Here is a 57,671-nt window from a genome sequence, read left to right on the forward strand (position 1 = left end):
AAAAGGGGTACCCCGGCAACAATACCGAAAACATCCTATACTGATTGAAAGAGAGACCGCAGCATAAAGACAAAAAAAGTTGTATTTTACCTTCAATATACAAAGCTAAAAATAATATTTTTTGGTATAATCAGGATATATCATGGAAGGAGGAAGCTCTAATGAAAAATACTGGAATGACACGACCTCTAGATCAATTGGGCCGGATTGTACTTCCTAAGGAAATGCGGACCACAATGGATATCAATATCGGTGATTCACTTGAATTTTTCGTAGATGAAGAAGGGTTTGTACTAAGAAAATACACCGGTGTCTCCTGCAAATTTTGCGGCGCGGTGGATCATTTAACTTATTTTCGCGACAGCTTTATTTGCGCAGAGTGCATCCAGGTATTAAAGACCGATGAAAATGTGCATGCCACAAGCACCGATGCTATCCAGGCTCAAGAAGATTCTAAGCCGACCCGAACCAACACAACCTGGCAACCCAAGCAATCTAGAGTGCAGCAAGGTGAAATGGTAAAAAAGCTACGCAAGCTAATTCAGGAACACCCGAACCTGCCACAAAAAGTATATGCAGAAATGCTAGATATTTCTCAAGGCCGGGTGTCCCAGTTGAAAAAGCTACTCTAAACCTTCTCAAAACAATATCCCAAGATCATATACTATGTACTCGCAAGCCTATCATTTTCATCGCAACTACGATGGCCAGATATAGAGTAAGGTGCATTTCCGCGGATGTGTCCCTTACTCTGTATCTGGCTTTTTTATGCTGTCCGCTTCTACCAATGTGACAATAGTCACATACTCTCAATGTATACGTATATACAATATATAGATCGAAACAATTCGTTAACACAAGATATCATCAATATGTTGTTTTTGTGAAAAATATATATATTTTACTATATGGAGGGTTTTACGATGAAGGTGCTGGAGGAACATCAATTATACGACATCGGCGAGCGGGTCATTGGGGCACAAGATCTGGACATGCTACGGGAGAATGCAAATTTGAATGGAGAATCGTTCAGCGGCAAAATGAGCAAGCTTGGGTCCGAGTATGCCAAATGGTATGCGCGCCTGCGGGTACTTCCGCCTGAGCTGACGAACGCGATTGACCACGGGTATGTATATGTTCACGATTTGGACCAATATGCACTCGGAACTACAAATTGTATCTTTATTCCTTTTGGTCGTTTACTGCGAGACGGCTTCAATACAGGCAACGGCTCTGTGCGCACACCGCAAACGATTATGTCTGCTATGGCACTAGTCGCCATCATATTCCAGTCTCAGCAAAACAGCCAATTCGGAGGTGTCTCTGCCAATAAAATCGATTGGGACCTTGCCCCATACGTTGCCCGGTCCTTCCGCAAGCATCTGCGCAAGGGACTCCGGTTGTTCGAGGAAGAGATAGAATCCAGTCTGTCTGACGACGAACTACATATGGCCAATCCCCATTTGCAAGAAGTCTGCCCTCGTTCCTACGCATTCGCACGCGAAGAAACGGAGACGGAAACCCGGCAGGCTGCTGAATCGCTCATTCATAACCTGAACACCATGAGCAGTCGGGCGGGGGGACAGATTCCATTCACTTCACTGAATTACGGAATGTGCACGTCTGCTGAGGGACGGCTTGTTACTCAATCGCTGCTGGAGGCCACTATTCGCGGCTTGGGCAGCGGGGAAACTCCTATTTTTCCACAACATATTTTCCAATGTAAAGAGGGAATCAACCAGGCAGAAGGCGACATCAATTATGATTTGTTCTTACGGGCGGTAGAATGCTCTAGCAGACGGATGTATCCCAATTTTGTGAATGTGGATGCCACCTTCAACCTGCCTTTTTACCGTGCTGATGATCCAGATACCATTATAGCGACAATGGGTTGCCGTACCCGCACCATTTCTGACCGTTTCGGTAGAAACCGGCAAAGTGGCAAGGGGAATCTCTCCTTCAATACCATTAATCTGGTGCGGCTTGGCATTGAATATGGTATTTGCACAGGCAAACGCCTGACACCTGACCGTGATCGCTTTGATGCGAGACTAGAAGAAGTTATGCGCATTGCGGTAGATGGCCTAATTCATCGCTATCAAATCCAGACCAGCCAACCGGCCAAAGCCTCGGACTTTATGATGCGCGAAGGGGTATGGGAAGGTGGAGAACAACTGGCACCAGATGATAAGGTGGGAGGCGTACTAAAACACGGTACGCTTTCGATTGGGTTCATCGGGCTGGCTGAGTGCATGAAGGCACTATACGGGAAACACCACGGGGAGGATGATTTTGTATACCGCGAGGCACAGCGAATCATCACTTCCATGCGCGTGTATTGCGATCGAATGAGTGAACATCACAATCTAAATATTACATTATTTGCTACGCCTGCCGAAGGTCTGTCGGGCAAGTTCACATTGCTGGATCAACGTGATTTCGGGATTATTCCTGAGGTAAATGATCGAGAATATTACACGAATTCTTTTCATATTCCCGTGTATTACACGCTCCCGGCTGCTCGTAAAATCAGCTTGGAAGCTCCGTTCCATAACCTATGCAACGCTGGTGCGATTTCATACATTGAGCTGGACGGTAATGCGCGGAATAACCCGGATGCGTTTCTTAAAATTGTTCAGTATGCGCTGCATCAGAATATCGGCTACTTCTCCATCAACCATCCGGTGGATCGTTGTACGGAATGTGGTTATGAAGGGATTATCGGGACAAGCTGCCCCCAATGTGGCACAGATGAGGAGCACACACACTTTCAGCGCTTACGTCGGGTAACCGGATATCTGACAGGAGATTATACCGTTCGCTTTAATGCCGCAAAACAGGCAGAAGTTCGAGACCGGGTGAAACATAAGTGAATTTGTGTGGCTACATTCCGGAATCTCTGAACGAAGGATACGGCCTGCGCTCCGTTGTGTTCATTAGCGGTTGCCGTCATGCCTGTCCTGGATGCTTTAATCCAGAGTCATGGAGCTTCCGTGCAGGCGAGCCATTCACCCCCCAACGACAACAGGAGGTCATTCGTGACATCATGGAAAATCCGTTGTTGGATGGACTGACTCTCTGCGGGGGAGACCCGTTTTTCTCAGCAGCAGAATGCTCGCAATTTGTGCGTGACTTCCGCGAAGCCTGTCCCGACCGAACCGTGTGGGCTTACACTGGCTTTGTCTATGAAGATCTACTCACAGATCAGGAGCGACAGGAACTGGCGCTTTTGTGCGATGTGATTGTGGACGGTCGTTTTGTAGAACAGCAAAAGGACCTGACCCTTCCCTTCCGGGGCAGTCGCAACCAGCGTCTGGTAGATGTGAAAGCCAGTATTCAGGCAGGTTATACCGTTTCATTGACATAAGGCGATGCTTACCCAGCAAGCAAGATGCTATATCTAATCTAAGACAAGCCCCCATCATGGGTAAGGCTTGTCTTTTTTTCATATGGCTAACAGATTCCATTGGAGTTTCTATTGCGCATCCTGTAAGTTTCACTTATGATGGTGAACAAGTATACGAGTGCATAATTATTCGTCATACCTTAACCGCATAGCTTGGAGATAGGTGTCTGTTCTATTCAGATCAGACTTAAAAGGGAAGCCGGTGCAAATCCGGCACGGTCCCGCCACTGTAAACGGGGAACTTTCAGCTGTTCATATATCCACTGGTCCACAGACCGGGAAGGATTGCTGAGCGTCATGATCCGTAAGTCAGGAGACCTGCCTATTTTAACAACATCGCAAGTACCTACGGAAGATAGGGAGGTGTTAAGAGCAGTCGCCGTATTTTTGATTTTTTAATCACGGAGGCATTCTTTCCCCTACTTATTTTTAACCTTGGGGGGAAGAATGCCTTTTTTTGGTACGTAAAAATAAAACAGCTACCCACTAGGAGGAAAAGTACATGTCCATTATTGAATGGCCTGAATTGTCCGGCTTAATTAGCAGTAATCTGGGATATCCGCGTATCGGCGAAAATCGGGAATGGAAGAAAGCACTGGAACGCTTCTGGAACGGCAGCATTAACGAAAGCGAACTGCAGACGGAAATGAAAAAATTACGGTTGGAGCATCTGAGCAAGCAGCGCAATAAGGGGATTGATCGCATTCCTGTCGGAGACTTCTCCTATTACGATCACATGCTGGATACATCTGTGATGTTCGGTCTGGTTCCCGGACGGTTCAACTATCGTCCCGCGGGTCCGGTTCCTCTGTCCGTGTATTTCGGGATCGCTCGTGGACAGAAGGGAGCAACCGCCAGTGAAATGACCAAATGGATGAATACCAATTATCACTACATCGTTCCTGAATTGGCGAACGCAGTTTCGGTGTTCACTGAAAATAAACCTTTACAGGCTTATCGTGAAGCAAAACAAGAACTAGGTATTGATGGGAAACCGGTCCTCATCGGCCCCTATTCATTCGTTACCCTTTCCAAAGGCTATGATCGTAAGGAGCTTGCCTCTATTATAAGAACCTTCCTGCCTTTATACACCCGTGTCCTGTCTGAACTAGCAGCAGAAGGTGTTCAGTGGGTCCAAATCGATGAACCTGTCCTGACCACCTCATTCCCAGTAGAGGATCTGGACATTATTCAGGAAGTCTATGAAGCTTTGAACCAGGCTGCGCCCTCCTTAAATATAATGCTGCAAACCTACTTTGGCAGCCTAGATCATTATGAGCGTCTGTCCGCACTTCCGGTACAGGGGCTGGGTCTTGATTTTGTATATGATGATGGCGAAAATCTTCAGCATATATTGCAGCATGGCTTCCCTAAAGGAAAAACGCTGGGCGCTGGTGTCATTGACGGACGCAATATATGGCGCAGCGACCTGAACGCTGTAGCTGCTCTGCTGGGTCAGTTAGCAGAACAGACCACTGCCGAGCAGCTTATCGTACAGCCATCATGCAGTCTGCTTCATGTGCCAGTCAGCCTGGAGGCAGAGCACAAGCTGGACAAGGAGCTGGTACAAGCGCTGGCCTTTGCTGATGAAAAGCTAGAGGAAATCGCCATCCTGACGGCTGCACTTGGCAAACACGATCCATCCGCACTCACCAAGCTTGGACAAAGTGCAGATGCGGTAGCCCGTTTCAACAGTTCAGCGGCACGCGTACAGACAGCTGCCGATCTGGCCGACCTGTTGGCCAAAGAGCCTCTGTCACGCAGCGTTCCTTTCGCCGAGCGTCGTGAGATTCAGCAAAATAAGCTGAAGTTGCCTCCACTGCCTACGACGACCATTGGTAGCTTCCCGCAAACCGCCGAGATCCGCAAGGCCCGCCTGCACTATCGCAAAGGAGAATGGTCTGCCGAGCAATATCGAACGTTCATCCAACAGCAAATTAAGGAATGGATTGATATCCAAGAGGACATTGGCATTGATGTGCTTGTACATGGGGAATTTGAGCGGACCGACATGGTTGAATTTTTTGGTGAAAAGCTGAATGGCTTTGCTTTTACGCAAAACGGATGGGTGCAGTCCTACGGCTCCCGTTGTGTCAAACCGCCGATTATATACGGAGACGTTTCCTTCGATCAGCCCATGACCGTGGAAGAAACGGCATTCGCCCAATCGTTAACTTCCAAGCCTGTTAAGGGAATGCTTACGGGTCCTGTGACCATTTTGAACTGGTCTTTCGAACGTAATGACATTCCACGTAGTCAAGTTGCTTTACAGTTGGCTCTGGCATTACGGGCAGAGGTAGAGGCACTGGAACAAGCGGGCATCGGCATGATTCAGGTCGATGAGCCTGCAATTCGTGAAGGGCTTCCGCTGAAAAAAGAACAACAGCAAGCCTATCTGGATTGGGCGGTTCAAGCCTTCCTTGTGACCACGGCCACCGTTGAGCCAGCGACCCAAATCCATACGCATATGTGCTATTCCGAATTTCAGCATATGATTCAGTCCATCTCCGATATGGATGCCGACGTTATATCTATTGAAACCTCGCGAAGCCACGGAGAACTGATTGTCAGCTTTGAAGATCAGGTATACGACAAAGGCATCGGTCTGGGCGTGTACGATATCCACAGCCCGCGCATCCCCGATGTATCTGAAATGCTAAGCATGATCCAGCGTGCCCTGCGCGTACTGCCATCAGATTTGTTCTGGGTTAATCCGGATTGTGGTCTGAAAACCCGCACCAAAGAGGAATCTGTCGCCGCCTTGCGGCAAATGGTACAAGCAGCTCAAGCAGCCCGGGCTGCATTGGCTGTATCCAACTAATTTTTTTATCGTATCCAATCGCGCCATCATTTTCGCCTTGTCCTATTCCCCTTTCCGGCCCTTATTGCTAAAAGCCAGGAAGGGGGATTTATTCTAGATCATATAATGTATATACGCCTTGAATATGCTCCATTTTCATCTGCTTCATATGTACGCCTAAGCCATGTTCTCGATCCCAGGAGCAACTAAAATTCAAATACAGTTCATCCTTTGCCGATGAGTCGGAAATCAGTATAGACATAAGCTGTATTCGATCCAACAATTGTTCCGGTCGCTCCACATAAGGCGCATATTCATCTGGGTCCTCTCCCCATGTACTGTAAGCATTCCGGTACTTTTCCACTATGCCAGCATAATGATGGTGTATGGACTCCAACACTTGAGGATGAATAGTTGACGAATATTCCATATACTGCTCCCATGTCTTTTTTGCAACTGTGTAGGTTCTTCTATAGTCTGTGCCTGTTCTTCGGAGTCGGCTCCCACGATAAATTCGACTTCTACTTCCGAGGGCTGCCCGCAAAAATTAACATGTACTACACCACGCAGAACAATCTCCTCAGATACATCCCAAGACTCATCATCCTGTTCCAGTTCCACATACCAGTGTTTCCAATCCACCCTTTACCACCTCTTCATAAAAAGTAATCTTTAACCCTATTGAATACTTTACAATCTATCATTTTAATGAATGAAATTAAAGCGGCATCCTATTTGGGCTTCCAGCCAGATTTCGAGGAATTTCCAAATGAAACTACTTTTTTCTACAACATTCGCTATTCAATAAAGCCTTCAAGAAAGAAAATCTGCCCATTTCGGCACAAATATTTTATTATTAAAAATTTAGTACCTTGCATTAATCAGTACATGATGTTAAATTATACCTGACTACTGTTCTATAATTAGTACCCGTGACAAATTATGCACAAACACACGTTTCTTCCCCTTATTCCGAACGACACCTATGAATCATTGATAACATCCAGGAAGGGAGCACCGCTCGTGAATGTGAACATCCAATTCAAAAAAGGGGTACTGGAACTGTGCGTTCTAGTTCTAATTGGACGCAGAGACCGTTATGGCTACGAGTTGGCTCAAGCCGTCTCCCGTCATATTGAAGTAGCTGAGGGAGCCCTATATCCACTGCTTCGCCGTCTGGTATCAGAAGGATACTGCACAACGTATTTACAGGAATCGACCGAGGGGCCTCCCCGTAAATATTATCGGCTGACTGATACTGGAAGCCATTATACAAAAATACTTACGCGGGAATGGAATGATTTTGTCCATCATGTCGCAAGCCTACTGGAGGAAGGAAATTCCGATGAATAGAAAACAGTTTCTTACAGAGGTGGAGCAGCGTCTTTCTCCTCTCCCTGCAGAGGTACGCAATGAGCTGCTTAGTGATTTGAGCCAGCATTTTGACTACGGGTTGGTCAATGGAAAAAGCGAAAGTGAGATTGCCAATGAGCTGGGTAACCCAGAGGATATTGCCCGAGAAGCGTTGGATGATCCTAATGCAGCCTGGAACGCTTCTCCTCCGCTTCGCCAGGGAAGCTTCGCACGCAATCTTTTTACTTTCTTAGGACTGCTGTTTCTCAACTTGCTGATCTCCATCCCGATTATGGCTACCCTATGGGTAGTATGGGTTTCATTGACCGTGGTAGCGGTCAGCTTCATTGCAGCCCCCCTTCTCGCCGTTACTGATTATGCGCTGAACAGCACCTTTTACCCGGCCAAATTCTTTTTCTCTATCACGTTGACGGGTATAGGTCTATTGCTGCTGCCTGGAGTACGTTATCTCTTACTCCTTATGGTCAAAGGCACAGTACGATACTGGAAATGGAATCAGACTACCCTGAGGGGAGCTTACTAACAACATGAATAAAAAGTGGTTTATTGCAGCAGGTCTGTGCATTGTGATCGGTGTAGCCGGAATGGTGGCTTACGGTGCCCCATGGAGTCAACAAGTCATGAAGGAAACAACTGCGATTAACAAAAAATGGACGTTCACACGTGGTCAGCTACAGAAGCTGAAAGTGGACAGTTCTGATGATGTCTCTATTTTGTTTACTCCCGGCTCTGGCGACCAAGGTGCGATACGCATTAGTGGAGAAGTTCAGACAAAGGTAGCCGACCAAATTCATAATGCCCGAATTGAGAACGGTAAGCTTACGATTCAATCGGAGCCGGCCGCTTCCTTGTCATTTCTTTCGATCACCCCTGATTTGGATCAAACGATTACCGTAGAGATGCCCTCCGGCGAAACACTAACTGACCTACAGGTAGATGCACATTCAGGGAATGTAAAACTTCAAGATGCCTCCGTGCAGAATACTTCCATCACCGCTACTTCAGGCACTGCCGAGATTACAAACCTCCAAAGTACCCACCTGATCGCAAATTTAACATCCGGCAATTTTACAGCCAGTCAGCTTGCAGCAGATATGGAGTTGAAGCTTACTTCAGGCGATGTTACCATCCGCGATTATAGCGGTAATGGCCTTATTTCCCTAACCTCAGGGGAGACAAATATTACGCAACGCGCCGTAGCCAACTTGGAAGTGAATGCTGATTCTGGTGACGTGAAGATTAAACAAGCTCCCGATTTTAAAGGTGTTTATAATGTCCACTCTGACTCTGGGAGTATAGATACTCCCGAATCTGTTCCCGGTAGTGTGAACGTGATAAAGGTAGAAACCACCTCAGGGGATATTAATATTTCCAAATAGGAGACCTCTAGATGAATACCTCATCAGAGGCGAAGTTTGGTTCAATGAGTTTAACCTTGTATAATGAAACCATGTGCTCACATGCACAACCACGTTATGGAGTGAAAAGGAGGAGACTGGATGGAACTTAAGAATAAAACAGCCATTATTACAGGAGCCAGCAAAGGAATCGGTAAAGCAATTGCCGAAACTTTAGCCAAGGAAGGCGTTAACCTGGGATTAATCTCACGAACATTGACTGACCTGCAAAAGCTGCAGGATTCGCTGGGGAGTACATACGGCGTGAAAGTGGTGAGTGCTGTTGCAGATATATCGGATCGCGCACAGGCCGCTGCCGCTGTAGCTTCACTGGAACACGAATTGGGCGCTGTCGATATTTTGATCAACAATGCAGGCATTGCTACCTTTGGCACAGTCGCAGATATGGACCCCGAAGAGTGGGAACGTATTATTCGCGTAAACCTGATGGGAACCTATTATGTTACACATGCTGCTCTTCCAAGCATGCTGGCACAAAAGAGCGGAAACATTATTAATATCTCCTCGACGGCAGGAGAACGAGGTTTTGCAACAGGCTCGGCATATTGCGCATCCAAATTTGCTTTGATGGGCTTCACGGAAGCACTGATGCAGGAAGTTCGCAAATCGAATATTCGCGTCACCGCGCTGACTCCAAGTACTGTCAATACAGAACTGGCGGCAAACGCAGGATTGTCTATTGGTGATGAGGATCGCATGCTTCAACCGCAGGATTTGGCCGATCTGACATTAGCCGCATTGAAACTGCCTCCACGGGTTCAATTAAAAGTAGCCGGTATTTGGACAACCAACCCACAGTAATTCGACATGACATCTTAGATTCATTGGCTGTACAATGCTCCGGCAGACGTAATTGTTCGTCATGCCGGAGCTTTTTTTCAGCATAGCTATACCAAAACAAACTGTAATATAAGCGCTTTGTACTTCCAGCATATATACATACAATTCCTACAACTATAAGCGCATTTCAGGAAAGGGGAAAAATGATGAAGAACACAGGAATGACACGGCCATTAGACCATTTGGGCCGCATTGTGCTGCCCAAGGAGCTGCGCAATTCTATGAATATTAATATTGGAGATGCCCTCGATTTTTTTATTACCCCAGAGGGACTGATGATTCGCAAGTATACGGGGGTTTCTTGCTATTTTTGTGGTGCCGTAGATCATTTGAGCTATTTTAGGGATCATCTGATATGTAAAAGTTGTATTGAAAATCTGAAGAGCGATAATCCTTCCAGTCATTTGAATGAATCCCGTCCTGTCCAGCCCAAGAAAAGAAGGAGTTACAGAAATCAGAATGATCTCCTGAATAAACTAAAACAGCTCATGCAGGAGCATCCTAATGTATCTCAAAAAGAATTAGCCGAAATGCTCGAACTATCCCAGGGACGCGTGTCACAGCTTAAAAAGCTACTTCTTTAAATCATCCGACCCGATCTCGTCTGTTCTAATCAACAAAAAAAGAGCCTGACGGCTCTTGGATCATCATCGTTACGCAATGTCGGACTGCTCTATAACCGGGACCCGATAGGCCAGCAAGGACTCGTCTATTACGGCAGAAATAAACGTTGCTTCTATTTCAGGCACCAGTCTAAGCGCATAATTCCATGCGTTTTCTTCAATTTGCAGCGCAAGTCGTTGCCGGGTCCCTATCCCGTTCTCTTGCTCCAACGCATCGGAGAGGTCCACTAATTCCGTATCGGCGGCGTGCCCGATCTCATGTGCAAGCACAACCGTAAAATACTCCTCAACTCGATCAACGCTGCCGAACATCTGTAAACACTGTGTTTCGATAACGTCCGTATACATGGTAATGGCGTGAGCATTCATGGCATACTTGCCCCCAATCAGCCTTCCACCAGGAAAACGTTTCTCCAGCTTGACTGTCACACCTATAGCAGCCCGTTCCAACAGCTTAGCGACAATGCGCTCTGCCTGATTTCTTTCCAACTTAGCTTCGCTCCTCAAACCAGGATATATAAAGTTATATTTACTTTAAACTTATGAAATCATGGATGTGTTCATACCATATACAGTACGATATTATACCTTTTTACAAAGGAGAATACCATGTCAGAAGATTATTATATAGGTTGGGGAACGCTTGCCCTGATTAATGCCGGCTTGGCACAGTCCAAAAATCGGAGCGGGCTAAACTGGTTTCTGCTCTCCCTATTAATAGGGCCACTGGCTACCCTTTTTATCGTTGCATGGGATAAGCTGGAGTCCTAATCCAGCCATTAGGTCATTCCCATCGTTATCCGGAATGAAAAGGGCAGCCTTGGCGCTTCTGCTGAAGCACTGTGTCTGTTGCTGTACTAGTAGCCTGTCTCGACGTATACGGCTTGTCTTGAACTCCGAAATTCGGCTTCACAAGCCGATTATCATAGGAACTATGAAAAATATGCGTTGTCGCCGGGGATAGCGGGGGGATCAGCCATGTCCAATTGCCTGTCAGTGCGCGCCCAGCCGTGGCTTCTCGTTCCTCAAACAGCTTGAATTGTGCCGCTGCGGTATGGTGGTCGACAATGCTGACTCCCGCTTTTTTAAAAGAATGCAGCACAGCAATATTCAATTCCACTAGCGCCCGATCACGCCAAAGCGTTGTTTCACTCGTCGTATCCAGCCCCATCAGCTTAGCCACCTGTGGCAACATATTATAGCGGAAGGTATCCGCAAAATTACGGGCGCCGATTTCTGTTCCCATATACCAGCCGTTAAAGGGAGCCGCTGTATAGATGATACCGCCAATCTCCAGCGTCATGTCCGCAATCATAGGCACGGCATACCAACGTAATCCCAAGGAAGCGAAACCCGAAAGTTCTGGATGCTCAATGGCTACTTCCATCACCAAATGTTCAGGAATATCAAATAGCTCTGGAGACCGTCCGCCTGCTTCCACAACCAGTGGCAATATATCAAAAGGAGTCATCGCCCCTTGCCAGCCCATGTCTTTACAAGCATTGGTAAAATCCACCGAGGCAGGTTCTCCTATGATCCCTTGATCGGTTTCATATCCAGCGTAACGAATGAGTTGATGGTTCCAGATGCGGATATTCGGCTGCCCCGGCTTGGAGGCACGAAATACAGTAAGCGTTGGCTTAATTTTACCGCCATTCGTTCCTATGCGTATATGCTCCAGTAGCTCGCTGACCACCTCCGTCGCATCTGATGCGCCCCGCGCATCCCTGACCAAAAGCTTGTCCCAAAATAAGCGCCCGATGCAACGATTGCTATTGCGCCAAGCCATGAGCGCTCCGTGCTCCAGCTCTTCGTAAGTATGATCATACGTTCCCGTAGCCTCTATGTCGTAACGAATATTAAGAAGCCGGGCTTCCGCTTCATCGCGGCTTCGGCCCAGCTCCTCATAACATGTATATATAAACTGCTCCGCTTCATGCAAAAGCTGTTGTTTTACTTCCATAACATACACCCCATCCCGGCAGCTCCATGACTCAAGAGCCCGTGGTCTTCCACGCCTTCTCGTCATTATACTCCAGTGGCAGACTGGAACCAACGGGATGTGTATCTTGTTCACCTGATCTCCATATACATGGAAATATACACCAACTAATTATCCCAAATACGCACTCAGCATCCAGATATGTTTATCCATTGCTTCTCTCAAGCCGTTAAGAAGATCCTCTGTCGCTTTATCCTGTGCTGCTTCCGCTGCTTCCATCCCATTAGCCAGTTCAACAGTGATGGTTTTAAAATCAGCAACAACGGACTTCACCATATCGTCAGCTGTCTGCTCACCTGCAGACTCCTGAATAGCTGAAAGTTGCAAATGCTCCTTCAAGGTCGCAGCCGGACGGCCACCAATAGCTAACAAACGTTCAGCAATCGTATCTAGATTAGCTGTTGCTTCATTGTAAAGCTCTTCAAATTTAGCATGCAGTGTGAAGAATTTAGGTCCTTTCACATACCAGTGGAAATAATGCAGTTTCGTATACAATACAGACCAGGTAGCTACCTGACGATTCAATGCCTTGTGCAATTCTTGAATAGCCTCTTGTGTAGGTGCGTTCGTATGATTTAATGTACTCATGTTAAAATCCCCTCTCGTTTCAATCAAAATATAGTTGGTGTAAAGCTTGGATACTCGTTAACAGTAGTGTCTGATTTTCTTCAAAATCCCATGCGTGAATCCAATAAATATTTACTAATTAATTTAGACTTAATCTAAATCCTGTTTTAATTATAACACTATGTCGATGTTTTTCAAGTCTTTATTCGGTTTTAATCATGAAGATTACGTGAATTGATTGTAAATCAAACAACTCTATAGGCAATAGGATATCCAGACCAAGACTTATTTATCTTTTATACATAGGTTACATCAATAGGAGTAAAGAAGATGTTAATTTTGTCTGCTAAAGTATCTGTATTGTAGGCAAAGTCCATAACCTACTACCTCATACCTAGCCACGACAAAAAAAGAGCCGACCCGTAAGAGGGTCGGCTCTTTTTTTATTCTTGCATCTCTGAAGGTTCCACGATTAAGGATACAACCTTGCCTGCATTTACATCAATCAGGCCGTGATCGGTAATCTTCAAGGCCGGGCTGACCGGCAAAGAATGCGTACTCAGCGACATGATTGGATTGTAATGGCGGTAGCCCAGCGACAGCAAGGCTGAACGAAGCTCCTTCACATGGGCCGCAACCATTTCCAGCGGTCCTTCTGTTAAAATCCCGCCTACGGTTAACGGCAAATGGGACAGCACCTTGCCATTTTCAACTACGCAAAAGCCACCTTGGCTGGATAGAACCGTATTCGCAGCCAGTATCATATCTTGCTTGTTATGCCCTACGACCAGCAAGTTATGGTTATCGTGCGAATAGGTGGTTGCCACTGCCCCACGTTTAATCGTATCTCCCCCGATCAAACCGTAAGCACGGTTGCCATTCTTTCCATACCGTTCAAACGTAGCGATGAGTCCATGTTCACCATGTTCCCATACCAGTTCACCCTGCTCCACATGTGCAGGTGCAATCCGTTCGCTCGTAAAAGTAGAGCCATCCTTGACCATCATAATACGACATTGATGTGTGCCATCAGCTACATCCATCTTTACCGTAAAATCCTGTTCCGTGAGCGGATTGAGCTTCACACTTTGATAAAAATGGGCGGGGAAGCGGCTTTTTATCGGTGCTTGATGGTATTCCTCGAACTTATCGAATACCTTGAGTCCGTCCTTATAGACTTGCTCCACATCAAATTGACCAAGATCGGACAGCAGTACAAAGTCAGCTATTTTTCCCGGTGCAATTGTTCCGCGGTCATGCATTCGCATCCGTGCAGCAGGAGTAAACGTAGCTGCATAAATAGCATCCTCAGGCTTCATGCCCATTCCGATTGCTTTACTTACAATATGGTTCAGATGCCCTCGCTCTACGAAAGAGTCTGGCATCACATCATCCGTTACGAAGCAAAAATGTTGTGCCACATCTTCCTGAATAAGATAGTCCATCACTTCAGGGGTCATGGATTTTTCCTGGATTTCAATAAACATTCCGGCAGCCATCCGCGCCTTCATACCTTCAATACTTTGGTGAGTATGGTCCGAGCCTATTCCCGCATAGATCAACTGATGCAGGTCCAGATCAAGCAACTGCGGCGTATGGCCTTCAATGATCAGCTCCGGATAGTGCTCACGAACATGGCGTAAGATGCGATTCGTCTTGCTCTCCGGATCACGAATGACATCCACATAGTTCATAATTTCACCCAGACAGATCATTTCGCCGGTTTGCAGTAGCGCATCAATCTCGGGAATACCAATCTCGCCCCCTGAGGTTTCGAGCGGCGTTGCCGGGACAGAGCTTGGAATGCCGTAGAACATATCAGCCACGCAATCTTTGCTGGCTTCCATCATTTCCTGAATGCCTTCCAATCCGAAAACATTCGCCATTTCGTGCGGTTCCGGTACAATCGTCGTTACCCCATTGCGAATCAGCCCATAGGAAAAAGTCGCCGGTGTCACCATGGTACTCTCGATATGCAAATGAATGTCGATCAGGCCGGGAATCATATATTTCCCATGCCCTTCGACAATTTCAGCAGCCTCGAAAGACTCCAGACCACGCTGACCGATATACATAAACTTGCCATTAAGTATAGCTACATTACCTTCTTCGAACGTCTTGTAGTAACTGTTATACACCTTAACTTGTAAAATCATTTTGTCTGCACGCATGATGTATCTCCTTCATCGAACCCGCTGATTATTGGACCAGCACCATTTTATCTGCCGGAAAATGCAGGGTAACCCGTTGACCACTCAGGTAAGGCGTATCCATTTCCTGATTAGCCGTAAAGTTGCCTTTCGCCGTTTCTACCACGTACTGATAGCTACGCCCCAGGTAAGTACTTACTTTAATAATACCGGGAAGCTCATTTTCCCCTGTCTCGTTGCCTTCTGTTCGAATGACCAAATCATCCGGGCGAATAGCGCCCTGACGAGCACCCGGTTGGGCAGTACCCTGATTACGCGCTACGCCGAACGAAAGATCGCCTGTATTCAGTCGAATACGATCCCCTTCATCAGTACGCTCGTCAAAGCTTAGAAAATTATTAAACCCAATAAAACGGGCGACAAATTCGGTCGTCGGATATTTAAAAATGGTCGATGGAGCATCTAATTGTTCGATGTTCCCCTTATTCATAATCGCAACCTGGTCAGAAATCGAAAAACATTCCTCCTGATCATGCGATACATACACAGTAGTGATGCCCAGTTCCTGTTGAATGCGGCGGATTTCCACACGCATATTTACACGCAGGTTAGCATCCAAGTTACTCAGAGGTTCATCAAACAACAGCAGATCGGGTTCAATCACAAGCGCTCGCGCAATCGCAACACGTTGACGCTGTCCACCTGACAATTCACCGGGGAAACGTTTTTCGAATCCCCCCAGGCTAACCGTATCCAGCATGGTCATAACGCGACGTTTCACATCATCTTCCTTTACCTTACGTAACCGCAGACCAAAGGCAACATTATCAAAAACGGACAAATGCGGGAAGAGTGCATAACTTTGGAATACAAAGCCGAAGTTCCGTTTATTTACCGGAACCCGAGTATAATCCTTATCGCCAAACAAAAATGTTCCTTGTTTAGCTTCGAGAAATCCTGCAATGAGACGAAGTGTGGTCGTTTTGCCACAACCACTCGGTCCGAGCAACGAGAGCAATTGCCCCCGTTCGAGCTGCAAATCGAAATCTTGCAAGATCAGTTGGTTGTCATAAGCGACCGATACGCGATCCAGAGTAAGCAGTGCCATAAGGTTGAAGCCTCCATTACCTTTTAGTGAAGTAAGACAATCCCATCAGTCGTTCAATCAAGAACATCAGGATACCGGTTAAAATCATCAGCATAACCGAAATCGCTGCAATCGTCGGGTCAAAATAATTTTCGACGTAAGTCAGCATTTGAATGGGCAGGGTGCTGAAGCCCGGTCCTGTCATGAAGACGGAGATGTCGACATTGTTGAATGATTCCAGAAAGGCAATCAGGATAGCCGCAATAATACCTGAGCGGATGTTGGGCAGAACCACCTTGAAAAAGGTTTCCAGCCGTCCAGCCCCCAAACTAAGCGCTGCTTCCTCAATCGCAAAATCAAAGTTAGACAAACTGGATGCAATGACTCTAATAATGAACGGCAACATAATCACCGTATGTCCGATCAATAATCCAGCATATACTGGTAAATGGTAAACAATGATCAAATAGCGCAGCAGTGTAAAACCAAGAACGATACCCGGTATAAGCAACGGGGAAAGGAACAAAGCATTCAGCGCATCCTTCCCGCGAAACGAAAAGCGACTAAGTGCATAGGCGGCAGGCATACCAATCAGCAGTGCCGAGATGTTTCCTAGCAGAGAGACGACAATGGACGTTTTGAACGTGGACATAAACAAATCCACTTCAAAAATATTTTCATACCAGCGCAAAGAAAAGCCCTGCGGAGGAAATTTTAATACCGTGCCCGGCTCGAAAGAAGTGACCGATATGATCAACAGCGGACCGAGCAGAAAGATGAAGACCAGCAGGCTAAAGAAGCCTAGTCCGTAATGTTTCTCCCGCATATCCACCTACCCCTTCGGATTGAGTTTATGGGCCGCCTTATTTAAGAGACCGACCACGATAAATGTAATAACAATCATAATTGTTGCAATAACAGAAGCTAAAAACCAGTCGTTTAGCGTCATCGCGTTCTGATACAAAAATGTAGCGATAACCCGCTGTTTTCCTCCAAGTAGTGCTGGTGTCGTATATGCAGTCAGGCTACCTACGAAAACGAGAATGCTTCCAATGATCAGGCCCGGCACAGACAGCGGAAATACGATTTTACGAAATGCGCTGAATCTGGAAGCCCCGAGGCTCTGAGCAGCATGAACAAGATCACCGTCGATATTTTCGAGCACACCAATCAGTGAAATAATCATCAGCGGTAAAAACAAATGAACCAGACCAATAATCATCGCTGTCGGGGTGTACAAAATATTCAGCGGCTCATCTACAAGTCCTAAACCGATGAGCACGTTATTTAACAGCCCCTTGCGACCCAGAATGACCATCCAGCTGAATGACCGCACCACCGGACTCGTCAATAAGGGAAAGATAGCCAGCGCAAGTAAAATACCTTTACGACGCGGGGCCTTTTGCGAAATATAATAAGCCGTCGGGAAGCCGAGTAATACGCACACGAGTGTCGTTACGACACTGACTTCCAGCGTAGTCAGCAATATTTTCAGAAAATAAGGGTCCTTGAAGAAATGGAGATAGCCTTCTAGGGTGAATGAGCTGTTCTGTACGAAGGTCGAACCGATCGTCAACACAATCGGAATGACCATGAACACCGCCAGAAAGAGCAGACCTGGCAGCAGCAGCCAATACAAGTATGTTTTCTTCATGGGTAGCTCCTTGCGGTTATCAAAATGTTATTCCTTATTCAGCACCTGGATAAACAGCTCCAGAAAAGCTTCGCTGTCCACCTGTTCGCACACATTCATATTGGGGCTATGATTAAGGCGGTTCTGCACATCGCCCACCGTTTGTCCGTCACATATACGACTGGAGGTTTCCACGTCGACATACAACGACGAGGTATCTACTAACCTCGAATTTAATGCGACACCTACGGCAAGCGGGTCATGAAGCGCACACGCTTTTACCCCGTTGCGTTCTTCATAACGCTTGGTATAAACAGCCGTACTTTCAGCTACATAATTACGAATTGCAGGATGGGACAGACGAGCAATATGATCGGCAGTCAGCAGAGCCTTCCGTGTTACATCCAGTCCCACCTGTATCAACCGACCAAATCCTGCATGAAATACGATGCGTGCGGCTTCAGGGTCAGCATACATGTTGTACTCCGCTACAGGTGTAATATTGCCGCACCCGTGAATAACACCGCCCATAAAAATGACCTCATCGACGTGATCCGTCAGTTCGGGACACTTCAGCAGCGCCAGTGCCAAATTGGTGAGCGGCCCGGTGCAAATGAGCGTCACTCCCCCCCGGTGAGCCATCACGGTATCGATGATGATATCCGGCGCAAAACCTTCGGATGCAGACATTGCTGGGATTACTCCACTCAATGCACCTCCAATGCCGTCTTCTCCATGGACACGGTGCTCGTGCAGACCTTTACGTATTAAGGGAGCCTCCGCCCCCCGATAAACCGGAATATCCGGTCTATCCAAAAGGTCGAGGATTTTGCATGTGTTCAATGTTGCTTGTTTAAGTGAGACATTACCGCATACTGTAGTAATCGCTTGGATATCCAACTGACCACTTTTGGCGGCCAGTAAAATACCCAACGCATCATCAATGCCCGTATCTACATCTAATATGACCTTTTTCATTACTGTGCTACTTCCCGGTTCCAGCGATCTGTCCATGCCTTGATATGATCGTTAACGAACTTCATATCCAGCTTGGTCAACTTGTTCACTACATCTGTACCGTACGTAATTCCTTCTGTATCCGCACCCGACAGTACCACCTGCGTGTTCACCGGAGAATCAACCTTCGCCTTGGCGGATTTTTCTTGAACTTCCTTGCTCAGCTGCCAGTTGATAAATTCCTCAGCCAGCTCCTTCTGGTCGGAGCCCTTCACTACATTAATCGTGTTCATGACTGCGTAAGCACCTTCACTAGGAGCTACAAATTTTGCTCCTGGCACAGCCGCCTGCAAATCTTTGAAGTACATTTCCATGATCGGACCGCCCGCAATTTCTTGTTGACTAAACATGTTCACGAACTCGGACGTTTTGCTATAAAACTTAACGATATTCGGACTCAGCTCTTTCAGTTTTTCGAAGGCTTGGTCTTCATTAAACTCCTTACTACCCGCTACCTTGGAGGCTGCATCTACCATCATCGGTCCGGCAGTCGCCGTAATATTCGGCAAAGTCACGTTTCCTTTGAACTCAGTTCCCCACAGGTCAGCCCAAGAGGTCACATTCTTTTTCACCAGCTCCGGATTATAGGCAATACCGAGACGCCCGACCGTATAAGCAGGACCATACTCCTCACCCAGCGGCGCTTTGGCAATATCATAAATTTGGTTCAGGTTCGGCACCTTGCTGCGATCCAGCTTCTCAAACAATCCCTGTTGGATTCCCTGTTGAGCATAATAATCAGACAGATAAATCAGATCGACGTCTGTGCTGCCTTGACTGATTTTGTTCAACCGTTCCGCGTTATTTCCAATTTCGACCACAATGTCAACGTTATGTTCTTTTTCAAAAGGCTCGTACACTTCTTTGTTAAAAAAGTCCTCGGAGAAGCCCCATGTGGAAATAACTAGTTTCTTTTTCCCACCAGCTGAGCCATCTTTTCCATCTGTCTGACCACCAGTAGCATTACTGCCGCAACCTGCCAGTACCACGGATGCCAAGGTCACAGCCATAAACCCTTTAAACCATTTTTTCATATGAAACTCCCCCTATTTTTTTATTATGCACACCTTATGACACAAAAAAGAAAAGTACTCTTGTAAAACAAGAATACTTTTCTTCGTAAACAAAGAATAAGTTGATCCCGCTGCGCGTTATAACAGGTTCTCCCCTCAGATAGATCCGAAGCGAAAAGCCGAATATCCAATTTTATTAGGATTCTTTCAGTATGATGTTCGTAATTGCCCACTGCGTTGCTGAATCATAATCACGCAGTAAAGCTTCTATATCGAGCTCCATATCCTCAATCAGCTTCTCGCGAAGTCTCTTCTTGTACAGCATGGACATTCGGAAATCCACTTCCAGCTTCAAGCCGGGGGCTTCCACTTCCAATGCCGCCGAGCGTGGAGAACGCCGGTGCTTCGCCACAAAGGTAACAATGTTGTTCTCAACGGTGGCCCGCAGCAGCGTGGTCCCGAAGCCGAACAGTTCCTTTGAAACTTCATTGTAAATCTGGCACATCCGCTTCTTGCTTTCGTTACTGTCGAGCAGCGTCATGAACCCACCCTCATCAGCATATTACGTACAATCAATCTTTCAACACGATAGATTATACATAAATATACGATAAATAGCAAACAAAAATCCCTAATCTAATAACATATGATGCGAAAAAGCGAACAATATGTCGAACTTTGTAGCTTTTCAACATTTTTACACTTTTTCGTCTAACCCTTAAGTTTTCAAACACTGCTATATTCCCCGCAGGAAAATTAAAGTAGACTACAAAGTCGTTATCGTCACCTCTCTGGGAGAATATTTTTTTCTACTACTATATATGTAGTTTTTATTTAAACGCATTTAACCGTACCCCGCGGGAGCCCCCTAGCGATTGTACGGTTTTTTTATGTTATGTAGCTGACTGGCCAGATGGGAACCCCTTCAAGAAAAAGCCGATTGAATCCACGAGGACACTACAAGAGTAGCTGGCCACAGCAGCATAAAGTTAGCTATGATATACGCCTTCTTAAAAGCATAACGATGATAAAAATACCAACAGCTCCATGAAATAAATACTCCTATCGGGTAGCTCATTATGACATAGGCAAAAATATAACTGATGAGATAATCTCCAGCTGTTGGTGCATCGAAAGAAAATACGACCACCATCAGCATGGCCGGATAGGCAAATAGCGTTAAGCCATAAACGATATTCAATATAAGTAAAATGACAAATGCATTTTGATCTTTCATGATGTTCTCCTAACTATTGCAGTCCGCCTGTATCACCATTGTGCAGCCCGTTTGCGTCTCTCCTCACGCCGATCAGCTTCTTCCATTTTCCGAATATAACATTTCAACTGCTCTTTATGATCGTCCAATTCCTGTATTCGTACAGTTGTACCTTGGAGAAACGTCTCCATTTTACGTGTTAATTCAGCAGCCGATTCGCCCCTCCAGTCTTGCAGACGACCATATATATTTCTCATCTGCTGCTCCTGATGCTGAAGTCTTTGCTTTAGCTGCTCGCACTGCTGTACAGCCCTACGCAGATCCCCCAGGCTCAAAGATATTCTACTCATCTCTTTTGCCTCCCGTTGTGTTCTTCCAGCTGCTCTTTTTATTGATCCACCATCGTAAATTCCTGGCCCTTGCGATCGATATACTCTGCTATCTCTGTAATCGATTCCTGATACCAACGATTGATCCGATCCAGTGTTGCCGTTGCACTATGCGCAATTGGGGTCAAAGACTGACTTTCACTTGTCCCGATATGAGCCTGAAATAACTGGATGGATGCTCGGGTATCGCTAGAAAATCCATGCAGGCTGGAACGCATCTGGTTAGCCGCATGCTTTAGCTCCTCAGGTGTTAATTGAATTGTGCCCCCATTTTTGTTGCCTACAAAATATGCACCGCCATTGGAGCGACCATTCTGTTGTCCTACTCCAAGGATATTCACTCCCAGTGCATTAGCAGCAAACTGCCCGAAGGCCCCCATTTGTCCACCGTAACGTTCAACCAGATCGCCCATGACTTCCTTGAGCTCTGCTCGCGCGGCCAGCATCTGCTCGTATGCCTGCACCCGTGGATTGCCTTCCACCAATTGACCGTCCATGGTGTACAGTGGATTGCTGATATTGCCGTTTTCATCAAATGTGAAATGATCCATGCTATGCGTCGCTTCTCCAAATACCGAATTATAGAACTTTGTAATCGGATCTTGCTGCATCATAGGCAACGTAATCGGGACATACACAATGGGAGACCATTTGGGCCCAAAAAAAAAGTTAGCCCACTTATTTTCTCTTTCGACTGGTAATGAAACAGGAATAGTGATTTTGGCTTTATTAGCCGTCTTATAATCATTGTCTATAAAGTAGGTTGTGCCCACATGTGGCTGTGCATCATTAGCTCCCGAACCGATAGTATCTTTCGGATTGACATAAGCGACATTCGTCTTTCGAAAATCGCCATTTTCCATCTTCTTTTGAAGATCATCCGGTAATAGATGTACAATGCTTGGTGGATTATAAGCGACTGATGTCAGTCCGTTCCGCACCGCCACATATTCTGCCTCCGCTCCTCCCAGAGAATGGCCTGTGGTCGTTATTTCAGCAGAGGGATACTCTTTTTTTACAACATCATATAGATTCTCAGCTTGTGTAAATTGATTATTCTGGTACTTCTCCTCATATTGAAGAAATGCGCTTTGCACTTGTGGTGGGAGTTTAGCCACCTCTGTCTTATTATTTTCATAATATTGATGGACTTCTTCCAACGTTTTCGCGCGTCCTCCGACGACATCGCTGAAATCCGTTCCCCAGTCCATCGCCACGCTCCACTTGGGTCGATTCGGAGGTTCTGTCCCCCTATAACCGATGATCACCTGATTGGTCTTCTCGTTAAGGAATACAGTCGCATCGAATCCAGAACCGTTCGTATCATGCAGCATAGCTCCTTCAGGTTCAACAATCTTCCAGTCAGGAAGAATTCTGCTTTTAGAATCTTTAGCAGTCAACTCCCGGTCATAAACTTTATCCGCAATGGTCCAGTATGTTTTATCGTTAGTGTAGGTCAAGTTATTCCCACCTTGTCTATTGTGTAAATATATTATAGAGTTATGAAAAAAGGTGATTACCAGAAAAGGAGAATTGTAACTTGAACAGAAAAATCCCACTGATTCTGGCACTTATTTTAATTATTATGTATTTAGGAGGTTGTTCCAGCTTGTCCGACAAAGAGAAAAAAGAATTAGTAGACGTCGCCACTCCCATCGGTGTGGAGTTTATTAAAGAACACTATAATGCCGATTTCATATTAAAGGATTATGCTGTGGATGATCCTGCTGTCCACTCCAGGCTCTATCTATATGGGTACATTAAAGGCCACGAAGACAACAAAATTACCATCTACTATAATTATAAAACCAAAGAAGTGATTGACGTCTCCGGGCCAGATTGGTTTATCGACAGTGAAGTCCCCAAATACAAGACCCCTTCTTCCTGAGAAGGGATACTCATCGAGCATTTCACTTTCAACATATTTGTTATCTATGTTAAAGTCTAATTTTTCCCAAATTAAGAAGTAGTATAATTATAGTGCATCCTTTTTGCGAGCGATATAGCCGAGAGGAAAAATAAGTATAAAGTCATTGGATACAGTATATCTGGTCACAGTACATAGTTTATGTAGAATAGGTCTTTGTAACTGTATGTTAGGGGAAAATTGCATAGATGAACACCATTTTTAATTTGTACTATTATAAAGAGTATGCAATGACAAATGTAGTTAATAAAATTCACCTTTACGGCTACATAACAGTGCTAAAAGGGTATAGATCATCAAACTCAAATAAGGCTCCTTAGGAGCCTTATTTACTTGTTGCTAAACATATTTAACGCTCTTCACTTTGGGCGCTATGCTTAGTTACATGAATAAAAGGATATTCACCTTTGCTTATTTTACGTTTCCACTCTTGTATCATGTCTTCTTGGGTAGGCGGTTTCTCATTCACGATTGCTCCTGTAGTTACTTTAGCCATGGTTTACCCTCTCTTGGTGGTTTTAGTTATTGCGTCTTTATCTTTTCTCCAGTCATTTTGATGTTACCATCCATTTCTACCAAACTCGTTTTACATTTTAAACCGATAGCATCCTTCGCGGTGACCTGTATTGTGTTACCCGCATTGAACACCAGGTTCCCGTCGGCTTTTACACGAATATCCTTTTTGCTTCGCAGTTCAATTCCATGGTCATCCAGTAATCGAATCACCACTTCATCGTCGTTCCCCGTAATTAAAATTTCATTTTTCTCAAATATAATGGCTTTGCGGTACTTGGTCATAAAGATCTTCGTCGACGGGTCCTTAATAAAGTCACCGCCTTTGGATCTCTTGCGGATCGAGTGAGTTACAATAGCGTCTTTTTCTGTAGAGGTCGGAAAGTAGATATCTACAAAGTCAAACAGCTCTGGCATGCAGTACCATCCGGTATTCCCTTCCGATGTATAAAATGTAGCCGTTGGAAAAGCGTAGGTTTCCTTGACGTTAGGCTTGACCTTGTCCATTTCATAAAAGAAAACCTTCACATGATCCTTTTCAATTCCAATAACCTTGGACTTCAGCGAGGTGCCACGAATGCTCTCATTTACAATCAAATCCTGTTTCATTCCATCCGATGTGGTCAGCACATATTCATGCCACAAAGCACTATGTCGTATAAACGCAACAGACTGCAGGACGTATAAGGCTTTCCCTTTGAACTTGACTTCTGCGCCAATATGCAGCAGAACATCTTTGGCCCCTGTCGTTTGTATTTTGTAATACAAAAGGTTGTCTTCCTTGCTGGCCCCTGGCTTGGTTTTTCTGGTCATCGAGTAGTTATACTGTTTGAGTTCACCTTGATTGACACCATCCGGTAATCCAAAATAAAACTGCGGTTTGTCTCCAATCGGATCAGGTGTCAGTCCCCAACCAATCCGAGACGCTATACGTTTTAGAAATGACCAGTCCGTTTCGTCGAATTGCATCGTAAATTCCTGTAGAAGCTGATCCTTCAACCGGCTCGTACAATTGGCTTTGGGATAGGATTTGAGCACGTGTTCAAGCAATGCTTGCAGCTTCATCTTTACATTTTGAAAAGATTGTCTATGAGGTATTTCATCCATCTGGCTTGTATAAGATAGAGCTTCGACAACCAAATGAGCTACATTGGACACCAACTTGATTCTGAACTGCGTGACTGGCCCTCGAAATAGCACAATCTGTTTATGATCGTCATTCATATAAGAAACAACTAACTTCGCCCCTGCTTCCATATGATCTGTATACTCTTCCATTTGAGCACCCGTTAACACACCTGTCAAAAAGACTTTCACATGCTCATTCATTTTCTGTACAACTTTAACTTTCGGATTTTTAAGAGATAAAACTGTTCCATTATACTTGATGATTGGATATCCCATGTTACCGCTCCTCTATGTCGGTTAGTTTACCTTTATCCGTTGTTTGCTTACGTATTGAATGACATCTTTAATGGTTTGATTATGTCCCTGATCGTTGAGAGCCTCATCTAATTCAGGGAGCGTGATAAAGGTTTTATTTTCCTTCTGAAAATATATGTCCGCTATAGGGAATTCATCAACTCTACCAGATCCATGAATCCCGTTGTCAACATCGGCAATGATGATAACATCCTTCAATCCATCCTTATTCACATCCTTGAAGGCCACTGCTTCTACTCCTCCGTAACGTGCAACCCACTCACGGTTCCCGTAGAAATCGGGGAATGGATACAGAATATGTCCTTGGTCATCCAATAGGAAGAAAAAGAATTTACGAAAACCTTCCGTATACCCATATGTCGATACAAACCGTACTTTCCCAAAGCCTTCGAAAGTAGTTTGAAAAGACTGCGACTCTTCAATTTCATATTGGTCAGTATTCAACTTTTCACCGCCAACTGTGGAAACAGACTGATCCTCAACAGAACTTAACTCACTCCATAGTTCCTCATTTTGCCTAATATTCTCTGGAATTTGTGCAAAACGAATTTCATACTCCGCATGGTCCCCTACCACATGTGCCATAGGTACACTCATCCCCAACGAATCATTTGTGAGATAACTAAACGATTCCATTTCTGCTTCCGCAGGCGAACCTTTGGTTACATCCGCATTTGTTAACAATTGAATCAAATCATCTTTTGTGAAATCACCAATTAACCCTTGTTGCTCCGGCTGAACAGCTGTAATCTTCCCGCTTTTTATAAGCTCAATAAAAGATTTCTCGACCTTTACCAGATCCCTCAATTTTATTCTTGAAGCCTGCTTCATATCCAGGTTCGTCGTATAAAACATATGACTAGGATAGGCTGCGTCCTTCACATAACGAATACCCGTATATTGAACGCTCAAGAATCGTTCACTCTGTCGTTTGATCTCATAATCAATTTCGACATGGACTCCAGAATTGGAATCCGCATAGTTTTGTAATCCTTCTAAAGCATCAGCCTTAAGAATTTTGTTTAAAGATTTCTGCTTTGCAATATCCTTGAGTTTTATAATTTGAGGGTATTTAATCACGATCCCATTTTTTGAATATTCCTCTTGAATGAGTTCATAGCTTTGCCGTCCACTATGAGTATTCAAGGCGTTGCTATATTCGGAATCAATACGGACTTCTCCACTTTTGGAGAACTCAATGATAAGGTTCTGTTCAGAATCATCACTGTTTATGAAGAAACCATCGCCGTGGTCTAAAACCTCGATACCTATGCTATCATGTTGTCGACTCTCTAAAATAATGGGCTCATTCATATCCTTGTTCAATTCCCACGCATCCGGGAGCTTCATCTTACCTACATTTATGCCTTTCTCCGTCCACTTTTGTCCAGACAACTCCCACAAATCAACAAATACGGGGTCTGGATGATATATGGAGACATATCCCCCTAACCACAGCTGTATTCCCTTGTCTGAATCCCGAACCACGAAGTCTGTAGTCAATTCTGGCCCGCCATCCTCAATCATCTGGGCATGTACAAGTCGTTTCGTACTCCACCACTGAATAAATGTGTATTTATCTCCGATCGTACCTGTCACCGTTTTAGGTGCTCTATAATTCATAACCCTAACGTTTAGCTGCCCGCTTTTTAACGGAAACGATTTTGTTAAGATAATGAGATTATTCTCGAACTTTTCTACTAATTCTTCATCCTTCATCTCTACACTTTCAGGCTCGTTTAACAACGAATTAAGTTCCTGTATGAACTCCTCAAGCTTATTTTGTCTGGTATCAGAATCCTTATTTTCATCGTTGACTATATGGAGTTTTTTCACTAACGTGTCCAGCTTTTTCGAATAGGTAATCGTTTTATCGTCATTTTGGAGAGAAAGTGCATGAGTTGTTTCAGTTGCTGGAGAATCCTGTCCCTTCATGCACCCATTCAGCACTACACAGGAAATGAGTAATAACAGGACGCAAGAAGCTCGCCCGTACTTCAAGTAATTCATGCTGGATATCACACTTTCTACAATTTATCATTCATCTCTATACTCATAATCTTCCACTTGCCTGATTGCTTTTCTAATGTAAATAGAAGTCCTTGGTTTGATTCCTCTTCTTCTGAGCTACTCTTTACCAAAAACACCCGCTGATTAGCCTCATAAGCAATCTCTTTTACATTCAAGTCTAATCCTGTATAGTCCATAGCGGAAAAATCTATGATATCTTCAAAATGATTTTTCGGACTTGCTGACAACGCAGTGAATTCCGCCATTTCAGGCAAGTGTATCAAGAAGCGATTCATAAGATAATAATCTTCCAAATAATTTTGGATAATATCTTTAGGAACCGTGGGATATACAAATTTTTTATTCTTATTTTCATATAGGACTTTTGTTTTTTCGGGTCCAGTGCTGTCGAATTTATGATATGTTATTATCGTATGTTGTTGAGTATCCTGAAAACGGTAGTAACTCACATCCTCAAAAACACCATCTTTATTAATGTCCTCTAGCTTCCTGCTTCCTTGCCCTGTTGCTTCTGGATAATTGTAATTCAGATTGTTAATTCGGTTATGGTCTAAAGTAAATATAGAGAATCCTTCGGCCTCATCCACTTCGCTAGTGGAATATACTACGATAAATTTTTGGTCTGTTTGATCCAGCTTCATGATTTTCACATCAGTATTTAGATGCACAACTATAACCGGGTCCTCTAGTTTATCAATGATGTGATAACCCTCATCCTCCCGGACTACAAATATGTTGTAAATCTCCTCTTTTTCTAATCCAAAAGCAAGCACATATTCCGGCTTTCCATCATGGTCCAAATCTTCTTTTATTATTTTTTGAAGCTGCTCATTTTGGGGTTGGATTTTCTTTATAAACTGATCTAATGTGTTAGAATCTGTGGTGTAATTTCCATTTCTTTTATTTACCGGATTCACAATATTGCTATTTCGATCTTGTTCTTGAGCAGCAGACTCTGGTTCAGTCACAACTTTTTGCTCTATCACTTGAGTGCTAGGTTTGATGGGCTCAACTGCCTGTTTCTTCTCATTCGTAGGCTTTTCAGAACATCCATTCAATAGCAGACTAAATAACAATATTAAAAATAGTATTTTATTTTGTTTTATAAAGTTGATTTCAAAAAACTCCCTTTTTGTATTAATCACTGTACGTTTATTCGTTGTTTGTTTACGTATTGAATGACATTTTGAAGTGTTCGGTTATGTCCAGTTTGATTGATACTTTTATCCAATTCAGGCTGGGTAGTGTATGTGTTATCTTTTTTCTGAAAGTAAATCCCCGCGACAGGTAGAGTCTCTATTCCGTGTGCATTAACTCCGGTGATATAATCAGCAATAATAACAATATCTGTACGTCCATCCTGATTCAAATCCTTAAAACTTACTGCCTTGATCCTATCAATCATTTTACCGTTGTTACCATAAAATTCGGGGAATTCGTACAGGATCTTGTTTTCCACATGCTTCTCGTCGTTGGCTTCCAAAAAAAACTTTGCTTGAATCAGATCATCCGTATCCTCATCTTTTAAAGTGGATATAAACTTTACTTCTCCCCATCCATTAAGAGTGGTGGTAAATGATTGTTCTCTTTGAATAGTATAAGGTTCCAGATCAGGGTCGGGCTGAGCACCTTCTTCTACATAGTCAGCACTACGTTGCTGCTTTACGGATTTCTCCATATTATATTCTATGAAGATATTATTTACTTTTTCTGTTTCAGTATCCCACTGAATCCTCAAATGTAAGCCATTCTTGGAATAAAGCAGACTCCCATTTGTTACAATACTCGGTTTGCCGTAGAGCTGTAGCACTTTGCCAAGGGTATCACCGATCTTCAAGCCTCTTTTTGTTTTAAACTTAGGATTCTCCAAACTCACGGCTACTAAATAGCTTTCACCATCCACCAGTTCCTCCCCTTCAAGTTCAATCTTAGATAAAACTACAAATCTTATTTCTGGCTCCTCATAGTTAGGATAGGACAGACTCCATCTTCTATATGTTCCATTCCCACTATTATATCCTCTATTGTTAGCTTCAAATCCTTCACTGTAACCCCACTTATGGATAAGTTCTTTAATATCCGTATTCTTATCAATCTTATGTGATCGATATGAGACTTCAAAGTCGTCGTCCTGAAGGGACTCCGGATCGGCAGATGCAATATTCTGGGCTTTTTCGACTCTTTCACCTCGATAGTTCCCTGTGCTCTGGTCTTTGACGCTAACTGTTTTCTCACTTTTATAATTATTGATATCTGTGGAACCGCACGCAGTTACTCCAAAAATCATTATAAGCATTATAATGAAATAACCGTAACTTGGTTTGTACACTTCTTTTCCTCATTTCGAATTGTGATTTATCTTTCACCGACGATACTCCACTCACTCGTATCATTTTTTCTGCTATCGTTACCATTTTGGGTAGGTTTAAATTTAAAATTAGGAAGCTTAATACCTTCGGATGCAGCAATTTTCTGAGTTACACTTTTATCAAGACTCAACAGGTATTGTTCATAGTTAGAAGCTTCATTCCCACTAAAGGTATTGTATATTTTCCGCACATTCTCACCCCAACGGTTATCGCTAGCGTATATACCACATTCAACTCGCTTAGATTTCATTCTAAGAATCGGCGTGAACCAATTACAGTATTGAAAAACGTCTCCTTTGCCTGTAATACCACTCAATTTATTGTTTTTTACTACTGCTTGCCTAAATCCCTGACCATAATATATATAGCCTAATATTTTTCCAAATATTAAGCTATTGGCTTTCATCAAATCTTTAGCATAATTAGTTTCAGCACCATGCTCACCATCGGCCGCCCTATTTGTACTACTAGTGTTAAAACTGCCAGTTCCTTCTTGAATAATAATTGCTAACAAAAAACGGGGATCAATCTGAATATCATATGTTTCTTGTATCTTCTTTGTAGCTTCCCACAAACCATGCAACTTTTCCTGATTCCATTTCATTTTGGTGAAATTTAATGAGCGCCTTTTGAATGTTTTTTCAGCTTCAGAACTACCGTTATACTGGAATTCAGCAGGTATCCATTTTCCAGCCGGAGTCTTTACGTTCGTTTTTGTAGCTTCATCTTTCGATTCGGTGGTAACGGGTACTTCTGGTGGTGCTTTAGTACTCGTATCAATCAGACCTAGCTTCTCGCGTATAGCTCGTCCCGCCTTCTCGGCAGCCAGCTTTTCCCTGATATCTCCACTTGCCTCCGCAGTCATCCAACGAACGATTTCTTTTTGCATTTGCTCTTGAGCCCATTTGGGGAACGTATCCATTTCGCGGAGCTTGCTTCGAAGGCCTTCTGCCAGCTTTTGCGCTTTACGCATACCAACCTCGTCACCATTGGCTTGAGCAATATACCAATCTTCTTTGTATTTACGCAGCCAGGTGTGGGTCCAGTCGGGGTAATTTAGTTTTTGTTTTTTCTGTTCTGCTGCAAGATCAAAAGCCTTTGCTTTCCTGTGTGCATTAGCAATTGTTAAAGCTTTCAACATAGGTGTTGCACCAAACGTTGGTTCTTTCCACTTCATAGCCTATCTCCTTTTTTAAGAATGCTAGAAAAGTCTTAGATCAGATATACATGTATCCTGATATTTCGTTCCACGTTCAACCGATAAAATAGTAAGTTTAATAAATGAGGTATATATGGGCTTTTTAAAATTTTTGCGTGCGTTAAATTCATTCAATACCAGAGAGGAGCCGTCTGAGAATTGCAACTTTAGTTTCTGAACTCGATTGTTTTCCCGATAACTTTTTTCAGACTTAGCATATCCATTAATAGCTTGGATGCCATTTACCTTGTGTAAAGAGCCAAGATCTAATACTATTGTTTCTCCTTCCCCGTTGCCCTTCACTCCTTCACACCATGCAGTAGCTTTATTCCCATCCACCAGATTTTTGGCATCATAAGACTGGCTACCTTCACTTGATAGAGTGGATGAAGCCTTGATTTGATGCACTTTTATTTCACTTTCATATTCAGAAAAGTCATTAGCGGTATAAAACCACTGCACAGGTGTTGCCATACTGCCATCAATTGTAGTGATGGGTGCAGCTTTACTTCCGAAGCCTGTATTTATATTCAGTTTATAATTGGACGGTGAGTCTAACTTTTCAAACCATAACTTTGACCCATCACGAGACATTAAAGGTCGCTCCATCCCTTTGCCTAAAAGGCGCTCCTCTCCATTACTTACATTTAACAGGTACGTTTTAGTTACTGACATAGAATCAAGGGAATAGATTATTTTATCTTTCTGAACCCATTGGTTAACTATCGCCATACCAGAATCTATATGGATTTTCTTAAGGATTCTATAATCTGCTACATCAAATACAACAATGTTCTGCTGGCTGTCAGTAAAACAAAACTGGGCACTGTCTGGTGAAAATTGTCCTTGATGAATATCGTCTACATCTATAGAACTTCCATCTAATTGAATAGCTGTTGATTGATTAGTTAACGTGTCATATATATACGCTTTATCTTTATCCTCATATAAATATTTGGTTAAATCAGGCGAAATTACTGGATGGTTGTAAGGCAACTTAAATTCATTTATTTTGTTACCCGAATCTAAATCATAGATCTGTATTAATAGTCTCGCTTCTTCAAATAAATCTAATACGAATGCGATTTGACTCCCATCTTCTTGGATTCTCCCTACATTCACATAGGAATCTCGATATTTTTCCTTATCCTCCTTCGACTGTAGGAGACTAATCAGTTTCTCGGCACTTAAGAACCGTTCAACTTTTGAGCCTTCCAGCTGAACTAAAAATTCTGCTGGATCTTCTTTGCCTTCTTCTACGGTTAAAGCCCATTCTTTTTTACTATTCTTTTTAACAAGCTCCGTTTTATCATTTTTATTAGACGATTCCAACACTTCTGAAGCCACATCTACCGTTTTCGAAGAAAAGGAAGTGGGGTCTTTTGGAGAAGCATTACATGCTGACAACATAATTAAAAAAAGAATGACTAATATGTTTCTGATTATCTTCACTTTGATCTATCCTTCCGATCAAGAATAGCTAGTCCTTTTACAGGATTAGGTTTTTCATTCAATGAATTCTTCACTACGCCTAACGAACTCAGAAATCTTACATACTCGTCTTTATGGACCGTTATACAAGCCGTCGAAGTCGGCCTACCTTTAGTATCCGTATTATAGCCTTTGTGTATATTTACGCCTTCTGCTGTGGTATCCTTTTTTTGGCTTCCCTTGGTTGCTGGAACTGCTGCACCATCCCGCATACGCAAAGCAGGATAAGACCCCCGATGCAACCCCCCTACAAACTCATACACTCCATCTTTAACCGTTTTATCCTTGCTCTCATAATCAGGAAGTGTGCTGGCGTTTTTACTTGTATACTTAATCTCGCCGTCTATCACCACAATTGCCATAGCTCCATATCGACCTTCCGGGTGGTCTTCTTGCTTATGACTGTATGAGCCGTCTCCTTCAAAGAAAAACACGAGTGGTGCTTTACGGTTCGAGGACAGTTTCTTTTGAATGATACTATTATTCGTGTAATCGTTTACTCTGTACAGTGCTTGGGCCTGATTGCCTTTTATGCCCTTACTACTTATATAGCTTTCAATCTTTTTCACCGCCACTAATCCATCTTTATAATCCTTAGGATCTAATGGCTTCGTTTCCTCCTTCGACGGCTTTTCAGGAGTAGTCGGCGTCTTCTTGCCCGGTTCCGTTTTCGTTGTTGGAGCTGCTGGCGTTGCAGCCTTGCTAACCTTAGGCCATGGAAGGATACCATTGGCTACTTGATGCAGGTACACTGCGAGCACATCACGGCCATAGCCCTTATTCTCCAGGCCGTATTTTTTCGCAAAATCTTGCAATGCAGCGTTAAGCTCCTTATCCCATTCGCCTGTAGTTGGTAGCTTGTACGAGAAGCTGTCTGGATACTTCTTGGCAAGCTTGTTCAAATTCTCCCTGGCAAGCTGGCTGTTCACGCCATACTTACTTCGCAGAGCAGCCGCTTCCTTGGCTAAAGCCTTTTGATCAGCAACGGTCAGCTTATGGGCTGCATCTGAATATTGCCCGGACAGCTCCTCCAGCCGATTCGCATCCAGATAGGATTTGGCTGAATGCCCACGAATCAGCTCGTTGATTAGCACATTGTCACGCAGTTGGTTGGCGAGAAGATGCATCTGCTTTTGCTTGGCCTTGTCGTTTGCGCTGTGCGCTTCCCACCACTGGGACGTGTATTCGTGCATTTGCGCTCTGGCCCAGGCAGGCATACGATCTATTTCTGCCACCTGCTGACGCAATTGCTTGGCCGTGGCTGCTGCTTCCTTGGCCCCTTTTTTGTCCCCGGCTGCCACGGCTTTGTAGTAGTCCGTTTTATATTGAAGCAGCAAGTCCTGCACCCATTGCGGATATCCCTTCCCTTTCAATTCTTGAACTAGGGACTTATAGGCTTTCAGTTCGGCATCAGGCACCTGATTTTTCATGAGCTTACTAGCCTTGATATGAAGCGTTCCATCGGTTCGGATATAGCTGCTTTTGCACGTCAGAGATATTTCGCGAGTAGCGGTCATTTGTACCTTTTTGCCATGCAGCACCAAGTCTGTATCGGCGTGAAATGTAAGATCGTGATGACTATAGACGTGAATACCGGAAGCTGGATTCAAGCGCACAAGTATCTTTTCTTTTTGGGTGGAAAGTGCCACTTCTTTGTCGTCGAATCTCGCCACTTTTTGAGTTTTGGTATGAAATAGCTTTCTTGACGGCTTGCTGATTTCATCTCCTTTGTAGTCTCTCTTACGCAGAGATTGGACTACACGAGCTTCCTTTTCTTTGTTAGATGGAAAATACAAATGGACATGATCCCCAAGCTCAGGCATGCAATGCCAACCGATCCCATCACCGGTATACATGGTGGGATAAGAGAACCAGCACCCTTCGACTTTGGACTGCATAGAATCCACGGACAAGTGAAGTTTAACGGATTCGTTTTCACTATTTAAATCAATAACTTTCCCTTCAATAGAGGTACCTTTAATAAACTGATTATGTATAACCTCCCTCGGAATGCCTTCTTCTGGAACGAGAACATAGTCATAGGTCATAATACCTTGCTTCATCTCTGCATGAATCCGATCAATAACCCAATGCTTTCGTTGAAACACGACGACATCTCCAAGTTCAAAACGCTTCGTATCCTCTACTTCAGCATATGTATACTGGGGACCTGACTTTGTTTTTTGGAGGGAAAAGTTAATGCTGCGCAGTTCACCTTTTACCTGTTCTTTTGAGGTACCTAACCATAATCTCGGGAATACGGATGTAATCTCGGCAATGAGTCCAGTTTGCAGATGAGAGGCCATTCTTTTTAGAAACTCCCAATCACTCTCCTCATACTGAATAGTAAAGCCGCCCAGCTTTTGATCGCTGTCCGCCAGGTCAATAAAATCCCCATGTGGATAGGCATCTATAAGTTCGCGGAACAGTTGATAATACGTCAAGTTGCTGTTTTGAAACGAACGGTTTTTCCGTTGTTGATCCAATAAATATGTAAAAGACGCAGCCTCAAGGTACATGTGATATACGCCATTTTTGAATGCAATTCTAATATTGGTGACCATTCCTTTAAAGATGCTAACTGTCCCTCGGTCTTCATCCGTCTCATATACCTCTAGCACATCTTCATCGTAAGCTAGTCCATCATACTTTGCATGATCCTCATCCGGTATGAGAGCAGTGATGTACACCTTGCCGTGCTCATTTATCTTCTGTGTCAATTCAAAATCAAGCAGCCTGATAATTTCATACGGTGCATTCACTCTAATATTTCCATAAGTCAGCATAGTTCCTGCCAGTCCCATCTTACTCCCCCCGTTTGCTTTTCATATGATGCAAATCCTACATTCTATTAACTATTCCTGCCCATCTGTCGTGAATGAAATTTTGCCGCACCACATGCATAAATTCGTGGAGCAGCTCATAAGAGCCGGAGATTGATCTACGTATACATCCTTTTTTCCATTCAACCAAGGCATAGAAACGCTCGGTTTGCAGGGCTGCGGAATGATTTTTCCGGAATTGCCTTTGTTAGCAGAAGAAACTGCAGGATTATGCATACTACGGCACTTTCCGAAAGAAGGGATATGCGTCTGCGGGTGAAAATCCTGAATATTCCCTTGCAGTTTGTCGCCAATACTAATCCCCCTGTTAGCTGAAACACTAAATCTTCCCGTATGACTTCCATAGCTACAATGTATCTGTGCCCCATCCACTACATAGCTCTCACTCATTCTTGGACTCTCCTTTGTATAGATGACCCCTCTGTATCGACCTTTTGTAATTTCAAGCCTGCCAGATTGAACTTCAAAATACATTCAGCCACATCAAGGTCAACAATGATATGATGATTGGCATCCTGAATCCTGAATATTTTATGATTCTCCACCGCATATTCATCTAGAATGATTTTCTTCAGTGTACCGTCCCTATGATATTCACTACGCGGTGATAAGCACATCAGGCTAGGCGGATTAGCCAGCCAATACCTTGTTTGCTGCATTCGCTGCATATCGGCAAAAACAATCAGCTTCCAGCTTAATCCGGCATGATATATATCAAATATTTCCTTTAGTTGTTCCGAAACGATGGATACCGGATGCTCTATAAAATCAAGATAGTCCGCATCGCCTGATACATAAAATTGTAAAACGGAATCCTCTTCGCTGGCTGCCCATTCCAATAACTGCCTGCGATCCATCTCTACTGGATACATATACTCCGTAATACGATTATCCTGTTGAATCATGTAGTACTCCATAAGCTGTTGAATACACCACCTCACTGATTCCTTTATACTCTCCTATTCTTACTTCCAAATCGTCCTCACATTTCAAGGCCTTGAATTCAGGTAAATGTACAGCCTGCTGAATAGCATCTTTCGCTAATTTCAGAACATATTGATGGAATTCCCCTGTAGCCTGGAGTACAAATCGCTCCACATCAGGCTGAAAAATCTTATTCATATAGGGTTTTCGAAGCTGATTCAATTCATCCTCCAATTCTCCCAAAAAGCTGAATGCCCAGCCTGCATCATAGATTCCATAACAAGGTTGAGGATCAAAGAACCAATTTTTATCATAGGCTTCGACGACATAGTTATAGTTACGGTCCATCAGATACGTGCGCCTCATAGAATAAGTAATGTATCCGATCCTCGTCTTGGCCACTTCTGCGGAATTGGCTTGCAGGCAGATCGATTGAAAGGATTGAATAAAAGAAGAGATGAGCTCTTCTTTTATTTGTTCATACAAAGACGCTGCTTGATGTAATTTCTGGTTCAATGCATCTTCTGCATAGGTCTTAAGGAAGTGTTGTAGGGCTTCCTGTCTATTCATAATTCCACCTCTGAACCTATTATATAGAATATTTACATGATATTACTGGTTCTATCCTCCTATTTTATTACACAATTTTCATATCATGAGATTACATATGAATTTATGAAAACAGAATGAAAATAATCATATTTTTTCGTGAATGTGTAATAATATATGCAAAAATTCTCCAAGAAAGGCCAGCATTAGACCTACGGAATGAAGGTTTGTGCAAGCGAATAGGTAAATCGAAGTAGAAGACTCAGGTTTATAACGAAATAATCATGTATAATGTACAATACGCTCCAGCAAAACTTTCAGAGGACTAGGAATGGGATACACAAACTATTAGAGTTTTGTTAACCACCACTTTGCATCAAGATTGGAGACATATGACTACTTCACCTACAGGTTTTTATAATAGTATTCAAGAGGCTACAGCGCATGTCATTGATGTGTTGAGTGATATTTTACATGTTAATACCATTTTTATTGCCGCTAATGATGGGGCTACAAATGTAATTGTAGATTCATTTAACCGGGAAGAGGTGCTGGTTCGTAATGGAGAGGAGCTTCCTTTTGAGCTTAGCTATTGCAGTCTGGTGCTGAACCATTCTGCGGATTACCTCACCATTTCGGAAACGTCTACTCATCCACAAACACGTGATTTAGATGCGACTAAAACCCTTGGAAACCACTCATTTACAGGAATCCCTATTCGCATGAAAAATGGTCAGGCTTACGGAACCATTTGTATCTTGGACGCGCCATCTGTACATTTGACAGAATCAGAACTGAAGGCACTACAGGCTATGGCCGTATTTCTGGGGTATGTAGTTGAGCTGGAGAAAGGCAAGATCGATGCTGAAATCTCTTCCATGAGCAAGCTGGATTTGATATCTTCCCTGAGTAATAAAATTCGGTTTTCGCTGACCGAAATATGGGGAGCCACCGATCTCATGCTGACGACGGAGTTAACCGAGGAACAACAGCAATATATGAGCATCATGGAGTCGAGCAGTCGCTCGCTCATGACGTTATTGAGTAATATTTTGGATTACAGCCATATGGAATCCAGGCAGATTGATGATATTGAAGATCCATTTGATCTGAGAACGATGATGGAAAATGTGTTGAGCCTGTATGCAGAAGTAGCCGCGCAGCGGAATCTAGAGTTGAAGCTCGACTGGAATCTCACCAGCTCGCCTATTTTTATCGGGGATGAAGCTAAAATTCGCCGTATGCTGATTAATTTGGTAGATAATGCAGTAAAGTTTACAAGCACAGGAGCTGTCATCTTATCTGCAACCGCCCAATCCGTGACCGATGCACCTGAGGTTGAACTGGAATTAAAGGTGAAGGATACTGGGATCGGTATATCTCCTAACAAAATGAAATTGTGGCTTGAGCATGACCATGGGAACTCTCCCTCATATGGCAATCCAGGATTGGGTTGGCAGATTACCAAACATCTATTAAAACGAATGAATGGTAAAATGACTGGGATCAGTGAACCTGGTAGCGGGACAGAAATAACGCTCCAGTTCACTCTGAAAACATATCAGGAGTCAGCATGAAATAGAAACTAGCTTGTGATAATTATAGGACACATCATGTAATAGAAGCCCGTGACGCATAACGTCACGGGCTTTATGTTATGAGTACGTGTCACTAGGCAATATTATCACCCTATGCCGCACGTTTGTGCATAGTCAGACTTAGTAACGTTTGGGAGCAGCCAGCTTGGCCAAATCCGCCATATACGTAAAAAAGGCTTCTGGATCTGTATCGTATACCAGGTTCACAGGGCGTCCCTCTGCCTGTTCCACCGTTCTGCCCTGACTCGGGCCTTCTGCGATAACGCTGCAATGCACCGTCTTTTTCTTGACAATGTCCGGGCGTCCTACGGATGCAGTGGTCAGTACATCCCACAAGTAGTAGGTTGAGTTCGTTTCGCTATAGACGAGCGGCGGACATCCTGCATAGCAATTACCCAAGAAATCCACGCCTTCATATCGGCGCTCGGCAGCCCAACGATTGCGTACTGCTGGAGTTAATGGCACTTTGCTTGTGCTTTCCAGCGCTACCAGATCAATCGTGATACCGCTTTGCCACACCCGATATGCTGCTTCTGGGTCCCAGAACACATTCCACTCTGCTGTGCCGTCATGCTCCGGCTCCTCCACATTCCCTTTTTCAAAGGTGCCGCCCATCCATACCAGCTTTTCAATCTTTGCTTCAATATCCGGTGCTTCATCCAGCGCTCGCGCCAGATCGGTTAGCGGTCCAGTGAATAGCAACAGCGTCTTACCTTCAGCTCCGCGTACCTTTTCGATCAGATGCTGATGAGCTGGCAGGGATGAAAGCGGTGCTTCCATGCGCCCCGATTCATTCAGTACCGGTAATGCATCTACATAGAAGGAATGTAAACGCCAAGCAGCAGGAAACGGATTTTTACCGCGTGAATTAGACTTTGCGACTTCCACAGGCCCTTTATTTTGTCCAAAACGATCAATAATTTTACGGCTGGCATCCGTTGCAGGCTCCAGGTAACCATCTGCTGGAATCACCGATACTCCGGTCAAATGAACCTGCTCCATCTGAAGCAACATAAACAGGGATACTAGATCATCCACTCCACCATCATGATTAAAATAAACGTTTGTCTGACTCATCTGTCTCTTCCTTCCTTTATCCCCGTAAAACAGGCTTCTTCTTATCGGCAACCACCCTTCATTATGCCTGATCGCTTCACAGGAGTAAATGTGCGATAGTGTGTGGATCAGGGATTTTTTGCTTACTCCATGCTTAAGATAGGTAGAAATGTGTGTAATAACAGGGTAGAATCATGGGTCCTAATCGGAAGCGTATGAAGGAGAGATGCATATGACAGCCCGAACAATAGAAGAGTTGGAGCAGATCCGTAGAGAGTGTAAATCCATGGTGACGAAAAGGGCTGCGGCTTCTGGTGGAGCGGTATTAGTTCCAGTTCCAGGGGCTGACGTTCTTGCTGATGTCGGCATTTTGATGCAGCTGCTGCCTGCCATTAACGGAAAATTCGGATTATCTGAGAAGCAGCTGGAAGGTCTGGACGCAGAAACAAAATCCATGGTGTATGGTTTTATCACCTCAATTGGCAGCAAGCTGATCGGGCGACTCATCACCCGTGAAGTTATCGTGCAGATTTTGCAAAAAATGGGCATTCGTATCGCTACCAAGCAGGTTAGCAAGTTTGTACCCCTTCTGGGGCAAGGGCTAGCCGCGGCAATTGGCTTTACTGCTATGCGAACCATTGGTAATCGGCATGTCGATCAATGTTATGAGGTAGCCAAACGCTTGCTGGAGCAGCGAACTGCCGCAGATACCGCGCGCAACTGGACAGTTCCACAGCAGCCTCTAGAGCCTGTGGGAGTGGATCATTTGCCAAACCGGGACCCGGAAGCAGCGATTCCACTACTGCCGGCACCCCCTAAAGATTAAGTTCTTCACATTCGAGTCAACCATCCATTTCACCCGCACGGGGTACCGCAGATCGAGACGGGTCCTGTATCCCGTGCTTTTTAGCCTTCCACCTTGGCTCCATAGGAGCGGGCCACCGCTACTGCCTGCTCGATATCCAACTTGGCTCCCGTGATGTCCAGATCTTTAAAATTCACGCCATCCATCTTCGCACCGCGCAGGTCTGTTCCTTGAAGATGGGCTTTGTGCAGTCTTACCCGGGTAAGATCCGCCTCCCGCAAATCTGCTTTTTCCAAATTGCATTCGGATAAGTCGGCTTCCTTGAATCGTATTTTTCGCAAATCTTGTTTTCTTAAATCTGCATGACGCAAATTCGTATAAGACCAGTCTCCGCCCGTAATTGTGATACCATCCATATTCGCCCCCGCAAAATCTGAACCTACCAGCTTGCAGTTATCAAATCGAACTACAAACAGATTGGCGCTGGTGAACAAACAATTGGTAAAAGCCGACTCCTTGTAGTGAGATGCATTCAGGATGGCTCCGGTAAAATCACAGTCCACAAAAGTACAGCCTTCCACGAGGGACTCATTCATCTCCACACCCCGAAAGCGACACCGGGTAAACTCACAATTTCTCCACTCGCCTTCTCTGGCATCCATTGAGCCAAAATCACGGGCTTCGTAGACCTCATCTGTATAAAAGAACATGTTCTCTCTCCTATTCCTTATTCCCTATGTTAGGAACTCAGCATTTCGGCAAGGACCGCTCAAAACCGCCCTTCATTTTTCCCAGTAAACCCTTCATCATCTTATGGTCCTGTGGCGTAAACTCAGACATACACGACCGAATCAACTTCGTATAATAAGGGACTATCTTACTTAACAGCTCTCGTCCTGCCTCTTTTAATCCGACAGTCACCATCCGTCCGTCACTCTCATGAGCCACACGTTCAATCATGCCATCTCGCTCTAATCCGTCGATCAGCCCCGTCATGGTTCCACGCGTCACATCAGCTTTTTCCGCCAACTCTGATGGTGTCATGCGATGCGGCGAATGGCAATGCAACAGGCTAAGAACAATAATCCGACCCTGAGAAGCCCCCAACTTGCTAAAATCCGTATCCATTTCTCTGAAAATACCATTAGCCAAGCGCGCAAATGTCACAAAAGTCTCTATATTATCCACTTCGGCATCTTCATGTCCAAAGCTACGCAGCACCCCGCGTATGGAGTCATTATGAAAATTAAAGTTCATAGTCTATCCATTCCTTCCTTAATCCCGCTTGTTCCATCAGCCGGTAGCTTTGCCATTCGTCAGGCAGCAAAGAAGCATATGGTTCCTTGGCAAAACGATCATCTACCAGGATCAGCAATCCTTCGTCGTGCTCTGTGCGAATCAGTCTGCCACCTGCCTGAAGAACCTTGTTCATTCCCGGATATACATACGCATAGTTGAAACCATTCCGTCCCTGTTCCGAAAAATAATTCCGCAGCACATCCCGCTCTGCTCCAATTTGCGGCAAGCCGACGCCGACGACCACTACCCCATTTAAGCGATCCCCAGGTAAATCGACACCTTCAGCAAACACACCACCCAATACGGCAAAGCCAAGCAAGGTGTGCTCTTGCCCAGGCTGGAAGGCCTCTAGGAATTGATCCCGCTCTGGTTCGGTCATCCCCGGACTTTGTACCAACGTATTTGCGGACACGTCCCGAAGCATGAATTCCTCATACACCTCACGCAGATATGGATAGGACGGGAAAAATACAAGGATATTTCCTTTCCGTTCCACAACCAATGCAGCCAGCATATCCGCAATCGCCCCTTTGGAACGCTCACGATCCCGATAACGGATGGAGAGCGGCAGCAGACGTACATCCCACTGCTCCTGATGGAAGGGCGAAGGAACCTGTAACGTATAATCTTCCTCGTTTGCTCCGAGCATGTCCCGGTAATAAGCAAGCGGTGTCAACGTCGCGGAAAAATAAATGGCTGAGCGATAGCCCTTAATAGCTTGTCCCAACAAGTGAGAAGGATCGAGGCAGAACAGCTTGACCCTCACTTCACTGCGCCCTGCTTCCACATAAGTAACGTACCGCTCATCATATAAAGCTGCAATTCGCAGCATATTCTGAGCGGTAAAATACGTATCTAGAAGCAATGCATAAGCTGTACCCTCACCGCTTGCATGGCTTGTGCTGCCCCCCGTTACCAGTTCACGTTCAGCTGCTTCCACAAAAGGCACCAACAGCTCCAGCACCTCTTGCGGTGCTGCTGTCTCTACTGCTTTTCCTGTATCTGCATATTGCTTGCGTAGCGTAATCATATGTGCGTTCACTGCACTCGCAGCCACCGCAATTTCTGGGCTTAGCAATTTAAATTCTCGTTTCAGTTCCAGAAAAGAAGATTTCAAAATTTCCGCCGAAAACATGTCCCGGCCGCGTTCGACCAGATTATGCGCCTCATCCACCAGTACAACACCTTTTCGCTTGTGCTCCTCCAGCAATCTTTTCAAAGAAATCCGTGGATCGAAAACATAATTATAATCACTGATTATACCATCCGAGGCATACGCCACATCCAGCGAAAATTCAAAGGGACATACCTTATGCTTGCGCGCATAATGCTCAATCACCGCCCGAGTCATTAACGTCTCATTCGCCAAAATATCGGAAACCGCGCCGTTGATCCGGTCGTAATAGCCCTTGCACATGCTGCATAATCCAGCATCACAATCATTTTCATCCTTGAAGCAAATTTTATCCTTCGCAGTCAATGTCACCACATGCATGTGCAGCCCTTGAGCCTGCATTCTGGCGTAAGCTTCTTCGGCTGCTGCCCGAGTGGTGGTACGAGCCGTCACATAATATACTCGTCTCACCAATCCTTCGCCGATCGCCTTGATCGCAGGAAACAAGGTGGATACCGTTTTACCAATACCTGTAGGTGCTTTGGCAAACAGGTTAACCCCTTCGGCAATCGTCTTGTACACCGAACCCGCGAGCGTTCGCTGACCCGAACGATACGTGTCAAAGGGAAAGTTCAACATAGCAATGCTGGCATCCCGCTTTTCCGCATGTGCTCTCAGCAGAAATGCATACGGAGCATAATCAGCAATCATCTCCTGTGCAAAAGCTTCTAGCTCAGTAAAGGATAGTTCCCGTCTGAATCGGCGAATGTCTTCACTGTGTGCCTGTACATAAGTAAGCTGCACCTGCATCGAATGATGTTGTTCCTCACGAGCAATCATATAGGCATACAGAAATGCTTGTGCCCAGTGTACAGGTTGGCCGTCACCCTGAATATCTTCGAGTGGCAAAGAGATCGATTTAATTTCATCGACCGTCCATACGCCATCCAGCTCAATCAGTCCGTCACAGCGGCCTTCAATGATAAACAATTCGTCCTTATACGGAATTTCTGTACGTAAATGTACCTCTTTGCGGTCATGCTCCTTGTAACCTTTCTGGATAACCTGATGCACGCGAGTTCCTTCGAGCATACTGCTATTCGATCGAAAGCCGCTATGAATGCTGCCGCTCCGATGCACATATTCCACAAGTGGACGCACCGATATGTGAATTGGTTCCTTCATACGATCACCCGTTCCGGTCATAGTCCTTTCACTGTACCACGTAGATAAACGAAACGTAAGGGACATAAGAATCGTTTGTATTCAATTGGTATTCACTCATGCCTACTTTTTACCGAAATATAGAAACGGGGCCTTTTGCTTTATTCCCCACGATACTACAACTCTCATTACAGCATAAAGGATAGGGATATGTTAAAAGAATTAATTAACAATTTTGCGTTATTAACAAGCTTCTTATTCTTTGGAAATTTATTTTTCCGGAAATATGAACGTTACCTAAAAAAACATATATTCATTTATCGGGTAATGAACGGTTTAATGCTGGGTCTGTTTGGCATTCTGTTAATGATGACCGGTTTATGGGTCCGTGGGCACTTTGTGGTCGATCTGCGCCAATTGGCGATTATCATATCTGTTTATATGGGAGGATCGGTATCCGGTCTGCTGACCACCTTGATCATAAGCCTGTACCGTATTTACATCACAGGTGGTTGGACAGATGTTTCTCTGACTGCTGCCGTCAATTGTTTCATGACACTGGGCATTTCACTTATCTTTATTCGAGAAAAAAGCCTAACACTCCGCAAGTGGATGTCGGCCGTACTTGGAGCTGCTGTAGTGTCGCTGTTATCTACTTTCTTTGTAGTTAACCCTCCTGATAATGAATCTATTATAATAATCACAACTGTTAAGTTGCTTGGCGGCCTGTTCACTTATTTTATGATGTCCTATATCAAAAAAACAGAACGGGCTGTTCATCTACTGGAAGAAGCTGCAAATCGGGATCATTTAACCGGACTCTACAGTCCACGTGCTTTCGATGCGCTATTTGAAGAGGTCTTTCATACTTCCAAGACTACAAAACAACCCTTTGGACTCGTGATGCTGGATATTGACCACTTTAAAAATATTAATGATACGTATGGTCATTTGAACGGAGATACCGTCTTAAGCCAATTGGGAATGCTGTTAACCCGGGAATCTACAACGAGGGCGTACCCCTCCCGTAAGGGCGGAGAGGAATTTGCCATTCTGATTGGAAATTGTGATAGTCAGAAAGCAGCAAGCTTTGCCGAAAAAATTCGGAAAGCTGTGGAAAATGAACGTTTTCTTTTGAATGACGGAACCTCGATCTCTCTAACCGTATCCATCGGAGCAGGCAGTTCACCTGTCATTGCATCGAGGCACTTACTGGAAAAGTCAGATGAGGCATTATATGAAGCTAAGCGTTCAGGACGCAATCAGGTGAAACTGGCAAAACCATAGATATTAGTCGCTAAATGTCAGGAAAGCTGGATTATTGTTAATAAAAAGTGGTAAAATGGAAATAACATCGTTATCAAAAAAACTTCTGCCGCTAGTGGAGACATGCCTTACAATCGACATGGGGGGTGGGCTTTGTGAACCTCGAACAATTGGAAAAACTCATGGAAAAAGAACGCCGTGAACTGAATCGCATGGCTGACTTACACGGATTAAAAGATGAACGTGTATTGGACAAATCCTCCAGACTTGACCGTATTATGGACAAGTACCTTCACACCAAGCGTGCAATAAACCAAACACACTCATAGAAGCAAGCTACATCGCTGCCCCTCAGGGCAGCTTTTTTATGATGTAAGCAGTATTCGTCCTCCTTCGGTACACATCTGCATCGTACTCACCTTCTCGCGGAATGACTACTTCCCGCCATATTCCGTCCGCAACAATTGCTGTGTGAACGATATCCATTCTCTGGCGGCAAAGGACAGATAACGATCGTTCCGCCAGATCATCCCCAAATGCCAAGGAATGACGGGGTCCACCAATGGAAGAACACGCAAGCGCTCAGAATCCAGATCTCGGCAAATGGCCTCCGGCAACAGAGCTACCCCCAGATTTGCAGCAACCATTTCGCTAATCAGATCCCATTGTGAGCTTTCGTAGACTACACGCGGCTGAAAGCCAGCACGGACACATTCGGCAATGATACGGTCATGCAGCGTAAAATCCTCACGGAACAGTACAAACGCCTCCTCCGCTAACGCAGATAACGGTACCTCCTTGCACTCTGCCAATGCATGCGTAGGATGAACGAGCAAATTCAGCTTTTCCTCCACAAACAGAAATGTCTCAAACATATCTCCAACCGCAGGCAGCACAATCACCCCGATATCCAATGCTCCGGCTTCTACGTCCTGTTCCACTTTCTTCGCCCCGTCCTCAAATAATTGAATGGTCACATCAGGATATGCCTTATGAAATTCTCCAATGACACGCGGAAAAAAGCTCGATCCGACCATAGGGGGCAGGCCAATACGGATATGTCCTTTTTTCAGGTTCATCAAATCACTCAGCTCCGAGGACAGGCTCTGAAAGGACTTTACAATCGCTTGTGCTTGAAGCTCAATTACCTTGCCCGCATCCGTCAGTTCGATTCTTTTGCCAATTCGGTCGAACAAAGCGACCCCCAGTTCATCTTCCAGACTTTTAATCGTCTTACTGATCGTCGGCTGGGTAATAAACATGCTCTGGGCTGCCTTTGTAAAGCTACGCAATCGCGCGACTTCCAAAAAATATTGTAAATGTCGGATATCCAAACCTACACCTTCTCCCATAGACAAACAGAATAGATTACATTCTTTATATGCATTTTACTCATGAAAGCTTGTGATGTAAAATTTCATTACAGTTTGAAAATAACCGATCTCAAAGATAGGAGCCATTATATATGAAAAGCTTCATACGCGGTGTCCTCCAGATCGCCGTCCTGATGGCCTTTTCGCTCATCCTGAACGCGGTAGTCTCCTGGCTCCACCTGCCTGTACCCGGTAGTATCATTGGTATGCTGATCCTTTTTATTCTGCTGCAAACCGGCTTGGTCCGGCTAAGCTGGATTGAAGTTGGCGCAAACTGGTTGCTGGCCGAGCTGCTATTATTCTTTATTCCCTCCGCTGTCGGCGTTATGAATTATTGGCCGATGCTGGAACACGATGGTATGAGCATCATGCTGGTCGTGTTGCTCGGCACCTTTCTGGTGATGGCCTGCACAGGTATGGTCGCCAGTCTGCTTGGTAAACGAAAGGAGCATAAATCATCATGACCGGTCTTCTATGTATTATATTGACACTCGCTATTTACTGGATGGCCAAACGCATGTACCGCACACTGCCCAAGGTGTATTTGTCTCCATTGCTCATTACACCTGTTGTTATCATTTTGATTTTGACGCTGACGGGTGTGAACTACCGTTCTTATAATTCGGGCGCCCACTTGCTGTCCATGCTGCTACAGCCAGCTACGATTGCATTTGCTGTCCCTTTGTACCGATATTTCCCTGTGTTAAAAAAACATGCTACACAAATCGTGCTTAGCGTGCTGTCTGGGTCCGTTGTAGCCGTGTTGTCCTCCATGGCGCTTGCCAAGTGGATGCATCTGAATTCTTCGCTGCTGAGCAGCCTGATTCCTCGCTCCATTACGACACCCATTGCGATGAATGTATCGCAAACGATTGGCGGCAATCCGACGGTCACGGCTGTATTCGTTATTCTGACCGGATTGAGCGGTCTTATTATCGGTCCGATGATTGTAAAACTGTTCCGTATTGAAAATGAAGTCTCACGTGGGGTGCTGCTCGGTACCGGTGCTCATGGTACTGGCACTTCCAAAGCCTTCGAGTTCAGTTCGCTGACGGGGACGATATCCAGCATCTCGATGGTGCTCGCCGCTCTCTTTACCTTGGCAGCCGCCCCGTTCCTGTTCCACTTGATGCTGTAAGCAATCTGTATACAAAGAAGCAGCGATTCTCCTGTTAATGGAGAATCGCTGCTTCTTTGTGCTTTCGGTCCATGTCTTAAAGCAATGGACGGCTCAAGGATATACATCCCTTGCGGTCTCAAATAGCTTCAACGTCGCCGGGTTTCGCCTCTACCTCTACAGGCGTTACAGCTTCATACAGGTAAGCATCCAGCTCAGCCGTATATTGTCGTTCTTGTGCGGCGCTCCAGCCTGCATGTTCGGACATTAATGCAATGGCGGGCTGTTTCCAGCGCTTCACCTCGTCAATTTGGAAGAACAGCGCCCCGGTTCGGCGTATGAAAAAATCAGACGGTGTCACCGTCATTTCCTGTTCCATCGCATACAGGAGCGGGACACGCACTTCCACAGGCAGCGCTGCTTCCTTCTCGGTAGCCTCCTTCATGCTCCGTGCCGCTATGGCAAACAGCCGCTCTGTGTTGGAGCCATAGCGGGTTGCCCATGCTCTAGCCGTTTCCAGCGACAGGCCGAGCGCAACACCCGCTGCGGATTGCTTGCTCACGAAGGCGTCCCAGCCCGCCGATCCGCCTACGCTGCCGCCTGAAATCGGGATATGCCTGGTGCGACATGCCCGGAAGCTTTGCCCGTGCAAGCGTCCCAGCTCCCGTACCGCACGATCCACGACGAGTTCGGACATTTTCCGGTAGCCCGTCAGCTTGCCGCCTGCAATCGTGATCAGACCTGAACGGGATTCCCAAATTTCGTCCTTGCGTGAAATTTCCGAAGGACTTTTACCGTCTTCATAAATGAGCGGCCTTACCCCTGCCCAACTGGATTCTACATCCGTAACAGTCAGTTTCACATCTGGGAACATTCCGTTGATCGCTTGAAGCACATAGGCCCGATCTTCGGCGGTCATCCGAGGGTGCGCCGTATCCCCTTCATACACCGTGTCGGTCGTACCTGCATAGGTTTTTCCATCACGTGGGATGGCAAATACCATGCGTCCATCCGGTGTATCGAAGTACACTGCCTGTTTGAGTGGAAAGCGCTCAGCATCGAACACCAGGTGAATACCTTTCGTCAGGCGTAGCACCTTGCCCTCTTTGGAGCGATCCATTTCCCGCAACGTATCTACCCATGGTCCGGCCGCATTAATAACCAGTGAAGCTCGAATTTCGTATGGCTTTCCCGTTACCCGATCCGTTACGCTTGCGCCGCTTATTCGTCCGCCGTCATACAGCAGCTTGTCAGCCTTGGCATAGTTCACCGCCAGCGCCCCTCGTGTAACAGCTTCCTTCATGACCTCAATCGTCAGGCGAGCATCATCTGTGCGGTACTCCACATAGCTGCCGCTCCCCTTCAGTCCATCACGCTTCAGCAAAGGCTCGCGCTCTAGCGTAGCCTGGATGTCCAGCATACGACGGCGCTCACTACGCTTAACACCAGCAAGGAAATCATATACTAGCAGCCCGACAGAGGTGGTGAATGCGTTAAACGTGCCGCCCTTGTGAAAAGGAAGCAGCATACGCTCCGGTATGGTCACATGTGGGCCATTTTCGAATACGATGGCCCGCTCCTTCCCGACCTCGGCTACCATCTTAACTTCAAACTGCTTCAAATAACGAAGACCACCATGCACTAGCTTAGTCGAGCGGCTGGACGTACCTGCTGCAAAATCCTGCATCTCCACCAGTGCTGTCTTCAAACCACGATCCGCCGCATCCAGCGCAATCCCCGCCCCTGTAATGCCGCCGCCAATGATTAAAATATCAAAATGCTCATGTCCCATACGTTCCAAAACAGCGGTTCTCTCCTGCGCAGCAAATCCCTGTTCTCCCATCATGTATCCCTCCAGCTTTGTATATATTCACGATGCAATCTGCCAACCGAATCATCATAAGGTACAAAAAAAGACCACGAACATCGCTGCGGCGGATGCCGAGCGGTTCATGGTCTCTCCAAGTCTCCTGACGAGTATTAACTTATCTATATCGTAGCACACACGATACGCTATGAAAAGGGAAATCTGCCTGTTGTCAGATGGCTACCTTCTATCGTAAAACCATCCCTACTTGAACGCCATTGCGGCATGAACTGCCTTTTTCCAGCCACCATAAAGCCCAGTCCGCACGTCTTCACTCATGGACGGAGTAAAGGTATGATCACTCTGAGCATATCCCCGGACTTCATCCAGACTGCTCCAAAACCCAACTGCCAGTCCCGCTAAATACGCCGCACCGAGTGCAGTTGTCTCGTTCACAGCAGGTCGTTCTACAGGCAGATCGAGAATATCGCTCTGGAACTGCATCAGGAACTCGTTCATCACTGCACCTCCATCTACACGCATTGAACGCACAGGTACACCCGAATCGCTCGCCATGGCAGTTAGGACATCTTTAGTCTGGTAGGCCAGCGATTCCAGTACCGCTCGTATAAAGTGCTCCTTGGTCGTTCCCCGCGTCAAACCAAATGTCGCGCCGCGCACGTCACTGTCCCAATACGGGCTGCCCAGACCCACAAAGGCTGGGACAAAATATACCCTTTCCGTCGAGGTCACACGCGCCGCATACGCTTCACTATCTTTGGCTTCGCGGAACATACGCAACCCATCACGCAGCCACTGGATAGCAGATCCGGCTACAAAAATGCTGCCCTCCAGCGCATACTTTACCTGACCATTCAGCCCCCATGCAATCGTCGTAATCAGTCCATGCTCCGAGTCACAGGGTTCATCTCCGGTGTTCATCAGCATAAAGCATCCCGTACCGTATGTATTTTTAATCATGCCCTTGTCAAAGCACCCCTGACCGAACAGAGCTGCTTGCTGATCACCCGCCGCTCCGGCAATAGGAATTTCCTGCCCAAAAAAGTGATAATCCACCGTATGCGCATATATCTCAGAAGATGATTTCACCTCTGGTAGCATAGACGCAGGAACGCCGAGAATATCCAGCAGCTCCTCATCCCATTTTAGCTCATAAATGTTGTACATGAGTGTGCGGGCCGCATTGGAGTAGTCCGTTACATGTGCTTTACCACCAGACAATCTCCAGATTAGCCAGGTATCAATCGTACCCAACAGCAAATCCCCGCGCTCCGCTTGAGCTCGTGCCCCTTCGACGTTGTCGAGTATCCATTTGACCTTGGTGCCAGAAAAGTAGGGATCAATGAGCAGTCCCGTTTTGCTATGAAAAATATGATCAAATCCACGGCTTTTCAATTCCTCGCAGATCCCTGCTGTTTGCCGTGACTGCCATACCAGCGCATGATATACAGGCAGACCCGTATGTTTATCCCACACCACTACGGTTTCCCGTTGATTCGTAATACCAATCCCGGCAATTTGGCTGGCTTTCACACCTGATTCCGACAAGCAGGAGGCGATGACGGCCAAAATAGAGCTCCATATTTCATTTGCGTTTTGCTCTACCCACCCCGGCTGGGGAAAATACTGTGGGAACTCCCGTTGTGCCTTGTATACCACTTTTCCCTGCCGATCAAACAAGATGGCCCGCGAACTGGTTGTGCCCTGATCCAAGGCAAGAATGTATTGCTCCATCGTTTCCCAGCCTCCTTGCATATTTATGTATTGTTGCCCACTTGATTCAAATAAAAGCTATTGCTTATAATGCTCGAACAGTTGTTTATTGGAGGTCGTAACTGCTGTAGCTCCCGCAGCCAACGCCGCTTCCACATCCTCAGGGGTGCGAATAAGTCCGCCCGCCAAAATAGGAATGCCCGTGCGTTCGCTGACCTCCTTAATCATCGGCGGAACAACACCGGGCAGCACCTCAATATAATCAGGTCGTGTTTTTTCCACCAGCGCGTAGCTTTTTTCCAGCGCAATCGTATCGAGCAGGAACACCCGCTGTACAGCAAGAATCCCCTTCTTTTTAGCGGTTGCGATCACCCCGGATCGGGTCGAAATAATCCCAAATGGCTTAATTTCCTGACACAAATATTCAGCCGCATACTCGTCATTCTTCAAGCCTTGCACCAGATCGGCATGCAGGAGCATTTGCTTGCTGCGACTCCTAGCCATCTGGTACAGGTTGCGTAGCTGCGCTACATGCGTATCCAGAAAAACAGCATACTCATAAGAACTGTCCAAAATACCCTCCAGCTGCTTCATATGCTTAGCTGCAGGTAAAATGCGTTGTCCCTGAAATGGCATGGATATCCCCCTTAGGCTGAATGTCGGTCAAACTCGTTCAAATTTTATATTATCACTCTGTTCGACGAACGTGAAGCGGTTTCATTGCAGATATGTATAAAGGCTGCCTTCCCTGCAATAGATGTCAGCAGGAAGAAGACAGCCTAATCGTTCAAAGGAACTGGATCAAATCACACGACGGCACCCTTAAAATGCTCTATAGTGTACTAGCCCTCAAACCCTTGGCGCAGCCATGAGGTAGCGAGCGTGATCGCACCGCGCTTGGCCGCGGTTTCCGACAATGGGTTCAGCATCACAAAGTCGTGGATGATGCCCTGAAAGCGTGCAGCGGTTACCTCTACCCCTGCTTCACGCAGCTTGTTCGCATAGGCCTCACCTTCATCGCGCAGCACATCGGCCTCGCCTGTAATGACCAGCGCACGCGGTAGCCCGTTGAGCTGCTCTGTGGTGGCACGTAACGGGGACGCCGTAATCTGCGCTCGTTCATTGGGATCTGTCGTATATTGATCCCAAAACCATTGCATTCCTTCGCGGCTCAGGAAATATCCTGTGGCGAACTCCTGGTAGGATTCTGTGTCAAAGGAAGCGTCCGTCACCGGATAAAATAACAACTGCTGCCGGATGGCAGGACCACTGCGTTCTTTGGCCAGCAGCGTTACAGCCGCGGTCATGTTGCCGCCGACACTGTCTCCGGCTATCGTCAGCGTATCGGGCTTCAGTCCATGCTCGCGCCCATGCTGCGTCACCCATTGAACGACCGCGTAAATTTCCTCAATCGCCGTCGGATATTTAACTTCAGGTGCCAAGCTGTATTCCGGGAATACAACGGCTGCCTGTGAGCCGACTGCCAATTCACGAATCAGACGATCATGCGTGTGGGCATTACCGAATACCCAGCCGGCTCCGTGAATATATACAATGACCGGCAGATCGCTTGTCACTTGTTGTGGACGAACAATTCTGACCTTTACCTCACCGCCAGGCCCACCTGGAATAGTTAGATCTTCTACATCTGCGGCAGGTTTGTCTGCTGGACCGGATTGAACCTCATTGACCGTTTCACGTCCTTTTTCAGGACCCAAATCATATAGAAACGGAGGCTTGGCATTATCGTCTGCAAATTTCTGTGCTGCCGGTTCAAGCTGTACTTTTTTACTCATATCGGTTCACTCTTCCTTTCTTATCTGTGGGCTACATATTTCCAATAGGCTTAAGTTTGCTCATTCAGTTTCACCTTATATATTTAAACGAGTTCCTCTCTTTCCAATCGGAGGACTTTAGTTTGCCCAACAGAAGAGCTTGACTTTTATTTTGTGTTGTAACTATAATAGTTACATATTAAAGTTCGTAAATGCACTGGGTACACTTACGATCAAACGAATGAATCATCCATCATCCACATCATATTTATAGGAGGCTATCTATTATGAAAATTGCAGTTATTGGTGCAACCGGTAAAGCAGGAAGTAATATCGTAAAAGAAGCATTAGACAGAGGACATGAAGTAACCGCCATCGTCCGTGACTCAGCTAAAGTAACAGAAAGTCGTGCTACTGTAGTACAAAAAGACGTTTTTGATCTGAAAACAGATGATCTGAAAGGGTTTGACGTAGTCGTTAATGCATTTGCCGCTCCACTCGGACAAGAGCATCTGCATGTCGATGCAGGTAACGTACTAATTGAAAGCCTGCGTAATGTATCCGGTACTCGCCTGATTGTTGTAGGTGGTGCAGGCAGCTTGTTCACTGACGAATCCCAAACACTTTTGGTAAAAGATGCTCCCGGCTTCCCTGATTTCGTATATCCAACAGCAAATAACCAAGGAAAAAACCTGGAAATTTTGCGTGGTACCAGCGACCTGAACTGGACTTTCATTAGTCCTTCTGCGGAATTTGCTCTGGGTAAACGCACAGGCTCTTACCAAGTGGGAAAAGACACGCTGTTGGTTAATTCCAAAGGTGCAAGCTATGTCAGCTACGAAGATTATGCAGTTGCCGTAGTGGACGAAATCGAAAAACCACAACATCTGAACCAACGTTTCACTGTCGTATCCGAGTCCTAATTACTGTGTTCTCGCAGCACATTTAGCATAAAAAAGACCCTTTGCCCATTCTCTCATGCAGCACGCTATGAGAAATTGAACCCGAAGGGTCTTTTTGTTATGACCTGTTGATACTCTCGTTATGACTTGTCAGTGCTGACCTTCTTTTCTATATCGTGAGCGGAAGTCTCCCTCTTATCGCTAAAACACAGCTTGAGAATCGGAGGCGAAGCCAAGGTCGTCAGAATGATGGCAATGATCACCGATGTAAAATATTGCTGTGCCAACAGACCCGACTGTAGACCGGTAGCTGCGATAATAAGTGCAACCTCGCCGCGAGATATCATCCCGGAGCCGATCGCAAGGGCAGAACGGTTATCGAAGCCCGTCAGCCGCGCCCCGAGTCCTCCCCCGATTAGCTTTGTCACCAGCGCAATCAGTGTCAAAACAACAACAAATCCGAGCTGCTGCCCTACTCCCTCAAAGGAAACATTTAATCCGATGCTGACAAAAAATACAGGAACAAAGATGGAATAAGCAATGGGTTCCACCTTTTCTTCTACAACGTGCTTAAAGCTGGTTTGTGCAATGGCAATCCCGGCCGCAAAGGCTCCGATAATCCCTGCCATCCCCAACGTATCCGCAAAATACGCAAACCCAAAGCAAATAATCAACGCAGTCGTGATGACTGCTTCAGTCACCTTGAGTGGAGCAAGTATTTTCATAACCCATGGAACAACGAACCAGCCCCCCAGAATAGCTACCACGAAGAAAACTAGCTTTTTGCCAACAAGAAGTCCCAACGAAGTTTCTCCACCCATACCGAATATACTCATTACTACCACTAGCAGCACCACGACAAGCACATCATCCAGCACTGCCGCACCCAAAATGGTCGAGCCTTCCCGGGTATTCAGCTTATTCATATCCTTGAGTACCTGTACCGTAATGCTTACCGAGGTAGCACTTAGAATAATTCCTAGAAACCAGCCTTCATGCACCGAGAATCCAAAGGCTTCCCCTACACCAAAACCACAAATTAGCGGTAAAATAATACCTCCAACCGCCACAGCTACCGCAGGCTTCCAGTTACGTCGAAGTTGATCCAAATCCGTCTCCAGTCCAGCAATGAACATCAGCAGCAGCACGCCGATTTCAGACATATCATGAATCAGCGAATCATTCTGAACCCATCCTAATACGGCTGGGCCCAGGACAATTCCTGCGATCAGCTTTCCCAACACCGCTGGTTGACCGAGCTTGACGGACAAATGACCCGCGACTTTTGTGAACAGTAGAATCAGCAGAAGATATAGTATAAATTGCATAGGCTGATAACCTCCTTTTATTTAATCCTTGAACTCATCTGCGCATAACCCACAATATTGAAGATACTGATAATCATAAAATGCTAAACAAACGTGCAAAATATGTGTCTGACCTGAAACAACCAGCTCGCAAAATAAAAAGGGAAACCTGAAATACAGCACAGGTTCCCTTAAAAAAGACATAAAGGAGCCTTGGTGACAGGCTCCTCCGGTAAATTCCTATATTCTTTTAATGTTGTCGGTCATACTTGCGCAAACGAGCAATTTTATCTATTAATTATATCTCTTCTGCAAACCCGTGTAAACGTGTTGAATCAATTTTCTGCTTTTTTCACATAGCGGTCGCGGTATTCGTGGTCCAGCATACTCATCAGAATCGAATCATGGTATTCATAATTGTAGAATAAAGCATCCCGCTGCACACCTTCGCGCTGAAATCCTACTTTTTCATAGCAACGAATGGCACGTTCATTAAAATCAAATACATTCAGCTCAATCCGATGCAGATTACAGATACCGAATCCGTAATCCAGCATAAGTACAAGCGCTTCGGTGCCGTAGCCTTTCCCCTGATTTCCCTGCTCATTGATCGCAATACGGATGTTGGCACTGCGGTTCAGGCTGTCCATATCCTGCAGGGCTATATCCCCAATGACACGATCATCTTCGCGAAGCGCAATCAACAGCAACAGGCTTGAGGTGTCCTGTCCTTTAGCTTCAATATAACGGGCAATTTGATCCTTGGTAAAGCTGCGTTGTGTGCCTGTCAGCCTCCGCACATCCTGATGGAACAATGTATTATAGTATAGCTCGGTGTCCTCTACGTTAACGGGACGCAAGTACACCCGTGATCCTTCAAGTAACCGTGCCACAGGCTCTGAGGCTGAAGTTTGTTGAGTCATCATGATCTCTCCCATGCTAATAATATAAATGACGAAAATCAAAGCAAATTATTGCGCAAGTTTGACTACGCAAGGTCTGCATTTTGCTCCGTAGTCAGGCTAGAATCAGCGAGGGACTCGCGCCAAATTACGGATTGAAGCAGCAGGCCTGCCAAACCCAAGATTCCAACAGTCATCCCGATCCAGACAAAAGCCGTTCCCGCCCCTGCTATTCGGATTAATACTCCCCCTGCAAGCGGGCAAACGACCATGATTGCTCCAATCACGGTACTTTGGATACCAAAGACGCGCCCCACCATATCAGCAGGGGTTTTGGCTTGTAATATATAATTCTGGGTGATAATGTACAGGCCGTTGCCCACGCCCAGCACGGCCCCAATCATAAGCAGTCCGGGAAATCCTGTTCCGGGTCGCGCCCAGCCTAAAGCAGCAATAGCTCCGCCAACCAGTACATATCCACCACCTAGCCCCCAGCCTGCGCTTATGCGATTCAAGCGATTAAGCACAAGCATGCAGCCGACGGCGCCAGCCCCAATGGCTGAAACCAGCCAGCCAAGCAGTGATTCATTACCCGGAGCGAGCACTCGCAGCAATGTAGGGAACTGGTAGTCGATCATGAGAATGGCGATCAAGCCGAAAAGTCCGAATATAAGCGTATGCAAAAGCATTCGACTGCGCCATAAGAACGCCCAGCCCTCACGCCATTGGTTGAAAAAACGAGATGCGCGGACATGCTCCTCCTGCATTTTGGCTTCATCGGCCTTAGGCGCTGTATGGGCAGCCGCCTTTCCTTGCTGCCCGGCTGCAACAGCTTGTTGGTCTGCGCTGGCCAGCGCCGGACCGATTCCGCGGAGCGGCCACAGCAACAGGCCGGAACAGAGACGCAGCAATGCATTGAGAATAATGCATGCCTGAGGGGACAACACAGTCAAGGTCATAGCGCCCAGTAATGGCCCTGCCACTTTGGAGGCCTGATTGACCAGCCCATTCAGCGAGGTCGCCCGAAACAGGTCGTCGCTGGCGACTACCGTGCGGGTTAAGCCTTGCTGTGAAGGCATTTGGAATACGCCAGCCGCCGCGCGCAGACCGAGCAAAGGCAGCAGCCACGCCGGGCCCGGGACGGCGAGGATCGCCAGCGTCAATAAGGCGATAGCTGCATCGCAGACGATCATCAGCCTGGCCTTGTGTACCCGGTCGGCTAACGTGCCCGCGATGGAACCCAGCAGCAGACCCGGTAGGGCCATCACTACCGGAATCAGCGCAATCATCATAGGGTCGGCTTCCCAGCGATAGGCAACAAGCACCTGAATGGCGATAGCATCAAACCAATCGCCAAAGGAGGCAGCCGTGTGCGCCGCAAACATCCGCCGAAAACGGCCATTGCGCCAAATGCTAGGCGTGGATTGCAGTTCTTTCTTTTCCTTCATTATCTACTCACCCTGCTCTCATTTTCAGCTTCTTTAGCAATAAGAACATTCTAGCGGGTCTATATCAGAGGAAAATCAGACAGCTAAAAACATCAGACAACAGAAAGTGTTTGCTCCAACCAGTGCCTTAGCGCCTGACGATGCAGTGTTAAACTGTTGTCCCGGTCAAGCCGATCATATT

57 protein-coding genes and 1 riboswitch (1 of these 58 running past the window's edge) are annotated in these 57,671 nt (G+C 45.5%); of the genes, 18 read left to right on the forward strand and 39 right to left on the reverse strand.

From position 1 onward, the window contains the following. Positions 1 to 161: 161 nt before the first annotated feature. The 4 genes from AOU00_RS10965 to metE all read left to right on the forward strand — a co-directional run bounded on the left by AOU00_RS10965 (position 162) and on the right by metE (position 6,227). On the forward strand, positions 162 to 632 hold the full coding sequence (locus AOU00_RS10965; protein WP_023990816.1) for an AbrB/MazE/SpoVT family DNA-binding domain-containing protein: 471 nt from the start codon (positions 162 to 164) through the stop codon (positions 630 to 632). 291 nt (positions 633 to 923) lie between these two features. After that, positions 924 to 2,873, forward strand: a complete 1,950-nt coding sequence (locus tag AOU00_RS10970) for an anaerobic ribonucleoside triphosphate reductase (protein WP_069290613.1) — start codon at positions 924 to 926, stop codon at positions 2,871 to 2,873. Continuing rightward, the gene (gene nrdG / locus AOU00_RS10975) at positions 2,870 to 3,367 is read left to right on the forward strand and encodes an anaerobic ribonucleoside-triphosphate reductase activating protein (protein WP_069290614.1); all 498 of its coding nucleotides are present in this window, start codon (positions 2,870 to 2,872) and stop codon (positions 3,365 to 3,367) included. Before AOU00_RS10970 ends, nrdG begins: the two co-directional genes overlap by 4 nt. Positions 3,368 to 3,550: 183 nt before the next feature. After that, positions 3,551 to 3,747: riboswitch (cobalamin riboswitch) on the forward strand. Between the two features lie 161 nt (positions 3,748 to 3,908). Further along, positions 3,909 to 6,227: a 5-methyltetrahydropteroyltriglutamate--homocysteine S-methyltransferase gene (gene metE, locus AOU00_RS10980; RefSeq protein WP_069290615.1), complete on the forward strand. Its 2,319-nt coding sequence runs from the start codon at positions 3,909 to 3,911 to the stop codon at positions 6,225 to 6,227. 88 nt (positions 6,228 to 6,315) lie between these two features. Here metE and AOU00_RS27025 read toward each other — a convergent pair whose 3' ends face one another. After that, positions 6,316 to 6,636: a DUF6985 domain-containing protein gene (locus tag AOU00_RS27025; protein WP_420488439.1), complete on the reverse strand. Its 321-nt coding sequence runs from the start codon at positions 6,634 to 6,636 to the stop codon at positions 6,316 to 6,318. Beyond that, the gene (locus AOU00_RS27030) at positions 6,570 to 6,848 is read right to left on the reverse strand and encodes a hypothetical protein (RefSeq protein WP_237166354.1); all 279 of its coding nucleotides are present in this window, start codon (positions 6,846 to 6,848) and stop codon (positions 6,570 to 6,572) included. The genes AOU00_RS27025 and AOU00_RS27030 overlap by 67 nt, the downstream gene beginning before the upstream one ends. A 381-nt stretch (positions 6,849 to 7,229) precedes the next feature. Between AOU00_RS27030 and AOU00_RS10990 the strand changes: the two genes are divergently transcribed. From AOU00_RS10990 to AOU00_RS11010, 5 genes are all read left to right on the forward strand, one after another. Then, entirely contained in the window at positions 7,230 to 7,559 is a 330-nt protein-coding gene (locus tag AOU00_RS10990) for a PadR family transcriptional regulator (protein WP_061830478.1), read from the forward strand. Next, on the forward strand, positions 7,552 to 8,103 hold the full coding sequence (locus AOU00_RS10995) for a DUF1700 domain-containing protein (RefSeq protein WP_069290616.1): 552 nt from the start codon (positions 7,552 to 7,554) through the stop codon (positions 8,101 to 8,103). Before AOU00_RS10990 ends, AOU00_RS10995 begins: the two co-directional genes overlap by 8 nt. A gap of 4 nt (positions 8,104 to 8,107) precedes the next feature. Further along, on the forward strand, positions 8,108 to 8,959 hold the full coding sequence (locus AOU00_RS11000) for a DUF4097 family beta strand repeat-containing protein (protein WP_069290617.1): 852 nt from the start codon (positions 8,108 to 8,110) through the stop codon (positions 8,957 to 8,959). Between the two features lie 120 nt (positions 8,960 to 9,079). Next, the gene (locus AOU00_RS11005; RefSeq protein WP_061830484.1) at positions 9,080 to 9,799 is read left to right on the forward strand and encodes a 3-ketoacyl-ACP reductase; all 720 of its coding nucleotides are present in this window, start codon (positions 9,080 to 9,082) and stop codon (positions 9,797 to 9,799) included. Positions 9,800 to 9,984: 185 nt separating this feature from the next. Beyond that, entirely contained in the window at positions 9,985 to 10,422 is a 438-nt protein-coding gene (locus AOU00_RS11010) for an AbrB/MazE/SpoVT family DNA-binding domain-containing protein (protein ID WP_061830486.1), read from the forward strand. Between the two features lie 69 nt (positions 10,423 to 10,491). Here AOU00_RS11010 and AOU00_RS11015 read toward each other — a convergent pair whose 3' ends face one another. Further along, a complete protein-coding gene (locus AOU00_RS11015) occupies positions 10,492 to 10,950 on the reverse strand; it encodes a hypothetical protein (RefSeq protein ID WP_069290618.1) in 459 nt (152 codons plus the stop codon). Between the two features lie 120 nt (positions 10,951 to 11,070). Between AOU00_RS11015 and AOU00_RS26585 the strand changes: the two genes are divergently transcribed. After that, complete coding sequence (locus AOU00_RS26585) at positions 11,071 to 11,232, forward strand: hypothetical protein (RefSeq protein ID WP_013312451.1); 162 nt, start codon at positions 11,071 to 11,073, stop codon at positions 11,230 to 11,232. 25 nt (positions 11,233 to 11,257) lie between these two features. Here the strand turns inward: AOU00_RS26585 and AOU00_RS11020 are convergent, their stop codons facing one another. The 12 genes from AOU00_RS11020 to AOU00_RS11075 form a co-directional block, all read right to left on the reverse strand. Beyond that, positions 11,258 to 12,424: a nitric oxide synthase oxygenase gene (locus AOU00_RS11020; protein WP_069290619.1), complete on the reverse strand. Its 1,167-nt coding sequence runs from the start codon at positions 12,422 to 12,424 to the stop codon at positions 11,258 to 11,260. A 150-nt stretch (positions 12,425 to 12,574) separates the two neighbouring features. Next, complete coding sequence (locus AOU00_RS11025; RefSeq protein ID WP_023990827.1) at positions 12,575 to 13,051, reverse strand: Dps family protein; 477 nt, start codon at positions 13,049 to 13,051, stop codon at positions 12,575 to 12,577. A 422-nt stretch (positions 13,052 to 13,473) separates the two neighbouring features. Beyond that, positions 13,474 to 15,201, reverse strand: coding sequence for an adenine deaminase C-terminal domain-containing protein (locus tag AOU00_RS11030; protein ID WP_069290620.1), 1,728 nt, complete (start codon positions 15,199 to 15,201; stop codon positions 13,474 to 13,476). A 28-nt stretch (positions 15,202 to 15,229) separates the two neighbouring features. Further along, complete coding sequence (locus AOU00_RS11035; RefSeq protein ID WP_069290621.1) at positions 15,230 to 16,288, reverse strand: ABC transporter ATP-binding protein; 1,059 nt, start codon at positions 16,286 to 16,288, stop codon at positions 15,230 to 15,232. Positions 16,289 to 16,304: 16 nt separating this feature from the next. Then, positions 16,305 to 17,093 carry an ABC transporter permease gene (locus AOU00_RS11040; protein ID WP_069290622.1) on the reverse strand — a complete coding sequence of 263 codons (789 nt, stop codon included), beginning with the start codon at positions 17,091 to 17,093 and terminating at the stop codon, positions 16,305 to 16,307. A 6-nt stretch (positions 17,094 to 17,099) separates the two neighbouring features. Next, entirely contained in the window at positions 17,100 to 17,921 is an 822-nt protein-coding gene (locus AOU00_RS11045; RefSeq protein ID WP_069290623.1) for an ABC transporter permease, read from the reverse strand. Positions 17,922 to 17,948: 27 nt separating this feature from the next. Beyond that, complete coding sequence (locus tag AOU00_RS11050) at positions 17,949 to 18,878, reverse strand: nucleoside hydrolase (RefSeq protein ID WP_069290624.1); 930 nt, start codon at positions 18,876 to 18,878, stop codon at positions 17,949 to 17,951. Further along, entirely contained in the window at positions 18,878 to 19,951 is a 1,074-nt protein-coding gene (locus tag AOU00_RS11055; protein ID WP_069290625.1) for an ABC transporter substrate-binding protein, read from the reverse strand. The genes AOU00_RS11050 and AOU00_RS11055 overlap by 1 nt, the downstream gene beginning before the upstream one ends. Positions 19,952 to 20,126: 175 nt before the next feature. Continuing rightward, the gene (locus AOU00_RS11060; RefSeq protein WP_013373571.1) at positions 20,127 to 20,471 is read right to left on the reverse strand and encodes a hypothetical protein; all 345 of its coding nucleotides are present in this window, start codon (positions 20,469 to 20,471) and stop codon (positions 20,127 to 20,129) included. Positions 20,472 to 20,855: 384 nt separating this feature from the next. After that, positions 20,856 to 21,167 carry a hypothetical protein gene (locus AOU00_RS11065; RefSeq protein WP_013312461.1) on the reverse strand — a complete coding sequence of 104 codons (312 nt, stop codon included), beginning with the start codon at positions 21,165 to 21,167 and terminating at the stop codon, positions 20,856 to 20,858. A gap of 32 nt (positions 21,168 to 21,199) precedes the next feature. Beyond that, complete coding sequence (locus AOU00_RS11070) at positions 21,200 to 21,496, reverse strand: hypothetical protein (RefSeq protein WP_069290626.1); 297 nt, start codon at positions 21,494 to 21,496, stop codon at positions 21,200 to 21,202. Positions 21,497 to 21,534: 38 nt separating this feature from the next. After that, positions 21,535 to 22,995 (reverse strand): lipase family protein, encoded by a 1,461-nt coding sequence (locus tag AOU00_RS11075; RefSeq protein WP_069290627.1) that lies wholly within the window; start codon positions 22,993 to 22,995, stop codon positions 21,535 to 21,537. A gap of 80 nt (positions 22,996 to 23,075) precedes the next feature. Here AOU00_RS11075 and AOU00_RS11080 point away from each other — a divergent pair, with 80 nt between their 5' ends. After that, positions 23,076 to 23,423 carry a hypothetical protein gene (locus AOU00_RS11080; RefSeq protein WP_025721830.1) on the forward strand — a complete coding sequence of 116 codons (348 nt, stop codon included), beginning with the start codon at positions 23,076 to 23,078 and terminating at the stop codon, positions 23,421 to 23,423. A gap of 388 nt (positions 23,424 to 23,811) precedes the next feature. Here AOU00_RS11080 and AOU00_RS26590 read toward each other — a convergent pair whose 3' ends face one another. The 11 genes from AOU00_RS26590 to AOU00_RS11130 are packed head-to-tail and all read right to left on the reverse strand — an operon-like array spanning position 23,812 to position 36,844. Next, positions 23,812 to 23,958, reverse strand: coding sequence for a hypothetical protein (locus AOU00_RS26590; RefSeq protein WP_165177926.1), 147 nt, complete (start codon positions 23,956 to 23,958; stop codon positions 23,812 to 23,814). Positions 23,959 to 23,984: 26 nt separating this feature from the next. Then, a complete protein-coding gene (locus AOU00_RS11085; RefSeq protein WP_069290628.1) occupies positions 23,985 to 25,379 on the reverse strand; it encodes a hypothetical protein in 1,395 nt (464 codons plus the stop codon). Positions 25,380 to 25,400: 21 nt separating this feature from the next. Continuing rightward, complete coding sequence (locus AOU00_RS11090; RefSeq protein WP_069290629.1) at positions 25,401 to 27,428, reverse strand: polysaccharide deacetylase family protein; 2,028 nt, start codon at positions 27,426 to 27,428, stop codon at positions 25,401 to 25,403. A gap of 17 nt (positions 27,429 to 27,445) precedes the next feature. After that, positions 27,446 to 28,594: a hypothetical protein gene (locus tag AOU00_RS11095; protein WP_241270825.1), complete on the reverse strand. Its 1,149-nt coding sequence runs from the start codon at positions 28,592 to 28,594 to the stop codon at positions 27,446 to 27,448. Further along, positions 28,591 to 29,745: a hypothetical protein gene (locus AOU00_RS11100; RefSeq protein WP_237166356.1), complete on the reverse strand. Its 1,155-nt coding sequence runs from the start codon at positions 29,743 to 29,745 to the stop codon at positions 28,591 to 28,593. The genes AOU00_RS11095 and AOU00_RS11100 overlap by 4 nt, the downstream gene beginning before the upstream one ends. 59 nt (positions 29,746 to 29,804) lie before the next feature. Continuing rightward, positions 29,805 to 30,995: a hypothetical protein gene (locus AOU00_RS11105; RefSeq protein WP_061830521.1), complete on the reverse strand. Its 1,191-nt coding sequence runs from the start codon at positions 30,993 to 30,995 to the stop codon at positions 29,805 to 29,807. Between the two features lie 24 nt (positions 30,996 to 31,019). Then, complete coding sequence (locus AOU00_RS11110; protein WP_061830523.1) at positions 31,020 to 32,468, reverse strand: discoidin domain-containing protein; 1,449 nt, start codon at positions 32,466 to 32,468, stop codon at positions 31,020 to 31,022. Then, positions 32,465 to 35,311: a phage baseplate assembly protein V gene (locus AOU00_RS11115; protein ID WP_061830525.1), complete on the reverse strand. Its 2,847-nt coding sequence runs from the start codon at positions 35,309 to 35,311 to the stop codon at positions 32,465 to 32,467. The genes AOU00_RS11110 and AOU00_RS11115 overlap by 4 nt, the downstream gene beginning before the upstream one ends. Before the next feature lie 51 nt (positions 35,312 to 35,362). Then, positions 35,363 to 35,740, reverse strand: a complete 378-nt coding sequence (locus AOU00_RS11120; RefSeq protein WP_061830527.1) for a DUF4280 domain-containing protein — start codon at positions 35,738 to 35,740, stop codon at positions 35,363 to 35,365. Further along, positions 35,737 to 36,255 (reverse strand): hypothetical protein, encoded by a 519-nt coding sequence (locus AOU00_RS11125; protein WP_061830529.1) that lies wholly within the window; start codon positions 36,253 to 36,255, stop codon positions 35,737 to 35,739. The genes AOU00_RS11120 and AOU00_RS11125 overlap by 4 nt, the downstream gene beginning before the upstream one ends. Beyond that, positions 36,239 to 36,844 (reverse strand): hypothetical protein, encoded by a 606-nt coding sequence (locus tag AOU00_RS11130; RefSeq protein WP_061830531.1) that lies wholly within the window; start codon positions 36,842 to 36,844, stop codon positions 36,239 to 36,241. The genes AOU00_RS11125 and AOU00_RS11130 overlap by 17 nt, the downstream gene beginning before the upstream one ends. A gap of 335 nt (positions 36,845 to 37,179) precedes the next feature. Here AOU00_RS11130 and AOU00_RS11135 point away from each other — a divergent pair, with 335 nt between their 5' ends. Further along, on the forward strand, positions 37,180 to 38,400 hold the full coding sequence (locus tag AOU00_RS11135; RefSeq protein WP_237166358.1) for a GAF domain-containing sensor histidine kinase: 1,221 nt from the start codon (positions 37,180 to 37,182) through the stop codon (positions 38,398 to 38,400). A gap of 141 nt (positions 38,401 to 38,541) precedes the next feature. Here AOU00_RS11135 and AOU00_RS11140 read toward each other — a convergent pair whose 3' ends face one another. Continuing rightward, the gene (locus tag AOU00_RS11140) at positions 38,542 to 39,498 is read right to left on the reverse strand and encodes a nucleoside hydrolase (protein WP_061830535.1); all 957 of its coding nucleotides are present in this window, start codon (positions 39,496 to 39,498) and stop codon (positions 38,542 to 38,544) included. A gap of 211 nt (positions 39,499 to 39,709) precedes the next feature. Here AOU00_RS11140 and AOU00_RS11145 point away from each other — a divergent pair, with 211 nt between their 5' ends. Beyond that, the gene (locus tag AOU00_RS11145) at positions 39,710 to 40,303 is read left to right on the forward strand and encodes a hypothetical protein (RefSeq protein ID WP_061830537.1); all 594 of its coding nucleotides are present in this window, start codon (positions 39,710 to 39,712) and stop codon (positions 40,301 to 40,303) included. Between the two features lie 80 nt (positions 40,304 to 40,383). Here AOU00_RS11145 and AOU00_RS11150 read toward each other — a convergent pair whose 3' ends face one another. Genes AOU00_RS11150 through AOU00_RS11160 form a run of 3 tightly spaced genes read right to left on the reverse strand, consistent with a single transcriptional unit; the run spans position 40,384 to position 43,901 of the window. After that, the gene (locus AOU00_RS11150; protein ID WP_028540785.1) at positions 40,384 to 40,992 is read right to left on the reverse strand and encodes a pentapeptide repeat-containing protein; all 609 of its coding nucleotides are present in this window, start codon (positions 40,990 to 40,992) and stop codon (positions 40,384 to 40,386) included. Between the two features lie 37 nt (positions 40,993 to 41,029). Continuing rightward, positions 41,030 to 41,539, reverse strand: coding sequence for a MarR family winged helix-turn-helix transcriptional regulator (locus AOU00_RS11155; RefSeq protein ID WP_013312480.1), 510 nt, complete (start codon positions 41,537 to 41,539; stop codon positions 41,030 to 41,032). Continuing rightward, a complete protein-coding gene (locus AOU00_RS11160) occupies positions 41,529 to 43,901 on the reverse strand; it encodes a helicase C-terminal domain-containing protein (RefSeq protein WP_069290630.1) in 2,373 nt (790 codons plus the stop codon). Before AOU00_RS11160 ends, AOU00_RS11155 begins: the two co-directional genes overlap by 11 nt. Positions 43,902 to 44,069: 168 nt before the next feature. Here AOU00_RS11160 and AOU00_RS11165 point away from each other — a divergent pair, with 168 nt between their 5' ends. Together AOU00_RS11165 and AOU00_RS11170 are read left to right on the forward strand one after the other, a co-directional pair. Further along, positions 44,070 to 45,146: a GGDEF domain-containing protein gene (locus AOU00_RS11165; RefSeq protein ID WP_069290631.1), complete on the forward strand. Its 1,077-nt coding sequence runs from the start codon at positions 44,070 to 44,072 to the stop codon at positions 45,144 to 45,146. Between the two features lie 134 nt (positions 45,147 to 45,280). Then, on the forward strand, positions 45,281 to 45,454 hold the full coding sequence (locus tag AOU00_RS11170; RefSeq protein ID WP_013312483.1) for an aspartyl-phosphate phosphatase Spo0E family protein: 174 nt from the start codon (positions 45,281 to 45,283) through the stop codon (positions 45,452 to 45,454). A 105-nt stretch (positions 45,455 to 45,559) separates the two neighbouring features. Here AOU00_RS11170 and cidR read toward each other — a convergent pair whose 3' ends face one another. Next, a complete protein-coding gene (gene cidR / locus AOU00_RS11175) occupies positions 45,560 to 46,459 on the reverse strand; it encodes a cidABC operon transcriptional activator CidR (protein ID WP_023990853.1) in 900 nt (299 codons plus the stop codon). 131 nt (positions 46,460 to 46,590) lie between these two features. On the opposite strand from cidR, the gene AOU00_RS11180 reads away from it, so the two are divergent. Both AOU00_RS11180 and AOU00_RS11185 read left to right on the forward strand, forming a co-directional pair. Beyond that, positions 46,591 to 46,962: a CidA/LrgA family protein gene (locus AOU00_RS11180; RefSeq protein ID WP_013312485.1), complete on the forward strand. Its 372-nt coding sequence runs from the start codon at positions 46,591 to 46,593 to the stop codon at positions 46,960 to 46,962. Further along, a complete protein-coding gene (locus AOU00_RS11185; protein WP_061830543.1) occupies positions 46,959 to 47,636 on the forward strand; it encodes a CidB/LrgB family autolysis modulator in 678 nt (225 codons plus the stop codon). The genes AOU00_RS11180 and AOU00_RS11185 overlap by 4 nt, the downstream gene beginning before the upstream one ends. Before the next feature lie 118 nt (positions 47,637 to 47,754). Here the strand turns inward: AOU00_RS11185 and AOU00_RS11190 are convergent, their stop codons facing one another. The 4 genes from AOU00_RS11190 to AOU00_RS11205 form a co-directional block, all read right to left on the reverse strand. Further along, positions 47,755 to 49,458, reverse strand: coding sequence for a glycerol-3-phosphate dehydrogenase/oxidase (locus AOU00_RS11190; protein WP_061830545.1), 1,704 nt, complete (start codon positions 49,456 to 49,458; stop codon positions 47,755 to 47,757). Positions 49,459 to 49,686: 228 nt separating this feature from the next. Beyond that, a complete protein-coding gene (gene glpK / locus AOU00_RS11195) occupies positions 49,687 to 51,177 on the reverse strand; it encodes a glycerol kinase GlpK (RefSeq protein ID WP_061830547.1) in 1,491 nt (496 codons plus the stop codon). A gap of 57 nt (positions 51,178 to 51,234) precedes the next feature. Next, positions 51,235 to 51,792, reverse strand: a complete 558-nt coding sequence (locus tag AOU00_RS11200) for a glycerol-3-phosphate responsive antiterminator (protein WP_023990856.1) — start codon at positions 51,790 to 51,792, stop codon at positions 51,235 to 51,237. Positions 51,793 to 51,998: 206 nt separating this feature from the next. Continuing rightward, the gene (locus tag AOU00_RS11205; RefSeq protein WP_061830549.1) at positions 51,999 to 52,952 is read right to left on the reverse strand and encodes an alpha/beta hydrolase; all 954 of its coding nucleotides are present in this window, start codon (positions 52,950 to 52,952) and stop codon (positions 51,999 to 52,001) included. Between the two features lie 266 nt (positions 52,953 to 53,218). On the opposite strand from AOU00_RS11205, the gene AOU00_RS11210 reads away from it, so the two are divergent. Further along, the gene (locus AOU00_RS11210) at positions 53,219 to 53,854 is read left to right on the forward strand and encodes an NAD(P)-dependent oxidoreductase (protein WP_061830551.1); all 636 of its coding nucleotides are present in this window, start codon (positions 53,219 to 53,221) and stop codon (positions 53,852 to 53,854) included. Positions 53,855 to 53,973: 119 nt separating this feature from the next. Here the strand turns inward: AOU00_RS11210 and AOU00_RS11215 are convergent, their stop codons facing one another. The 4 genes from AOU00_RS11215 to AOU00_RS11230 form a co-directional block, all read right to left on the reverse strand. Continuing rightward, positions 53,974 to 55,161: a cation:proton antiporter gene (locus AOU00_RS11215; RefSeq protein WP_061830553.1), complete on the reverse strand. Its 1,188-nt coding sequence runs from the start codon at positions 55,159 to 55,161 to the stop codon at positions 53,974 to 53,976. Between the two features lie 314 nt (positions 55,162 to 55,475). Next, positions 55,476 to 56,066 carry a GNAT family N-acetyltransferase gene (locus AOU00_RS11220; protein ID WP_061830555.1) on the reverse strand — a complete coding sequence of 197 codons (591 nt, stop codon included), beginning with the start codon at positions 56,064 to 56,066 and terminating at the stop codon, positions 55,476 to 55,478. A 62-nt stretch (positions 56,067 to 56,128) separates the two neighbouring features. Further along, a complete protein-coding gene (locus AOU00_RS11225; protein WP_069290632.1) occupies positions 56,129 to 57,490 on the reverse strand; it encodes an MFS transporter in 1,362 nt (453 codons plus the stop codon). Between the two features lie 92 nt (positions 57,491 to 57,582). Beyond that, positions 57,583 to 57,671 carry the 3' portion of a winged helix-turn-helix domain-containing protein gene (locus AOU00_RS11230; protein WP_061831953.1) on the reverse strand. Its footprint extends 1,063 nt past the window's final position, so only the last 89 of its 1,152 coding nucleotides appear in the window; the start codon falls outside the window, past its right edge — the gene reads right to left on this strand; it ends in the stop codon at positions 57,583 to 57,585.

Origin of the sequence: Paenibacillus polymyxa (genome assembly GCF_001719045.1) — a bacterium.
In the GTDB taxonomy this organism is placed as follows: domain Bacteria; phylum Bacillota; class Bacilli; order Paenibacillales; family Paenibacillaceae; genus Paenibacillus; species Paenibacillus polymyxa_B.

What these genes read in the sequence shown, in the direction of transcription:
- AOU00_RS10965 (WP_023990816.1), top strand. Translation starts at nt 162, where the DNA reads ATGAAAAATACTGGAATGACACGACCTCTAGATCAATTGGGCCGGATT.
- AOU00_RS10970 (WP_069290613.1), top strand. Translation starts at nt 924, where the DNA reads ATGAAGGTGCTGGAGGAACATCAATTATACGACATCGGCGAGCGGGTC.
- metE (WP_069290615.1), top strand. Translation starts at nt 3,909, where the DNA reads ATGTCCATTATTGAATGGCCTGAATTGTCCGGCTTAATTAGCAGTAAT.
- AOU00_RS27025 (WP_420488439.1), bottom strand. Translation starts at nt 6,636, where the DNA reads ATGGAATATTCGTCAACTATTCATCCTCAAGTGTTGGAGTCCATACAC.
- AOU00_RS10995 (WP_069290616.1), top strand. Translation starts at nt 7,552, where the DNA reads ATGAATAGAAAACAGTTTCTTACAGAGGTGGAGCAGCGTCTTTCTCCT.
- AOU00_RS11000 (WP_069290617.1), top strand. Translation starts at nt 8,108, where the DNA reads ATGAATAAAAAGTGGTTTATTGCAGCAGGTCTGTGCATTGTGATCGGT.
- AOU00_RS11005 (WP_061830484.1), top strand. Translation starts at nt 9,080, where the DNA reads ATGGAACTTAAGAATAAAACAGCCATTATTACAGGAGCCAGCAAAGGA.
- AOU00_RS11010 (WP_061830486.1), top strand. Translation starts at nt 9,985, where the DNA reads ATGAAGAACACAGGAATGACACGGCCATTAGACCATTTGGGCCGCATT.
- AOU00_RS26585 (WP_013312451.1), top strand. Translation starts at nt 11,071, where the DNA reads ATGTCAGAAGATTATTATATAGGTTGGGGAACGCTTGCCCTGATTAAT.
- AOU00_RS11020 (WP_069290619.1), bottom strand. Translation starts at nt 12,424, where the DNA reads ATGGAAGTAAAACAACAGCTTTTGCATGAAGCGGAGCAGTTTATATAT.
- AOU00_RS11025 (WP_023990827.1), bottom strand. Translation starts at nt 13,051, where the DNA reads ATGAGTACATTAAATCATACGAACGCACCTACACAAGAGGCTATTCAA.
- AOU00_RS11030 (WP_069290620.1), bottom strand. Translation starts at nt 15,201, where the DNA reads ATGCGTGCAGACAAAATGATTTTACAAGTTAAGGTGTATAACAGTTAC.
- AOU00_RS11035 (WP_069290621.1), bottom strand. Translation starts at nt 16,288, where the DNA reads ATGGCACTGCTTACTCTGGATCGCGTATCGGTCGCTTATGACAACCAA.
- AOU00_RS11040 (WP_069290622.1), bottom strand. Translation starts at nt 17,093, where the DNA reads ATGCGGGAGAAACATTACGGACTAGGCTTCTTTAGCCTGCTGGTCTTC.
- AOU00_RS11045 (WP_069290623.1), bottom strand. Translation starts at nt 17,921, where the DNA reads ATGAAGAAAACATACTTGTATTGGCTGCTGCTGCCAGGTCTGCTCTTT.
- AOU00_RS11050 (WP_069290624.1), bottom strand. Translation starts at nt 18,878, where the DNA reads ATGAAAAAGGTCATATTAGATGTAGATACGGGCATTGATGATGCGTTG.
- AOU00_RS11055 (WP_069290625.1), bottom strand. Translation starts at nt 19,951, where the DNA reads ATGAAAAAATGGTTTAAAGGGTTTATGGCTGTGACCTTGGCATCCGTG.
- AOU00_RS11060 (WP_013373571.1), bottom strand. Translation starts at nt 20,471, where the DNA reads ATGACGCTGCTCGACAGTAACGAAAGCAAGAAGCGGATGTGCCAGATT.
- AOU00_RS11065 (WP_013312461.1), bottom strand. Translation starts at nt 21,167, where the DNA reads ATGAAAGATCAAAATGCATTTGTCATTTTACTTATATTGAATATCGTT.
- AOU00_RS11070 (WP_069290626.1), bottom strand. Translation starts at nt 21,496, where the DNA reads ATGAGTAGAATATCTTTGAGCCTGGGGGATCTGCGTAGGGCTGTACAG.
- AOU00_RS26590 (WP_165177926.1), bottom strand. Translation starts at nt 23,958, where the DNA reads ATGGCTAAAGTAACTACAGGAGCAATCGTGAATGAGAAACCGCCTACC.
- AOU00_RS11085 (WP_069290628.1), bottom strand. Translation starts at nt 25,379, where the DNA reads ATGGGATATCCAATCATCAAGTATAATGGAACAGTTTTATCTCTTAAA.
- AOU00_RS11090 (WP_069290629.1), bottom strand. Translation starts at nt 27,428, where the DNA reads ATGAATTACTTGAAGTACGGGCGAGCTTCTTGCGTCCTGTTATTACTC.
- AOU00_RS11100 (WP_237166356.1), bottom strand. Translation starts at nt 29,745, where the DNA reads ATGCTTATAATGATTTTTGGAGTAACTGCGTGCGGTTCCACAGATATC.
- AOU00_RS11105 (WP_061830521.1), bottom strand. Translation starts at nt 30,995, where the DNA reads ATGAAGTGGAAAGAACCAACGTTTGGTGCAACACCTATGTTGAAAGCT.
- AOU00_RS11115 (WP_061830525.1), bottom strand. Translation starts at nt 35,311, where the DNA reads ATGGGACTGGCAGGAACTATGCTGACTTATGGAAATATTAGAGTGAAT.
- AOU00_RS11120 (WP_061830527.1), bottom strand. Translation starts at nt 35,740, where the DNA reads ATGAGTGAGAGCTATGTAGTGGATGGGGCACAGATACATTGTAGCTAT.
- AOU00_RS11125 (WP_061830529.1), bottom strand. Translation starts at nt 36,255, where the DNA reads ATGATTCAACAGGATAATCGTATTACGGAGTATATGTATCCAGTAGAG.
- AOU00_RS11130 (WP_061830531.1), bottom strand. Translation starts at nt 36,844, where the DNA reads ATGAATAGACAGGAAGCCCTACAACACTTCCTTAAGACCTATGCAGAA.
- AOU00_RS11140 (WP_061830535.1), bottom strand. Translation starts at nt 39,498, where the DNA reads ATGAGTCAGACAAACGTTTATTTTAATCATGATGGTGGAGTGGATGAT.
- AOU00_RS11145 (WP_061830537.1), top strand. Translation starts at nt 39,710, where the DNA reads ATGACAGCCCGAACAATAGAAGAGTTGGAGCAGATCCGTAGAGAGTGT.
- AOU00_RS11150 (WP_028540785.1), bottom strand. Translation starts at nt 40,992, where the DNA reads ATGTTCTTTTATACAGATGAGGTCTACGAAGCCCGTGATTTTGGCTCA.
- AOU00_RS11155 (WP_013312480.1), bottom strand. Translation starts at nt 41,539, where the DNA reads ATGAACTTTAATTTTCATAATGACTCCATACGCGGGGTGCTGCGTAGC.
- AOU00_RS11160 (WP_069290630.1), bottom strand. Translation starts at nt 43,901, where the DNA reads ATGACCGGAACGGGTGATCGTATGAAGGAACCAATTCACATATCGGTG.
- AOU00_RS11165 (WP_069290631.1), top strand. Translation starts at nt 44,070, where the DNA reads ATGTTAAAAGAATTAATTAACAATTTTGCGTTATTAACAAGCTTCTTA.
- AOU00_RS11180 (WP_013312485.1), top strand. Translation starts at nt 46,591, where the DNA reads ATGAAAAGCTTCATACGCGGTGTCCTCCAGATCGCCGTCCTGATGGCC.
- AOU00_RS11185 (WP_061830543.1), top strand. Translation starts at nt 46,959, where the DNA reads ATGACCGGTCTTCTATGTATTATATTGACACTCGCTATTTACTGGATG.
- AOU00_RS11190 (WP_061830545.1), bottom strand. Translation starts at nt 49,458, where the DNA reads ATGGGAGAACAGGGATTTGCTGCGCAGGAGAGAACCGCTGTTTTGGAA.
- glpK (WP_061830547.1), bottom strand. Translation starts at nt 51,177, where the DNA reads ATGGAGCAATACATTCTTGCCTTGGATCAGGGCACAACCAGTTCGCGG.
- AOU00_RS11200 (WP_023990856.1), bottom strand. Translation starts at nt 51,792, where the DNA reads ATGCCATTTCAGGGACAACGCATTTTACCTGCAGCTAAGCATATGAAG.
- AOU00_RS11205 (WP_061830549.1), bottom strand. Translation starts at nt 52,952, where the DNA reads ATGAGTAAAAAAGTACAGCTTGAACCGGCAGCACAGAAATTTGCAGAC.
- AOU00_RS11210 (WP_061830551.1), top strand. Translation starts at nt 53,219, where the DNA reads ATGAAAATTGCAGTTATTGGTGCAACCGGTAAAGCAGGAAGTAATATC.
- AOU00_RS11215 (WP_061830553.1), bottom strand. Translation starts at nt 55,161, where the DNA reads ATGCAATTTATACTATATCTTCTGCTGATTCTACTGTTCACAAAAGTC.
- AOU00_RS11220 (WP_061830555.1), bottom strand. Translation starts at nt 56,066, where the DNA reads ATGATGACTCAACAAACTTCAGCCTCAGAGCCTGTGGCACGGTTACTT.
- AOU00_RS11225 (WP_069290632.1), bottom strand. Translation starts at nt 57,490, where the DNA reads ATGAAGGAAAAGAAAGAACTGCAATCCACGCCTAGCATTTGGCGCAAT.